The 55,661-nt window shown below is 57.3% G+C and carries 59 protein-coding genes (2 of these 59 cut by a window edge); 21 read left to right on the forward strand and 38 right to left on the reverse strand.

Annotated elements, in window-relative coordinates:
• On the forward strand, positions 1-2,045 hold the 3' portion of the coding sequence (gene acnA, locus ACR0JB_RS07355; protein ID WP_480643953.1) for an aconitate hydratase AcnA. It extends 646 nt beyond the left edge of the window; the window shows 2,045 of its 2,691 coding nt (coding positions 647-2,691); its start codon lies off the left edge, out of view; it ends in the stop codon at positions 2,043-2,045.
• Positions 2,046-2,121: 76 nt separating this feature from the next.
• On the opposite strand, the gene ACR0JB_RS07360 is transcribed toward acnA, so the two are convergent.
• The 10 genes from ACR0JB_RS07360 to yajC all read right to left on the reverse strand — a co-directional run bounded on the left by ACR0JB_RS07360 (position 2,122) and on the right by yajC (position 9,032).
• Positions 2,122-2,661, reverse strand: a complete 540-nt coding sequence (locus ACR0JB_RS07360; protein WP_170349103.1) for a DsbE family thiol:disulfide interchange protein — start codon at positions 2,659-2,661, stop codon at positions 2,122-2,124.
• Positions 2,654-2,812 (reverse strand): heme exporter protein CcmD, encoded by a 159-nt coding sequence (gene ccmD / locus ACR0JB_RS07365; RefSeq protein ID WP_170349104.1) that lies wholly within the window; start codon positions 2,810-2,812, stop codon positions 2,654-2,656. Before ccmD ends, ACR0JB_RS07360 begins: the two co-directional genes overlap by 8 nt.
• Positions 2,809-3,582 (reverse strand): heme ABC transporter permease, encoded by a 774-nt coding sequence (locus ACR0JB_RS07370; protein ID WP_170359058.1) that lies wholly within the window; start codon positions 3,580-3,582, stop codon positions 2,809-2,811. Before ACR0JB_RS07370 ends, ccmD begins: the two co-directional genes overlap by 4 nt.
• A gap of 61 nt (positions 3,583-3,643) precedes the next feature.
• On the reverse strand, positions 3,644-4,300 hold the full coding sequence (ccmB, locus tag ACR0JB_RS07375) for a heme exporter protein CcmB (RefSeq protein WP_170349106.1): 657 nt from the start codon (positions 4,298-4,300) through the stop codon (positions 3,644-3,646).
• Positions 4,297-4,911 (reverse strand): heme ABC exporter ATP-binding protein CcmA, encoded by a 615-nt coding sequence (gene ccmA / locus ACR0JB_RS07380; protein ID WP_170359062.1) that lies wholly within the window; start codon positions 4,909-4,911, stop codon positions 4,297-4,299. The genes ccmB and ccmA overlap by 4 nt, the downstream gene beginning before the upstream one ends.
• Positions 4,912-4,977: 66 nt before the next feature.
• Positions 4,978-5,331: an Mth938-like domain-containing protein gene (locus tag ACR0JB_RS07385; RefSeq protein ID WP_170375855.1), complete on the reverse strand. Its 354-nt coding sequence runs from the start codon at positions 5,329-5,331 to the stop codon at positions 4,978-4,980.
• A 9-nt stretch (positions 5,332-5,340) separates the two neighbouring features.
• Positions 5,341-6,099, reverse strand: a complete 759-nt coding sequence (locus ACR0JB_RS07390) for a sulfite exporter TauE/SafE family protein (protein WP_254428447.1) — start codon at positions 6,097-6,099, stop codon at positions 5,341-5,343.
• Positions 6,080-7,048 (reverse strand): protein translocase subunit SecF, encoded by a 969-nt coding sequence (secF, locus tag ACR0JB_RS07395; RefSeq protein ID WP_170349109.1) that lies wholly within the window; start codon positions 7,046-7,048, stop codon positions 6,080-6,082. Before secF ends, ACR0JB_RS07390 begins: the two co-directional genes overlap by 20 nt.
• Position 7,049: 1 nt before the next feature.
• Positions 7,050-8,711, reverse strand: coding sequence for a protein translocase subunit SecD (gene secD, locus ACR0JB_RS07400; protein WP_170349110.1), 1,662 nt, complete (start codon positions 8,709-8,711; stop codon positions 7,050-7,052).
• A 33-nt stretch (positions 8,712-8,744) separates the two neighbouring features.
• Positions 8,745-9,032, reverse strand: coding sequence for a preprotein translocase subunit YajC (yajC, locus tag ACR0JB_RS07405; protein ID WP_058280646.1), 288 nt, complete (start codon positions 9,030-9,032; stop codon positions 8,745-8,747).
• 201 nt (positions 9,033-9,233) lie between these two features.
• Here yajC and ACR0JB_RS07410 point away from each other — a divergent pair, with 201 nt between their 5' ends.
• Together ACR0JB_RS07410 and serS are read left to right on the forward strand one after the other, a co-directional pair.
• Positions 9,234-10,898 (forward strand): mechanosensitive ion channel family protein, encoded by a 1,665-nt coding sequence (locus tag ACR0JB_RS07410; RefSeq protein ID WP_170396251.1) that lies wholly within the window; start codon positions 9,234-9,236, stop codon positions 10,896-10,898.
• 71 nt (positions 10,899-10,969) lie between these two features.
• On the forward strand, positions 10,970-12,262 hold the full coding sequence (serS, locus tag ACR0JB_RS07415; RefSeq protein WP_170396253.1) for a serine--tRNA ligase: 1,293 nt from the start codon (positions 10,970-10,972) through the stop codon (positions 12,260-12,262).
• A gap of 58 nt (positions 12,263-12,320) precedes the next feature.
• Here the strand turns inward: serS and ACR0JB_RS07420 are convergent, their stop codons facing one another.
• From ACR0JB_RS07420 to ACR0JB_RS07440, 5 genes are all read right to left on the reverse strand, one after another.
• A complete protein-coding gene (locus tag ACR0JB_RS07420; RefSeq protein ID WP_170396255.1) occupies positions 12,321-12,935 on the reverse strand; it encodes a helix-hairpin-helix domain-containing protein in 615 nt (204 codons plus the stop codon).
• A gap of 96 nt (positions 12,936-13,031) precedes the next feature.
• Positions 13,032-14,018, reverse strand: coding sequence for a fatty acid desaturase (locus ACR0JB_RS07425; protein WP_170396257.1), 987 nt, complete (start codon positions 14,016-14,018; stop codon positions 13,032-13,034).
• Between the two features lie 165 nt (positions 14,019-14,183).
• Positions 14,184-15,647: a ribosome biogenesis GTPase Der gene (gene der / locus ACR0JB_RS07430; RefSeq protein WP_170396259.1), complete on the reverse strand. Its 1,464-nt coding sequence runs from the start codon at positions 15,645-15,647 to the stop codon at positions 14,184-14,186.
• Positions 15,648-15,695: 48 nt separating this feature from the next.
• A complete protein-coding gene (locus ACR0JB_RS07435) occupies positions 15,696-17,018 on the reverse strand; it encodes a PQQ-like beta-propeller repeat protein (RefSeq protein WP_480789781.1) in 1,323 nt (440 codons plus the stop codon).
• Positions 17,019-17,057: 39 nt separating this feature from the next.
• Positions 17,058-17,729, reverse strand: coding sequence for a hypothetical protein (locus ACR0JB_RS07440; protein WP_170359082.1), 672 nt, complete (start codon positions 17,727-17,729; stop codon positions 17,058-17,060).
• A gap of 224 nt (positions 17,730-17,953) precedes the next feature.
• On the opposite strand from ACR0JB_RS07440, the gene ACR0JB_RS07445 reads away from it, so the two are divergent.
• Complete coding sequence (locus ACR0JB_RS07445; RefSeq protein ID WP_170359084.1) at positions 17,954-19,186, forward strand: efflux RND transporter periplasmic adaptor subunit; 1,233 nt, start codon at positions 17,954-17,956, stop codon at positions 19,184-19,186.
• Positions 19,183-22,959, forward strand: a complete 3,777-nt coding sequence (locus ACR0JB_RS07450) for an efflux RND transporter permease subunit (RefSeq protein WP_480789782.1) — start codon at positions 19,183-19,185, stop codon at positions 22,957-22,959. Before ACR0JB_RS07445 ends, ACR0JB_RS07450 begins: the two co-directional genes overlap by 4 nt.
• A 46-nt stretch (positions 22,960-23,005) precedes the next feature.
• On the opposite strand, the gene ACR0JB_RS07455 is transcribed toward ACR0JB_RS07450, so the two are convergent.
• The 4 genes from ACR0JB_RS07455 to ACR0JB_RS07470 form a co-directional block, all read right to left on the reverse strand.
• On the reverse strand, positions 23,006-23,329 hold the full coding sequence (locus ACR0JB_RS07455) for a hypothetical protein (RefSeq protein WP_170396269.1): 324 nt from the start codon (positions 23,327-23,329) through the stop codon (positions 23,006-23,008).
• A 154-nt stretch (positions 23,330-23,483) separates the two neighbouring features.
• Positions 23,484-23,888: a DUF2147 domain-containing protein gene (locus ACR0JB_RS07460; RefSeq protein ID WP_170396271.1), complete on the reverse strand. Its 405-nt coding sequence runs from the start codon at positions 23,886-23,888 to the stop codon at positions 23,484-23,486.
• 64 nt (positions 23,889-23,952) lie between these two features.
• On the reverse strand, positions 23,953-25,758 hold the full coding sequence (locus ACR0JB_RS07465; RefSeq protein WP_217354376.1) for an ABCB family ABC transporter ATP-binding protein/permease: 1,806 nt from the start codon (positions 25,756-25,758) through the stop codon (positions 23,953-23,955).
• A gap of 78 nt (positions 25,759-25,836) precedes the next feature.
• Positions 25,837-27,183 (reverse strand): LysM peptidoglycan-binding domain-containing protein, encoded by a 1,347-nt coding sequence (locus ACR0JB_RS07470; RefSeq protein WP_480789783.1) that lies wholly within the window; start codon positions 27,181-27,183, stop codon positions 25,837-25,839.
• 126 nt (positions 27,184-27,309) lie between these two features.
• On the opposite strand from ACR0JB_RS07470, the gene ACR0JB_RS07475 reads away from it, so the two are divergent.
• On the forward strand, positions 27,310-27,861 hold the full coding sequence (locus ACR0JB_RS07475; protein WP_170359097.1) for an LOG family protein: 552 nt from the start codon (positions 27,310-27,312) through the stop codon (positions 27,859-27,861).
• A gap of 44 nt (positions 27,862-27,905) precedes the next feature.
• On the opposite strand, the gene ACR0JB_RS07480 is transcribed toward ACR0JB_RS07475, so the two are convergent.
• From ACR0JB_RS07480 to ACR0JB_RS07490, 3 genes are all read right to left on the reverse strand, one after another.
• A complete protein-coding gene (locus ACR0JB_RS07480) occupies positions 27,906-28,355 on the reverse strand; it encodes a host attachment family protein (RefSeq protein WP_170349125.1) in 450 nt (149 codons plus the stop codon).
• Between the two features lie 207 nt (positions 28,356-28,562).
• Positions 28,563-29,441, reverse strand: coding sequence for a metallophosphoesterase (locus tag ACR0JB_RS07485; protein WP_170505478.1), 879 nt, complete (start codon positions 29,439-29,441; stop codon positions 28,563-28,565).
• Between the two features lie 3 nt (positions 29,442-29,444).
• Positions 29,445-30,044, reverse strand: a complete 600-nt coding sequence (locus tag ACR0JB_RS07490; protein ID WP_113789565.1) for a superoxide dismutase — start codon at positions 30,042-30,044, stop codon at positions 29,445-29,447.
• Between the two features lie 101 nt (positions 30,045-30,145).
• Between ACR0JB_RS07490 and ACR0JB_RS07495 the strand changes: the two genes are divergently transcribed.
• Both ACR0JB_RS07495 and ACR0JB_RS07500 read left to right on the forward strand, forming a co-directional pair.
• The gene (locus tag ACR0JB_RS07495) at positions 30,146-30,907 is read left to right on the forward strand and encodes an FkbM family methyltransferase (RefSeq protein ID WP_170375884.1); all 762 of its coding nucleotides are present in this window, start codon (positions 30,146-30,148) and stop codon (positions 30,905-30,907) included.
• Between the two features lie 100 nt (positions 30,908-31,007).
• Positions 31,008-31,397 carry a hypothetical protein gene (locus ACR0JB_RS07500; RefSeq protein WP_480789784.1) on the forward strand — a complete coding sequence of 130 codons (390 nt, stop codon included), beginning with the start codon at positions 31,008-31,010 and terminating at the stop codon, positions 31,395-31,397.
• 308 nt (positions 31,398-31,705) lie between these two features.
• On the opposite strand, the gene ACR0JB_RS07505 is transcribed toward ACR0JB_RS07500, so the two are convergent.
• The 5 genes from ACR0JB_RS07505 to ACR0JB_RS07525 form a co-directional block, all read right to left on the reverse strand.
• The gene (locus ACR0JB_RS07505; RefSeq protein ID WP_480789785.1) at positions 31,706-31,891 is read right to left on the reverse strand and encodes a hypothetical protein; all 186 of its coding nucleotides are present in this window, start codon (positions 31,889-31,891) and stop codon (positions 31,706-31,708) included.
• Between the two features lie 204 nt (positions 31,892-32,095).
• Positions 32,096-32,662 (reverse strand): sarcosine oxidase subunit gamma, encoded by a 567-nt coding sequence (locus ACR0JB_RS07510; protein WP_170410342.1) that lies wholly within the window; start codon positions 32,660-32,662, stop codon positions 32,096-32,098.
• Positions 32,655-35,669 carry a sarcosine oxidase subunit alpha family protein gene (locus tag ACR0JB_RS07515; protein ID WP_480789786.1) on the reverse strand — a complete coding sequence of 1,005 codons (3,015 nt, stop codon included), beginning with the start codon at positions 35,667-35,669 and terminating at the stop codon, positions 32,655-32,657. The genes ACR0JB_RS07510 and ACR0JB_RS07515 overlap by 8 nt, the downstream gene beginning before the upstream one ends.
• 43 nt (positions 35,670-35,712) lie before the next feature.
• Positions 35,713-36,042 carry a sarcosine oxidase subunit delta gene (locus ACR0JB_RS07520; protein WP_170349132.1) on the reverse strand — a complete coding sequence of 110 codons (330 nt, stop codon included), beginning with the start codon at positions 36,040-36,042 and terminating at the stop codon, positions 35,713-35,715.
• Positions 36,043-36,118: 76 nt separating this feature from the next.
• Complete coding sequence (locus ACR0JB_RS07525) at positions 36,119-37,363, reverse strand: sarcosine oxidase subunit beta family protein (protein WP_170375896.1); 1,245 nt, start codon at positions 37,361-37,363, stop codon at positions 36,119-36,121.
• Between ACR0JB_RS07525 and ACR0JB_RS07530 the strand changes: the two genes are divergently transcribed.
• From ACR0JB_RS07530 to ACR0JB_RS07545, 4 genes are read left to right on the forward strand one after another with little or no spacing between them, the layout of a single operon-like run.
• Positions 37,362-37,532, forward strand: a complete 171-nt coding sequence (locus ACR0JB_RS07530) for a hypothetical protein (RefSeq protein ID WP_170349134.1) — start codon at positions 37,362-37,364, stop codon at positions 37,530-37,532. The two genes, ACR0JB_RS07525 and ACR0JB_RS07530, sit on opposite strands and share 2 nt — an antisense overlap.
• 26 nt (positions 37,533-37,558) lie before the next feature.
• Positions 37,559-38,779, forward strand: a complete 1,221-nt coding sequence (gene ccmI / locus ACR0JB_RS07535) for a c-type cytochrome biogenesis protein CcmI (RefSeq protein WP_480789787.1) — start codon at positions 37,559-37,561, stop codon at positions 38,777-38,779.
• Positions 38,776-39,240 (forward strand): Holliday junction resolvase RuvX, encoded by a 465-nt coding sequence (gene ruvX, locus ACR0JB_RS07540; RefSeq protein ID WP_170349136.1) that lies wholly within the window; start codon positions 38,776-38,778, stop codon positions 39,238-39,240. The genes ccmI and ruvX overlap by 4 nt, the downstream gene beginning before the upstream one ends.
• Positions 39,241-39,258: 18 nt before the next feature.
• The gene (locus tag ACR0JB_RS07545) at positions 39,259-39,492 is read left to right on the forward strand and encodes a DUF1289 domain-containing protein (protein ID WP_170349137.1); all 234 of its coding nucleotides are present in this window, start codon (positions 39,259-39,261) and stop codon (positions 39,490-39,492) included.
• 249 nt (positions 39,493-39,741) lie between these two features.
• Here ACR0JB_RS07545 and ACR0JB_RS07550 read toward each other — a convergent pair whose 3' ends face one another.
• The 4 genes from ACR0JB_RS07550 to dusA are packed head-to-tail and all read right to left on the reverse strand — an operon-like array spanning position 39,742 to position 43,151.
• Positions 39,742-40,470 carry a SpoIIAA family protein gene (locus ACR0JB_RS07550; RefSeq protein ID WP_170396292.1) on the reverse strand — a complete coding sequence of 243 codons (729 nt, stop codon included), beginning with the start codon at positions 40,468-40,470 and terminating at the stop codon, positions 39,742-39,744.
• Between the two features lie 33 nt (positions 40,471-40,503).
• Positions 40,504-41,286 carry a hypothetical protein gene (locus ACR0JB_RS07555; protein WP_170396294.1) on the reverse strand — a complete coding sequence of 261 codons (783 nt, stop codon included), beginning with the start codon at positions 41,284-41,286 and terminating at the stop codon, positions 40,504-40,506.
• Positions 41,283-42,107 (reverse strand): sulfite exporter TauE/SafE family protein, encoded by an 825-nt coding sequence (locus ACR0JB_RS07560; RefSeq protein ID WP_170396295.1) that lies wholly within the window; start codon positions 42,105-42,107, stop codon positions 41,283-41,285. The genes ACR0JB_RS07555 and ACR0JB_RS07560 overlap by 4 nt, the downstream gene beginning before the upstream one ends.
• A gap of 39 nt (positions 42,108-42,146) precedes the next feature.
• A complete protein-coding gene (dusA, locus tag ACR0JB_RS07565) occupies positions 42,147-43,151 on the reverse strand; it encodes a tRNA dihydrouridine(20/20a) synthase DusA (protein ID WP_170396297.1) in 1,005 nt (334 codons plus the stop codon).
• 88 nt (positions 43,152-43,239) lie between these two features.
• Here dusA and ACR0JB_RS07570 point away from each other — a divergent pair, with 88 nt between their 5' ends.
• From ACR0JB_RS07570 to ACR0JB_RS07580, 3 genes are all read left to right on the forward strand, one after another.
• Positions 43,240-43,383 (forward strand): pyocin activator PrtN family protein, encoded by a 144-nt coding sequence (locus tag ACR0JB_RS07570; protein ID WP_254440494.1) that lies wholly within the window; start codon positions 43,240-43,242, stop codon positions 43,381-43,383.
• An 11-nt stretch (positions 43,384-43,394) separates the two neighbouring features.
• Positions 43,395-43,499 (forward strand): pyocin activator PrtN family protein, encoded by a 105-nt coding sequence (locus tag ACR0JB_RS07575; protein ID WP_254440493.1) that lies wholly within the window; start codon positions 43,395-43,397, stop codon positions 43,497-43,499.
• Between the two features lie 266 nt (positions 43,500-43,765).
• Positions 43,766-44,227, forward strand: coding sequence for a hypothetical protein (locus tag ACR0JB_RS07580; protein ID WP_480789788.1), 462 nt, complete (start codon positions 43,766-43,768; stop codon positions 44,225-44,227).
• A 164-nt stretch (positions 44,228-44,391) separates the two neighbouring features.
• Here ACR0JB_RS07580 and ACR0JB_RS07585 read toward each other — a convergent pair whose 3' ends face one another.
• On the reverse strand, positions 44,392-44,610 hold the full coding sequence (locus ACR0JB_RS07585; RefSeq protein WP_254440492.1) for a GDCCVxC domain-containing (seleno)protein: 219 nt from the start codon (positions 44,608-44,610) through the stop codon (positions 44,392-44,394).
• Positions 44,611-44,614: 4 nt separating this feature from the next.
• Positions 44,615-44,938, reverse strand: coding sequence for a hypothetical protein (locus ACR0JB_RS07590; RefSeq protein ID WP_170505464.1), 324 nt, complete (start codon positions 44,936-44,938; stop codon positions 44,615-44,617).
• Positions 44,939-45,037: 99 nt separating this feature from the next.
• Between ACR0JB_RS07590 and ACR0JB_RS07595 the strand changes: the two genes are divergently transcribed.
• The 3 genes from ACR0JB_RS07595 (at position 45,038) to ACR0JB_RS07605 (ending at position 47,587) form a co-directional block, all read left to right on the forward strand.
• The gene (locus ACR0JB_RS07595) at positions 45,038-45,436 is read left to right on the forward strand and encodes a MerR family transcriptional regulator (RefSeq protein ID WP_480789789.1); all 399 of its coding nucleotides are present in this window, start codon (positions 45,038-45,040) and stop codon (positions 45,434-45,436) included.
• A gap of 103 nt (positions 45,437-45,539) precedes the next feature.
• Entirely contained in the window at positions 45,540-46,943 is a 1,404-nt protein-coding gene (locus ACR0JB_RS07600; protein WP_480789790.1) for a sensor histidine kinase, read from the forward strand.
• Positions 46,940-47,587: a response regulator gene (locus ACR0JB_RS07605; protein WP_170577623.1), complete on the forward strand. Its 648-nt coding sequence runs from the start codon at positions 46,940-46,942 to the stop codon at positions 47,585-47,587. Before ACR0JB_RS07600 ends, ACR0JB_RS07605 begins: the two co-directional genes overlap by 4 nt.
• Positions 47,588-47,662: 75 nt before the next feature.
• Here the strand turns inward: ACR0JB_RS07605 and ACR0JB_RS07610 are convergent, their stop codons facing one another.
• The 4 genes from ACR0JB_RS07610 to ACR0JB_RS07625 form a co-directional block, all read right to left on the reverse strand.
• Entirely contained in the window at positions 47,663-48,487 is an 825-nt protein-coding gene (locus ACR0JB_RS07610; protein WP_174821538.1) for a hypothetical protein, read from the reverse strand.
• A gap of 159 nt (positions 48,488-48,646) precedes the next feature.
• Entirely contained in the window at positions 48,647-49,528 is an 882-nt protein-coding gene (locus ACR0JB_RS07615) for a cation diffusion facilitator family transporter (protein ID WP_170396309.1), read from the reverse strand.
• A 111-nt stretch (positions 49,529-49,639) separates the two neighbouring features.
• Entirely contained in the window at positions 49,640-50,599 is a 960-nt protein-coding gene (locus ACR0JB_RS07620) for a c-type cytochrome (protein ID WP_170396311.1), read from the reverse strand.
• Positions 50,600-50,612: 13 nt separating this feature from the next.
• Positions 50,613-51,080 carry a c-type cytochrome gene (locus ACR0JB_RS07625; protein WP_170396314.1) on the reverse strand — a complete coding sequence of 156 codons (468 nt, stop codon included), beginning with the start codon at positions 51,078-51,080 and terminating at the stop codon, positions 50,613-50,615.
• An 86-nt stretch (positions 51,081-51,166) separates the two neighbouring features.
• Between ACR0JB_RS07625 and ACR0JB_RS07630 the strand changes: the two genes are divergently transcribed.
• A complete protein-coding gene (locus ACR0JB_RS07630; protein ID WP_170396316.1) occupies positions 51,167-52,012 on the forward strand; it encodes a LysR family transcriptional regulator in 846 nt (281 codons plus the stop codon).
• 651 nt (positions 52,013-52,663) lie between these two features.
• On the opposite strand, the gene ACR0JB_RS07635 is transcribed toward ACR0JB_RS07630, so the two are convergent.
• Entirely contained in the window at positions 52,664-53,266 is a 603-nt protein-coding gene (locus tag ACR0JB_RS07635; RefSeq protein ID WP_170349142.1) for a TetR/AcrR family transcriptional regulator, read from the reverse strand.
• 139 nt (positions 53,267-53,405) lie between these two features.
• Between ACR0JB_RS07635 and ACR0JB_RS07640 the strand changes: the two genes are divergently transcribed.
• Both ACR0JB_RS07640 and ACR0JB_RS07645 read left to right on the forward strand, forming a co-directional pair.
• Positions 53,406-53,870 carry a (2Fe-2S)-binding protein gene (locus tag ACR0JB_RS07640; protein ID WP_480789791.1) on the forward strand — a complete coding sequence of 155 codons (465 nt, stop codon included), beginning with the start codon at positions 53,406-53,408 and terminating at the stop codon, positions 53,868-53,870.
• Between the two features lie 3 nt (positions 53,871-53,873).
• Positions 53,874-55,661: the 5' portion of a xanthine dehydrogenase family protein molybdopterin-binding subunit gene (locus ACR0JB_RS07645; RefSeq protein WP_480789792.1), read on the forward strand. The gene runs 399 nt beyond the window's last position; the window shows 1,788 of its 2,187 coding nt (coding positions 1-1,788); its start codon is at positions 53,874-53,876; the stop codon falls past the right edge of the window.

Genomic DNA, 55,661 nt, shown 5'->3' on the forward strand with positions numbered 1-55,661 from the left:
TCGGCACCGACAGCCACACCACCATGGTCAACGGCATGGCCGTTCTGGGCTGGGGCGTTGGCGGGATCGAGGCCGAGGCCGCGATGCTGGGCCAACCGATCTCGATGCTGATCCCCGAGGTCATCGGCTTTGAGCTGACAGGCGCAATGGTCGAAGGTACCACCGGGACCGATCTGGTTTTGAAAGTGGTCGAGATGCTGCGCGAAAAAGGCGTGGTTGGCAAATTCGTCGAATTCTACGGCAGCGGTTTGGATCGCCTGCCATTGGCTGACCGCGCGACCATTGCCAACATGGCACCGGAATACGGCGCGACCTGCGGTTTCTTCCCGATTGATGGCGAAACCCTGCGCTATATGCGCAATACCGGACGCAACGAGGATCGCCTGGCGCTGGTTAAGGCTTACGCCAAAGAGAACGGCCTGTGGCGGGATGAAAACTACGCCCCGATCTACACGGACACCCTGTCGCTCAACATGGGCACTATCGTTCCAGCCATATCGGGTCCGAAACGTCCACAGGACTATGTCGCACTGACTGGCGCCAAAGCCGCTTTCACCAAGGAAATGGCTGAGACCTTCAAACGCCCGATGGCCAAGGAAGTCGCCGTCAAAGGCGAAGACTACACCATGGATTCGGGCAAAGTGGTAATCGCCTCGATCACCTCATGCACAAACACATCGAACCCGTATGTGATGATCGGGGCCGGTCTGGTGGCGAAAAAGGCGCATGAGCTGGGTTTGAACCGTAAGCCTTGGGTCAAGACCTCGCTGGCCCCCGGATCGCAGGTTGTGACCGAATATCTTGAGGCCGCCGGGCTGCAACAGCATCTGGACGCCATCGGGTTCAACCTTGTGGGCTATGGTTGCACCACCTGCATCGGCAACTCGGGTCCGATCCAGAAGGAAATCAGCGAAGCGATTGCCGAGGGCGATCTGGTCGCCACCTCGGTTCTGTCGGGCAACCGCAACTTCGAGGGTCGGATTTCGCCGGATGTGCGCGCCAACTATCTGGCTTCCCCTCCGCTGGTGGTGGTCTATGCGCTGGCGGGCACCATGGATATCGACCTGACCTCGGAACCGATCGGTCAGGACAAGGACGGCAATGATGTGTTCATGAAAGATATCTGGCCCGACCAGAAGGAAATCGCCGATCTGGTGCAGGAAACCGTCACCCGCGAGGCATTTCAGTCGAAATATGCTGACGTGTTCAAAGGCGACGACAAATGGCAGGCGGTCGAAGTTCCGCAACAGGAAACCTATGACTGGCCGCCGACCTCGACCTACATCCAGAACCCGCCCTATTTTCAGGGTATGAGCCCCGAACCGGGTACCATCTCGAACATCGACGGCGCCAAGGTTCTGGCCATTCTGGGCGACATGGTCACCACCGACCACATCTCACCTGCGGGGTCCTTTGCGGCAACCTCGCCTGCGGGCAAGTACCTGACAGAGCGTCAGGTCCAGCCGCGCGAGTTCAACTCGTACGGTTCGCGCCGAGGCAATCACGAGGTCATGATGCGCGGCACGTTCGCCAATATCCGCATCAAGAACGAGATGCTGGATGGCGTCGAGGGCGGCTATACCAAAGGTCCGGACGGTCAGCAGACCTCGATCTACGACGCGTCGATGGCCTATCAGGAACAGGGCGTTCCGCTTGTGGTGTTTGGGGGGCAGCAATACGGCGCCGGGTCCTCACGCGATTGGGCGGCAAAGGGTACCGCGTTGCTGGGCATCAAGGCCGTGATCGCCGAAAGCTTTGAGCGCATCCACCGTTCTAACCTAGTTGGCATGGGCGTGATCCCCTTCGAATTTACCGGCGGCGACACCCGGAAATCTCTAGGGCTAAAGGGGGATGAGACGGTCTCGATTGATGGTCTGGATAAGGTTGAACCATTGCAAGAGGTGCCCTGCACTATCACCTATGGCGACGGCACCACAAAGACCATCACCCTCAAGTGCCGCATAGATACCGCGCCCGAGATCGAATACGTCGAAAACGGCGGCGTCCTTCAATATGTGCTGCGGAACTTGGCGAAAGCTGGTTAAACCTGCACGCTATAAAAATAAGGGCGTCCGATTGGACGCCTTTTTTCATTTCTCATTTGGTTAAACCATCGCGGCTTTAATTGCCTGCCGCTTTTTCCAACGCCGGACGGATCGTGCTTTCGATCACGCGCTGAGTTATCGGCCCGGCAAAGCGCAGGATGATCGTGCCCTCACCATCGATCACATAGGTCTCAGGTACGCCATAAACGCCCCAATCCAATCCCATACGCCCCTGTTCGTCCCGGCCGATTCCGGCATAGGGATCGCCCAGTTCGGTCAGGAAGGCTTCGGCGTTGGCCAGTTGATCCTTGTAATTGATGCCGTAAACGGGGATGCCCTCATCTGACAGGGCCTGCAGGTTGGGATGTTCAACCCGGCACGGCGCGCACCAGCTGGCCCAATAGTTGACCAGCTTGACCTCTCCGTCCCGCAGCGTGGCATCATCAAACCCTGTCTTGCCCGCGAATTCCGTCAGGACCACCGGCGGCGCGGGTTGGCCTTCGCGGGCCGACGGTAACGCGTTGGGGTCATCGCGGAACATGCCGATGCCCGCTAGAACGGCGAAAGCGCCAAAAATCAGCGGCGGCGCAATCATCAGGGGTGAGATTTTAGCCATTGCGCGTCATCCTTTGTTCGACCTTTTCCATCTCGGCCCGGACCTTGCGGCCACGTACGATGCTGAACACAATCAGCAGCGCCAGCAATCCGATCGAGGCTGCATAGGACCAGAGAACCGTATCGGCATATTTTCCGAGATCAGGGATCATCCGCTTACCCTTTCCCGCGCCAACAGCGCCTTGACCCGGCGCGCGCGAATTTCCGTACCCGTGCGGTACAAAACAAGAGCAATGAACAGCAGTACAAACCCGATGATGCACAGCAAAAGTGGGTAGAAATAAATATTGCTGACCTTCTCTTCGGTATCCGCCCCGGTCACGGCGGCGGCCCGCATCACGGATGCGCCTTGATGCAGCCCCTGATTCCAAAAATTCACGGCATAGCGGCTGAGCAGCGCAAAGACAGACCCGACCAGACACAGGACCGAGGTCAGATCGGCCGCCGTATCAGGGTCTTCGATAGCTTCCCACAGTGCGACATAGCCCAGATAGAACAGGAACAGGATCAGGAACGAGGTCAGGCGCGGATCCCAGGCCCACCAGGTGCCCCACATTGGCTGCCCCCAGATCGCCCCGGTCGCCAGCGCGATCAGGGTCATCACAATACCCACAGGGGCCGCTGCACGCGCCGCCAGCGCGCTGACATGGTGGCGCCGCACAAGCCACACCAGCGAGGTCGCCAGCATCATCAGCCAGCAATTGATTGCCATCAGCGCAGCAGGCACATGCAGATAGATAATCTTGACCGTCGATCCCTGCTTGTAGTCATCCGGTGTGAAGAAGAACCCCCACACCAGCCCTACCACGATGCAGGCAAGCGATGATGCCCAGAAAAACGGCATCACCCGTTCACTGGTGGCAAGGAACTTGCGCGGATTGGCGTATTCCCAGAGGGCGTTGGCTTTGGCTGCGATAGACATGGGCCTTATCTAGTCCGAGTCGGGTTCGTTCTCAATTGACATCAGTCAAAGTTTGACCACGTCAGCGAAGGTTAATGCGCAGCACCGCTGCGCTGGCAAAGGGCAAAAGGGCGATTGTCGCGGCGGTGATCCCCGCTAGCATCAACAGCGGGGTCTGGGTTTCCATCCCCGTCGCCCCACGGCGCGCGACTTCGGCCCCAAAGATCAGGGTCGGCACGTACAGCGGCAGGACCAGCAGGGATAGCAGCAATCCGCCACGTTTCAGGCCCACGGTCAGGGCCGCGCCAAAAGTGCCGATGACACTCATTGCCGGGGTGCCGATCAACAGCGATACGACCAGCCAGAAAAACCCCGGCACCGGCAGGTTCAGCAACACGCCCAAAAACGGAGCGGCCAGAACCAGTGGCAGGCCAGTGGTTAGCCAATGGGCCAGCGCCTTGATGGTCACTACCGCTTCCAACGGCAGCGGCGCGGTGGCCAATAGGTCCAGCGAGCCGTCCTCCCAATCCAGTGCAAGCAGGCGGTCCAGCGACAACAGGCAAGCCAGCAGCGCGCCCAGCCACAGAACACCCGGCGCGATGGTCGACAGCAGCGAGGATTGCGGCCCTACTGAAAATGGCACCAAAACGGTCACGATCAGAAAAAACGCCAGACCGAGACCAAACCCCCCGCCCGCGCGGAAGGCCAGTTTCAGGTCACGCAGCAACAGGGCGATCACAGGAAGCCTCCGTCGAAATCTTCGATGGGTTTGGGTTTCGCCTTGTTGCGGCCGACATCCAGAACTTCTCCGTCCAGGCCAAGGTCAATATGAGTGGCGATCAGGGCCGAACCGCCCTGCCCCAAATGCGCGCGAACGGCATCAGCGAACATCTGCACTGCATTACGGTCCAGTGATACGGTGGGCTCATCCAGCATCCAGATTGGCCGCCCCGTGACCAGCATGCGCGCCAGACCCAACCGCCGTTTTTGCCCGGCCGACAGGTTACCAGCATGACGATCAGACAATTCGTTCAGCGCAAAGGCGTCTAGCGCGGGCTGAATTTCATAAGTGCCAAAGACCGAGGCCCAAAAGGTCAGATTCTCAACCACCGTCAATGTCGGCTTCAACCCGTCGGAATGCGAGGCATATGCGATCTGATCCTCAGCCCCGTCAATCTGCCCCGCCAGCGGCGGCTGCAATCCGGCCAGTGTGCGCAGCAAGGTCGTCTTACCGATCCCGTTCGGCCCGCGCAGAATCAACGCCTTGCCCGGCGGCAGAGCAAAGCTCAGCCCTTCAAGCACAGGAACGCCGCCACGGGCGATGGCCAGATCGGTCACAGTCAGTGTCATGGGTCCCGCTTATCTCATTGCCGTCAGGCGCAAAAGGTGAGATTTGACGCAGGCCCTGCCGACAGATCAGACCGGCAATAAGGCCAGCGCAACGCGCCGCCCTTCGGACAACAGCACGTTATACGTGCGGCACGCAGCCGGAGAGTTCATGATCTCAACTCCGATCCCGGCATTTTCCAGGGCCGTGCGCAGATCAGCAGGAATGTGATTCAGTTCAGCCCCGGTGCCAATGAACAAAACGTCCACGGTATCGGAAAGTTCCAGCAGCGGCGCGTTGTCCTCATACCCGTCCCAGGTCGTGGTTCCGGCGGGGCCTGTCAGAACGGCTCCCTCATATACCTGCCCACCGATCCGAAAAAAGCCCGGGCCATACCCATCAACCGGGACCGCATTGGTATAGGAAATCTCATTCAGGCGCATGGCCGTGTTCTAGCCCCAAAGCGGTAGGCCCGACAAGGCCGCAACCGCAATCGCCAGGTAAGCCGCAGCGCGATACAGCTTTTCATACGCGGGCCGGAACAACCAACCGCCCAGCCAGTTGCCCAGCAAATTGGGCACGGCCAATGCAAGGCCTAATGCCGCCGCCGCCCAAGTGATCCGCTCCATCCCGGTCAGGAACCCAAGGAGGAGGAAATCGAACCCGAACAGGAACAATAAAATCGTGGCGCGGATCACTTCGACCGGTATGGGGCGCGACATGTAAAACAGGATTACCGCCGGGCCGGGCAAGCCCGCCACGCCGCCCAGAAACCCGGCCGCTGCACCTATTCCCGCAACCATCCCCCGACCAACATGGCCGTGATACCGCAAGCCAAGGATCAGCACGGCCAGCATAAACAGCGCCAGCAGACTGACGGCATAGCGGAAAACCTCGGGTTCAACCTTGGTCAGCACCCATAACCCTACAGGAAGCAACAGCGCACAGCCCACCAACAGCCGCAACAGATCCTTGCGATGCACAACATGCCAAGCGCGACGCAGGTTCGGCAATGGGCCGAAGATGTCCATTATGGTCAGGCCGATGATGGCTCCGAATGGACCAAGGAAGGGTGTGGAAAGAGGAAGGAAAATCAGTGCGGTGCCGAATCCGGAAAACCCGCGAACAACGCCGCCGAGGAAAGCCGCAAAAATGATAACGGCCAGCCCCATTGGGGACTGGCCGAATATATCAGGCGTCGATGTTGGCAAACTGATTGCCCGCCGTATTGGACGGCTTGGACCAGTCGCGTTTGACCCCCAGCCACAGCAGGATGGTCGAAGCCACAAAGACCGAAGAATAGGTTCCCACGATCACGCCCCAGATCATCGCAAAGACGAAACCACGGATCACATCCCCGCCCAGCACATAAAGCGAGATCAGCGCCAGCAGCGTGGTCACCGAGGTCATCACCGTCCGGCTGAGCGTTTCGTTGATCGAGATGTTCAGAACCTCTTTGAGATCTTTCTTCTTGTACTTCCGCAGGTTCTCACGCACACGGTCGAACACGACCACAGTGTCATTCAGCGAATAACCCACGATGGTCAGAAGCGCCGCGATAATGGCCAGATCGAACCGAATTTGTAGCTCTGAAAAGATGCCGATGGTCAGGATCACATCGTGCACCAGCGCCGCAACTGCCCCCAGCGCAAACTGCCATTCGAAGCGCAGCCAGATATAGACCAGCACCGCCCCGATGGCCAAAACCACAGCGATTACAGCCGTCTGGATCAACTCGCCTGAAACTTTGGGTCCTACGGATTCAACGGATACAAATTCAATATCCGGCGCTGCCACCTTCAGCGCCTCTTCCACGGCGGTAACCGTCGCGGCCGAGACGGCCTCGGCATCTGCTTGCGCCTGAATGCGGATCATGGCGACGTTTTCATCCGGCCCAAAGGTAGGGTCGAAAATCTCGGTGATGCTCACGTCGCCCAGCTCCAGCGGAGAGATCGCGTCGCGATAGGCGCCGACGTCGATTTCCTGTGCGGATTGGGTCCGGATCGTGGTCCCGCCACGGAAATCGATACCGAAGTTCAGCCCTTGCAGCATGAAAGACGTAAACGCCACGACCATCATCAGGGCCGAGATACCCAGCCAGACCTTCCAGCGGCTGAAGAAATCGAACGAGGTGTTCTGGGGTACGAGTTTCAGTCTCATGTCAAACCTCGATCATTTTCGGACGACGGCGTTCGAACCACATCACGATCATCAAACGCGTCACGAAGATCGCGGTAAAGACCGAAGTCAGAATACCCAGGCCCAGCGTAATCGCGAACCCGCGCACCGGCCCGCTGCCCATGGCAAACAGAATCACGGCGGTGATGAAAGTGGTAACGTTTGCGTCCAGAATAGCCGACAGGGCTTTTTCATAACCCAGCTCAATGGCACGCGCCGGGCCTCTGGCGGATTTCAGTTCTTCGCGGATACGCTCAAAAATCAGCACGTTGGCGTCCACCGCCATACCGACCGTCAGGACAATCCCCGCAATACCCGGCAGGGTCAGCGTGGCCCCGATCAGCGACAGCAGGCCGAACAGCAGCCCGACGTTGATGATCAGCGCAATGTTGGCAAACACGCCAAACAAACCATAGCTAAGCGCCATGAAGGTCAGCACCGCGACAAAGGCCACGATGGTTGCCACCTTACCGGCATCGATGCTGTCTTGCCCCAGCTCGGGACCGATAGTGCGTTCTTCAAGGAACTCCAGCCCCGCAGGCAATGCACCCGCTCGCAACAGGACCGCCAGATTGGTGCTTTCTTCAACGGTGAAGTTACCGGTGATGATACCCGACCCGCCCGGAATATGGCTTTGGATCACCGGGGCCGAGATCACCTCGTCATCCAATACAATCGCAAAGGGCGCGCCGATGTTTTCCAGCGTGTAGTCGCCAAACTTGCGTGCGCCGGACGTGTTGAACCGGAAACTGACTGCCGGGCGACCGTTCTGGTCGAACGAGGGCTGCGCGTCGACCAGTTCCTCACCCGTCACAACCGGGGCGGATTCAATGATGTAATAAACGCCATCTTCGTCAATGGACGGGACGACCTCTTGCCCTATCCCCGGAACAGCGTCCGGGTCGGTGCCGCGACTGACGACCGAGTTGAAAGTCAGTTGAGCGGTGGTGCCGATGATCTCTTTCAGTTCACCTGCACTGCCAATGCCCGGCACCTGAATCAGGATACGGTCTGCACCCTGACGCTGAATTGTGGGCTCTCGCGTACCGACCTCGTCAATCCGGCGGCGGATGATTTCCAGAGCCTGCCGCACGGTGCGATCGTCCGAGGCCAGCTTTTCGGCCTCAGACAACTGCACGACGATGGTGTCACCATCGGCGCGGGCTTCAATATCGGTAGCCCCCACTCCGGTCAGCGTCTGCACCTGACGGGCCAGACCGCGCACAACCTCCAGCGCGCGGGACATGCCCTCGGGCTGGCTGATGCGAACGCGAATCTCATCCGGTGCCGAATCCTGCCGGCGGATCGTACCAACAGTCGCGCGTTCATCGCGTAGCGCGTCTCGGATTTCCGGCCACATCGCCTCCATCCGGGATTCGTAAACATCTTCGACCTTCACTTCGGCCAGCAGATGCGCACCACCCCGCAGATCAAGACCCAGATTGACCAGCGACGACGGCAACCAGCTGGGCCATTGTGCGGCCTGGGCCTGCATCTCGGGGGTGTCGATGCCAAGCTCAATCGCGGCTTTGGCATCGTTGGATTGCTCGACGCGCGTGTAAAACGCATTCGGCAGGGCCATCAGCAGGCCGATCACACAGACCGACCAGATCAGAACCCGCTTCCAGGTATTAATTTGCAGCATTACCCTGCCTTTTCAAGGAATTGTCGCGCGAAGTTACTTCGCCGGTTCGGTCTTGTTCAGAACCTGCGCAATAGTCGACTTGACCACACGAACCTTGACGTTTTCGGCCAGTTCAACCTCGACTTCGTTCTCGCCTTCCTTGACTTTCGACACTTTGCCGATCAGGCCGCCCTGGGTGACAACTTGATCGCCCCGGCGCACGGCCTCGACCATGGCCTGATGTTGCTTCATCTTCTTCTGCTGCGGACGGATCAGCAGGAAATACATGATCGCGAAGATCAGGATCAGCGGGAGAAACTGGGCGAATGCGCCACCTTCCATGGGATATTCCTTTTGCTTTGGATTGCGGCACGGTTCCGCAAATTTGGCGGGAACCTATGCCCTGAGATGCGCCTTTGCAAGCAAAGGCGGTGCTGTGACCCACCTGAACCTGATCCCAACGCATGAACTCGCGTCAAAGCGTTGCAGATATGTCCTAGCCAGAGGCCTGAACTCAGCTATAGTCAAACCTGAGGAGGGACAATGACAGCTCGTTACAAACCATTCCAATCGTTGACGCTTTTGCTGTCATTGCTGGCCTTGATTTTGTTTCTTGCAGCACCGCTTGGGGCACAGGAAACGCCCGCCGATATCGTTGAACCAGAGGCCGAGGAAACAGACAGTTTCAAAGCCCCCGTCATCGTGGACGGCGATATGCTGTTCTTCCTGCGCGGCTCTAGCGCCCTGCCCGCGCCGGAACGGGCGGAAAGTGTCCAGAACAAGATCATCGAGGTTGCCGAGGCCTCAGAAGACCCCTCGGTCGACATTTCATTCGAAGAGACCGAGCTTGGCATCCGAATTCGCGCGGATGGTGTGATCGTGTCCATTGTGACCGTGGCAGATGCTGATCTGGACCAGATGGAGCTGGATGTTCTCAGCTTCCTACACGGTCAGGCCATCGAAGAAGCCATCCTTGGCTATCGGGCTAATCGCACGGAACAGGCCCGCGTATCCGGCGCGATCGAAGCCGCCGCGTGGACCCTTGGGTTTGCCGTTTTCATCGTTGCGATCCTGTGGATGCATCGCAGGATCAGGCGGCGCACGCTAAAATTTGTCAAACGCCACTTGCGGGATGTGGAAACCGCCACTGCCAAAAGTGTTCAGGCCGAGGCGATTGCCGCACTGGTCAGGTATGGTCTGAATTTCGTTCTGCTCATTATCTTTTTCCTGGGCTTCTACTACTACCTGTCCTTTGTTCTGCTCGCCTTTGCCGAAACCCGCTATTTTGCGCAATTACTACTGACCTACCTGACCGAACCGGTTCTGCTGATCTTCAAAGGCATTCTCTCTTACATCCCCAACATGATCATGCTGGCCCTGATCACCTGGGTCACGATGTACATCATCAAGGGCATGCGCGTGTTCTTTGATGCCGTTGAGGCCGGGTCGTTCGATATGGGAGATTTCGAGAAGCACTGGGTCAACCCGACCTTCAATATCGCCCGCGTCGTCGTCATCCTCATCGCGCTGGTTTTCGCCGTTCCTTACATTCCGGGGTCGGACTCGGCCGCGTTTCAGGGCCTGACCATATTGGTTGGCGCTATGCTATCGCTGGGGGCGAATTCGGTCGTGTCCAACATGCTGGCTGGATTATTCGTTATCTACCGCCGCTCAACCTCGATCGGGGACCGTATTCAGATCGGTGACCACATTGGCGATGTGGTGCAGATCAAGCTAATGGAAACCCACCTGAAATCCATCAAGAATGAGTTGATATCGATTCCCAATGCGCAATTGATGAATTCGGATGTCGTGAATTTTTCAAAGAAAACAGATGGTAGTGGGCTTTTACTGCACACCACAGTCGGCATCGGATACGAGGAGCCACCTGAGAAGGTCGAGGCCATGCTGATCGAAGCCGCCAAGCGCACCAAGGGGATCAAAACCAAGCCCGAGCCGTTCGTGTTGTGGACTGCACTGGCCGACTACGCGATAAATTATCAGATCAATGGCTATACGACGCGGGGCAGTATCATCCCCAAAATCCGCTCGGATCTGCACCGCAACATCGTTGCAGTGTTCAACGAAAACAACGTGCAGATCATGACGCCGTCTTACATGGCCGATCCGCCCGAACCGAAGATACCCGCCGAAAAATGGGACGGGCATCTGGCGCATGAAACACACGAGGACACCGATAAGTCGTAACCGGTGCTACACCCTGCCTTTCAGATGGTGCATAAGCGATCCTAGTGATTCACGCATTAAGGATCTGAACCATGCACGACATCCGCGCCATTCGCGAAAACCCTGACGCCTTCGACGCCGCCCTGGCGCGCCGTGGGGATGCGCCGGTGTCGTCAGATGTGCTGCGGCTGGACGAAAGCCGCCGGGCCAAGATTCTGGCCGCCGAAACCGCTCAGGCGGAGCAGAACAAGGCCAGCAAAGAGGTCGGTGCCGCCAAAGCGCGCGGGGACGAGGATGAATTCCAGCGTCTGCGCGCATTGGTATCTGAGAAAAAGACCGAAATCGCCCGCATGCAGAACGAGGCCAAGGATCTGGACGCGCTGCTAACCGACCAACTGGCACGCATCGCCAACCTGCCCGCCGAGGATGTGCCGCAAGGTGCGGATGAGAACGACAATGTCGAGGTGAACCGTTGGGGCACCCCGCGCGAACTCGATTTTGCTCCGAAAGAACACTTCGACATTCCCGCCGTCGCCGCTGCGATGGACTTTGAAACCGCCGCCAAGACCAGCGGCAGCCGTTTTGTAAACCTGTCGAAGGGTGTCGCGCGTATCCACCGTGCGCTGGCCCAGTTCATGCTGGACACCCATATCGACAAGAACGGCCTGACCGAGATGCAGACTCCGGTTCTGGTCCGCGATGAGGCGATGTACGGCACTGATAAACTGCCGAAATTCGGCGATGACAGCTATCAGACCACCAATGGCTGGTGGCTGATCCCCACATCCGAAGTGACGCTGACCTATTCAGTGGCCGGTGACATTCTGGACGAAGCCGCCCTGCCCATCCGCATGACCGCCCACACGGCCTGTTTCCGGTCCGAGGCGGGCAGCGCGGGCAAGGACACCGCAGGCATGCTGCGCCAGCACCAGTTTGAAAAGGTCGAAATGGTCTCGATCACACATCCCGACAAGTCGGATGAGGAACAGAAACGCATGCTGCGCTGTGCCGAGGACCTGTTGGAGCAGATGGGCATCCCCTACCGCACCGTCGTTCTGTGTACAGGCGACATGGGTTTTGGCGCGCGCCGCACCTTTGATATCGAGGCTTGGCTGCCCGGGCAGGACACGTACCGTGAGATCAGCTCGGTCTCGACCACCGGTGCTTTCCAAGCCCGCCGCATGAACGCACGTTTCCGCCCCGAAGGTGGCGGTAAGCCGGAATATGTCCACACCCTGAACGGTTCTGGGTTGGCGGTTGGACGCTGCCTGATTGCGGTTCTGGAAAATGGACAGAACGAGGATGGCACCGTGACCCTGCCCGAAGTGCTGGCGCCATACCTGGGCGGCAAACGAACACTGCAGCTGGACGGCACGCTGGCATAAAAAAACCGGCACCCGCGTTGCGTTGTGCCGGTCTTGCAGAACGTAGGGCGAAGGAGGATTACTTCTTCGCCTTTTTCTTACCCTTCTTCTTTTTGTCTTTCTTGGACTGATTTTTTTTCTTGCCGTTCTTCTTGGACTGATCTTTTTTCTTACCGTCCTTCTTGGACTTTTTGTCCTTCTTGGCCTTGGCCTTCACCTTGTCCTTGGCCTTTGAGATCGCCGCCTCCATTTCTTGCAGCTTTTTGGCGGCCTTTTCGGCCTTGGCCTTGGCTTTCGCCTTCTTGCGCGCCTTGGCTTCCGCGGCGGCTTTTTCCTCGGCAGCTTTGCGCGCGGCCTCTTCGGCACGTTTCTCGGCAGCGGCGGCTGCAACGGTTTTCCGGGCGGCGGGCCTGCGCGTCACAGGTTTGCGCGCGGGCGCGCGTCTGGCAGTCTTGGCCGCAGTTGGCTTTTTGGCTGCAGGTTTTGCCGCAGCCGCTTTCGCTGCGGGCTTGGTTGCAATCGCCTCTTTCGCCGCGGCGATCAACAGAGGCGCGCTAGAGGCACCAATTCGGGGAACCTTGACCAGGTCGGCAGGGTTGGCTTTGGCAAGGGCTTCAGCGGTTTTGTACCCATTGGCGATCAGCGCCTGCCCAAGCGCCTTTCCTACACCCTTAACGTCGGTCACTGCGGTCATTACTAAGCCTTCCTTTCTCTCCCTACATTTTCAATTAAATGCACACTGGGCACAGACGCCTGCTAATCGGCGAGCAGTTTCGGCGACGTCTTTGCGTCAACTGCCGTGAGCCAGAGTGCCGGTTCTATCCTCTTTGGGGAATGGCACGAGACGCTTGGCATCTTCGTCCCAGAGTTTCAAATTCAGCGCCGCCACCGCCTCGGGGAACTTGATCCGACGCGGGGTGAATTCAGGCGGCAGGTTATAGTGGCACGCCCGCAGCCGATAGGATGGAATACGGGCGTTGAAATGGTGGATGTCGTGCAGCGTGATACACGCCACCGCATTGTCGAACCACCAACCAAAATCCAAAGCAGAAGACCCCTGCAAGGCTGCCAATTGCGGATCAAGGTCCGGACGGCGGTCCCAATACGTATCTTCGAAATTATGCTGCAGGTAGACCAAGAACACACCCAGCATCCCCCCCAGCAACGAGAACACCAGCCAGACCAGAATACCGGTCGTGCCCGCGATCAGATAAAGCAGCCCCAGGAAGATCACGATCGACAGATTGTGCAGCAGAACTCCGGTCACACCAAACCGTACCGTGTTTTTGGGCCAGCGGTAGCGAATGAAATAGGTGAAAAGCGCACCAACCGGAACCAGAACGAACGGGTTGCGGTAAAGCCGGTAGAACAATCGCTTCTTCCAGTCTGCAGCGTTCCATTCCCGCAGGGTCATGGTGTGGATTTCACCCGTTTCGCGGTGTTCCAGATTACCGATCCCCGAATGGTGCAGGTTGTGGTTCTGCTTCATCACTTCGAATGGCGCAAAAGTGAAGGGCGACAAACCGTGCCCGGCCCATTCATTCTGTTCGCGGGTCTCAAACAGAGAATGGTGGCCGCAATCATGTTGCAAAACGTAAAGACGCACAGCTGAAAAGGCGAACACGATCCCAGCAGGGATCATGATGTACCAGCGGTCGACAAAGATAATTGCCAGCGTCAGCGACGCGAAATAAACGGCGAAGGTCCCAAAATAGCTTAGCGCGGCCAGCCGATTGTCCTGTACCGCATATTGTCGCGTATATTCCCGCAAATTCATTCAGCCTGTCCCCACGTTTGGCCCAATTAGTATCACCACGAAACTATTTGCGTTTTGCTTGTAATCAAGCAGCGCGCACAAAAAACAGATGCACACAGGCGAATGCTAGCCTGCGGCAGCGGGACTGTCACGCCTTTCAGCCGAAAGTGCTGAAAATTGGCGCAGTTACGCGCGACCTTTGAGATGTTTGGCCAGAGCGCCCGCGTTTTTCTTGCGTCGCCCCTTATAGGGATTTTTGTCACCCTGCCCACGCAATGTCAGGCGGATAGGCGACCCGGGCATATCGAAATCCTCGCGCAGGCCATTCACCAAATAGCGGGTGTAGCTGTCTGGCATCTTGTCGGGATGTGAACACATCACCACAAACCCAGGGGGACGGGTCTTGGCCTGAGTCATATAGCGCAGCTTGATCCGGCGGCCCTGCGGCGCTGGCGGCGGGTGCTGCTCCAGCATGGCCGTCAGCCAGCGGTTCAGTGCTGCTGTGGGTACACGACGGTTCCAAACGTCATGCGCACGCAGGATGGCAGCGCGCAGACGTTCCAGCCCCCGACCAGTCTTGGCAGATACGGTGATCAGCGGTGCGCCACGCAATTGCGGCAACAGACGATCAAAGGACTCTTTCAGATCGCGCAGCTTTTCCTGCTTGTTCTCTTCGATATCCCATTTGTTAACGGCGACAACGACGGCGCGGCCTTCGCGCTCGGCCAAATCAGCGATGCGCAGGTCCTGCTGTTCAAACGGAATGGCTGCGTCCAACAACACCACCACGACCTCGGCAAATTTTACGGCGCGCAGACCGTCGGACACAGAAAGCTTTTCCAGCTTTTCCTGCACCTTAGCCTTCTTGCGCATGCCCGCCGTGTCGAAAATCCGCATCGGGGTGCTGTCGCCATCGGGATCGGCCCAGTCAATCCGCAGGCTGATCGCATCGCGGGTGATACCAGCCTCGGGGCCGGTCAACAGGCGGTCTTCGCCGATGATCTTGTTGATCAGTGTGGACTTTCCGGCATTTGGCCGCCCGACTACCGCAACCTGCAGCGGCTTGGCGGCTGTGATCAGCGGCGCCTCGCCCTCGCCGTCTTCGTCCAGTTCGATATCGGTTTGCGGGGCATCATCCTCGGCCTTCTCAGCCGCGGCATCTGCCAGCGGCATGAGTTGCGCATAAAGGTCTGTCATCCCCTCGCCATGTTCGCCCGACAAGCGCACGGGCTCACCCAGACCCAGATTATACGCCTCAAGCACACCCGCATCCGCCGCACTTCCTTCGGCCTTGTTGGCGGCAAGGATCACATGTTTCGAGCGTTTGCGCAGGATCTCGGCGAACATCTCGTCCGTTGGGGTTAACCCCACCCGCGCGTCGATCATAAACAGGCAGACATCGGCCATATCCACCGCGCGCTCGGTCAGGCGACGCATCCGTCCCTGCAGGCTGTCATCGGTCGCGTCCTCAAGACCCGCTGTGTCGATCACGGTAAAGCGCAGATCGCCCAGACGCCCTTCGCCCTCGCGCAGGTCGCGCGTCACGCCGGGCTGGTCGTCGACCAGGGCCAAGCGTTTGCCCACAAGGCGGTTGAACAGAGTGGATTTGCCCACATTCGGGCGCCCCACGATGGCGAGGGTCAGCGACATGATACTCAACTTTCAAGACTCAGACGCGCCCTTTAGCGCATCTTGCGATCAACGGAAAGCGTGTAGATCACCTTTGGTCGAAACGACATACAACGTCTGCCCGGCCACTACCGGGGCCGTGGTGGCGCCGCCGGGAACCTTGACGCTGTTGACCAGCGTGCCGTCGACCGGGTTAAAGAACCGCAGAAAACCGTCATTCGACGCGACAACGATGCGCCCACCGGCCAGGATCGGGCCATAGTGCGCAACGATTGGACCACGGCGTTTGGGCTTGTCCTTGACAAAACCGGGCAAATCCTGCGCCCAGATGATTGAACCATCTGCTCTGTTCAGCCGGACCAACTGACTGCGGTCACTGATCAGAAACAGGCTATCACCCGCAGGCCATGCCGTATCCACAGCCCCCTCATCCGCCGTCCAAATCCGCTCGCCCGAGGTGGCGCTAAACGCCACGGTGCGGCCCGAGTGATTGCCGATATAGATCGTATCGCCCACCACCATTGGTCCGCCGGTCACATCCACGATCTGTGCGGCCGCACGTCCCCGGCGCCCACCCGCGACCGAAGCGTTCCAGCGCCCGATCCCCCCCTTGCGGAAAGACGCGGAAATATCGCCCGAACCAAAGGCAAAGACGGCAAACTCCTGTGCAATCACAGGGGCCGGAGCCCCCAGAACATTGCCCACGCTTGGCGTACCCTGAACTTGCCACGCGATGCGGCCGTCCTTGGTGTTCACGGCCCAGCCGGTTTCATCACCTGCTACCAGATACAACAAACCATCATTGACCAAAGGTGCGCCGTTTCCTGGGGCATTCAGGCGTTTTTGCCATTTGATCGCCCCAGTTTTCGCATCCAACGCCGTCAGACGCCCAAACCCGGACGACACGTAAAGCACACCATTGGCATAGGCCAATCCGCCGCCGGTCGCGTCCGCGTCGCCATCATTGACCGGGATAAGATTCTTGCTCCAGGCCACCTGTCCCTGCGGTGTAACCGCGGAAACGGTCGCGCCTGCATCCAGCGTATAAATCAGGCCACCGGCCACAACAGGTTCTGCGGTGATGCGACGCTTGCGTGAATCCCCATCCCCGATCGAGGTCGACCACACACGCTGAGGCGTCGCGCGCAGTGCCGCGTTGCCGGTGCGAAATGCGGGCGTCCCGGCGCTTTGCGACCAATTGGCGTTGGCTTTTTGCGCAGGCAGGCTGATCGGTTTCGAACCCTGGGTTACCAAAGTCACGTTGTCAGAGGTGGGCCGAATGTCTTCACGGGCACCTGGCAGGATGACCTCGGGTTCCTCACATGCGGCAAGAACACTCAGCGATAGGGCCGCAGCCGTCAATCCAATGCGGGAGAAAAGACTTGTCACCATGATACTCCGAACTCGCCTGTCATTCTAATTGCCGCCGGTTCAGCCCTGCTGGGCCACCAGTGGTTCCGGTTCGCCGCCAAGCGCGACAATCAGTTGCGCGGCGCGTTGCTGAAGGTCTACGCTAATCTCGGCGTCCTGCCGCATCGCCTGTAGACGCTCGATTGCTGCGTCCGCATTCCCCTCGGCGACATCAATCAGTGCCAGTTGTTCTTCGGCCAACAAGCGCAGCGGTGCGCCCGGCGCAGACAGCGCCTCGAACTGCTGACGGCGATCCGCCACGGGCAAAGTGTCACTTTGCAGCAGCAGCGCCTTGAATGTAGCAATCGCACGATAAATTTCCGGCAGATCACCCTGAACAGCGATGGCGTTCAGGCTGTCCACAGCCTCTTGCCGCGACCCGGCCTCAACCTGCGACGAAGACAACAACATGTTCAGAACCGCATCACCGCCGGGTGTTACCGCATCAATGCTGGCCAGGCTGCTTGCACGTTCGGCCGAGTCATTCTGCGCGAGCGCGCTGAGAATCTCGTCACCCAGCTTTTCAGCCTGACCGGTGGTACGGGCCTTGCGAACCTCGTTAAACGCGGCCCCGCCAACGATGAGAACCACGGCCAGAACGCCGATCCAACCCCAACGACGCAGCAGCAGATACAGGCGATCACGGCGAACCTCTTCGGTCACCTCATCAATAAAACTGTCGACGTCGCTCATCCCTGCTCCCTGGGCTGTCACATTTTCTATGGCGCCATGTCATACCCCGGCGACCTTGCCAAGCCAAGGGCCGGAATTCGCACATTTTCGCGGCGTCACGCTGCCCTTGCGAAAAAAAGTGAACCGAACTATTCAGTTTAGTGTAGAAAACGCGCGTGCCTGCCCCCATTTTTAAACATGCACGCCGAAGGACAATCGGCAAAGAATTTTAAGAGAGGCCCCGTATGCGATTGATTTCATTCGTGAATGCGATTCTGGTGATTGCCGCGTTATTCCTTTTGGTCTTTGAACGCGACGCATTGTTTGCATTTGCCGGTCGCGGCGACTCTGAAACAGATACGTCATCCAAAGTAGAATCTGTATCCGATCCCCAGACGGCGCAGAATGCAATCGGTGTGGTCGTCTTGCGCTCGTCCGCACGGGAAATTGACAGCGCCGTGTTGTTGCGCGGCCAGACCAGAGCCAATCGCCAGGTCGAAGTTCTGGCCGAAACAACGTCGACCGTGATTTCGGAACCCAAGCGCAAGGGTGCGTTCGTCGAAGCGGGCGACCTGCTGTGCGAGCTTGACCCAGGCACCCGCCCCGCCAGCCTGGCCGAGGCTATGGCCGCCAAACTTGAAGCCGAAAGCCGCATCCCCGAGGCCGAAGCTCGCCTGGAAGAGGCGCACGCCCTGGTTGCTGAGGCGCAAATCAACCTGACGGCCGCACAGAAACTGTCGGAAACCGGGTTCGGGTCGGAAACGCGACGGATTTCCAGCGAAGCCGCGATGCGCTCTGCCGAAGCGGGCGTCAAAACCGCCGAGGCCGGACTAGAGGCCACCCGCGCCGGGATCGAAGCCGCCACTGCTGAGGTCAAAGCCGCCCAGCGCGAGATTGACCGTCAGACCATCGAAGCCCCATTCAAGGGCCTGCTGGAAAGCGATACCGCCGAACTGGGCAGCCTGATGCAGCCCGGATCGCTATGTGCGACCGTGATTCAATTGAACCCGATCAAGCTGGTGGGGTTCGTGCCCGAAACGGATGTAAACAAGATCATCGTCGGTTCGGAAGCATCGGCGCGCCTGATCACGGGTCTTGAGGTCAAAGGCCGCGTGACTTTTCTGAGCAGGTCGGCGGATGAAACGACCCGCACCTTCGAAGTTGAAATCACCGTTCCAAACCCGGAACTGGCCATTCGCGATGGTCAGACGGCCAATATCCGTATAGCCGCCGACGGGGCAAAGGCCCATCTGCTGCCGCAATCCGCCCTGACCTTGAACAACGAAGGGCAGATCGGTGTGCGCACGGTCGGCGCTGACCAGATCGTGGAATTCATGCCGATTCTGCTATTGCGCGACACCGCAGAAGGCGTCTGGGTTGATGGGCTACCGGAAACCTCTGATGTCATTGTGATCGGCCAGGAATTCGTGACGCAAGGCGTTAAGGTCGAACCAACCTACCAGGAAGCTGCACAATGACAGGATTGGTTGCATGGGCCGCCCACAGGGCCCGTATGGTGTTGGCCTTCATCGCTATCTCGCTGATTGTCGGCGGGTTTGCATATGTCAGCCTGCCTAAAGAGGGTGAACCGGATATCGAAATCCCGGCGCTTTTCGTCTCGGTCCAATTTCCCGGCATTTCCGCCGAGGATTCTGAAAACCTTCTGATCAAGCCGATGGAGACTGAACTGGCGGATCTGGACGGTCTCAAGGAAATGACCGCCACTGCTGCCGAAGGCTATGCCGGTATCGCGCTGGAGTTCGAATTCGGCTGGGATAAGACCGCGATCATGGCGGATGTGCGCGACGCGATGAACAGCGCTCAGGCCGATTTCCCTGAAGGGGCTGAGCAGTATTCGCTTTTCGAGATTAACTTTTCGGAATTCCCTATCGTCATCGTCAACCTGACTGGCGCAGTCCCCGAGCGAACAATGGCGCGTATCGCCAAAGACTTGCAGGACGATCTTGAATCATTGGATTCAGTGCTTGAAGCCGGGATTGCGGGCAACCGAGACGAATTGCTCGAGGTGATTATCGATCCGCTCCGGCTGGAGGCTTACAACGTCTCGGCCGACGAATTGATCACAGTTGTCCAAAACAACAACCAGCTGATCGCTGCTGGTGAGGTGGATTCAGCACAAGGCACTTTCTCGGTCAAAATCCCGTCTTCATTCAAAACCGCTGAAGATGTCTACAGCCTACCCGTCAAGGTCAATGGCGACCGCGTGGTGACGATGGGTGAGCTGGCGCAGATCAACTATACTTTCGAAGACCGCGAAGGCACCGCGCGGTTTGACAACCAGTCCACGGTGGCACTGCAGGTGGTCAAACGCAAAGGCTACAACCTGATCGACACAGTGGACGACGTCAAAGCGACTCTTGCAGCAGCACAAGAGAAATGGCCCGCCGAATTGCAGGCCGCCGTAGATGTTGGCACCTCGAACGACCAAAGCCGCATTGTCGATTCGATGGTGCGTCAGCTTGAAGGTTCGGTCCTAACCGCAATCGCGCTGGTGATGATCGTCGTTCTGGCCTCGCTGGGTACGCGCGCTGCGCTGTTGGTCGGGTTTGCAATCCCAACCTCGTTCCTGCTGAGCTTTGCTTTTCTTGCGGTCATGGGCGTCACCATCTCGAACATGGTGATGTTCGGGCTGATCCTTGCGGTGGGGATGCTGGTCGACGGTGCCATTGTTGTGGTTGAATACGCCGACAAGCGCATCAAAGAAGGCATCGGCCCGATGCACGCCTATGTCGAGGCGGCTCAGCGGATGTTCTGGCCCATCGTGTCCTCGACCGCGACGACACTGTGTGCCTTCCTGCCGATGCTGTTCTGGCCCGGCGTGCCCGGCGAATTCATGAAGATGCTGCCGATCACGTTGATCTTCGTTCTGTCCTCTTCGCTGATCGTGGCGCTGATCTACCTGCCGGTCGTCGGCGGCGTATCCGGACGAATGAGCCGCACGTTCGATCGAACTTCGAAATGGCTGCGCAGTGTGGCCCCGTGGTGGGTTCGCGCAATTATGGTCCCCCCATCGCTGTACATGATCTTCTTGGGCGCGATGCAGATGCTGAACCCTGACTATCTGCTGCCCGGGGGCGTGCTGTCGGGTGCCTTGCTGTTCGTCTTCGGTGGCTTTGCAGGGTCGGTGACCCTGAGCGCCGCCAAAATCGAGCGGCAAAAGGAAGAACGCGTCCACACAGCGCGTGAACACTCTGTGTTCGGCTACCTAGTCAAGTTCCTGGTCGGCAACCCGATCATGCCTGTTGTCTCACTGATGGTCGTGTTTGCATCTGTATTCTTTGTGGCCTTCATCTGGTACCCCAATGAATCCAAGGGCGTTGAGTTCTTTGTCGAAACCGAACCGGAACAGGCCACCGCCTATGTCCGGGCCCGGGGCAACCTGTCATTGCAGGAAAAAGACGCGATGGTGTTGGCCGCCGAAGAGGTGATCGGGGCACACCCAGCCGTAACCAACGTGTTCGCTTTTGCCGGTGAAGGCGGCCTGAACCAGAACAACGGCGGTGCCGAAGCTCCGGCGGATACCGTCGGTCGTGTGCAGTTCGAAATCACTCCGTGGGAGGACCGCCCAACGCTGACCGAACCCGCGTTTTTCGGTCTGTTCGAACGCGAAATCATCGCCCCGGAGTACGACGGCGATTTCGTTCTAGACGAGTTGAATGCAGAACTTGCCAAACTGCCTGGTTTCATCGTGGAAATCCTGCCGCTGGAACAGGGTCCGGCCTCGGCCAAGCCCGTGCATCTGCGTATCAAAGGCGACGGTTGGGAGGAATTGACCACAGCGACCGAAGCCGCACGGGCTGTGTTTGACGAAACGCCCGGTCTGATCAAGATCGAAGACACCATGCCCCTGCCCGGTATCGACTGGCAGATCGACGTGGACGTCGCCAAGGCCGGACGTTTCGGGGCTGATGTCGCCACGGTTGGCGCAATGGTACAGTTGGTCACCCGTGGCATTCTTCTGGGCGAAATGCGTCCGGACAACACCGATGAAGAAGTCGAGATTCGCGTGCGCCTGCCCGAACAGGACCGAGTTTTGTCCACATTGGATTCGCTCAAGGTCCGCACCCCTGACGGGCTAGTGCCGCTGTCCAACTTTGTCACCCGCCAACCGGTGGCCAAGCTGGCCGAGATCAACCGGATCGACCAGCAGCGTTACTATGACGTCAAAGCAGATGTCGAGCCGGGCCTGTCCAAGGTGGTAGTCGGCGGCCCTGACGGAACCGAACAGAGACTGGCCGTTGTGCGTGCGGTCGAAGAAGGCGCGGACGCCAACGGGACAACCATCACCAGCTCCGATGGCACGGTATTTGAGCTGTTCCAACTAACCGGTGCCGAAACCGTCGAGGACCTGCGCACAGCTATTGCGGAAGAAGGGGCGCGGTTCGCGCTGGTCAACCCGAATGAACGGATCGCAGTACTGACGGAATGGCTGAACACCAGCCCCTTCTCGAACACGATTGCCTGGGAGTGGACCGGCGATCAGGAGGATCAAGAGGAATCCGGGGCCTTTCTGCAAAGCGCTTTCCTAGGTGCTTTGGGCCTGATGTTCGTGATCCTGCTGGCGCAGTTCAACTCGTTCTACAACTCGGTACTGGTGCTGCTGGCGGTTGTTCTGTCGACCACCGGGGTTCTGATCGGAATGATCGTTATGGGGCAACCGTTCTCGATCATCATGACCGGCACGGGCATCGTGGCGCTGGCAGGGATCGTGGTGAACAACAACATCGTTCTGATCGACACCTATCAGGAATACAGCCGCTATATGCCCCGGATCGAAGCCATCATCCGCACGGCTGAGGCGCGTATCCGTCCGGTTCTGCTGACCACATTGACCACGATGGCTGGTCTGACACCCATGATGTTCGGCCTGTCGCTGGACTTCATCAATGGTGGTTATTCGATCAACAGCCCCACCGCGTTGTGGTGGAAGCAGCTGGCAACGGCGGTGGTCTTCGGATTGGGCATTGCGACGGTTCTGACGCTGATCGTGACGCCTTCACTGTTGGCGTTGCGCGTTTGGGTTTCGACCTACACGATATGGCTGGGCCGGGCACTGGCGCGCGCGACATCCGGTCGATCCAGCCAATTGGCGCAGGATATGGCGATTGGCAAAGCCGTCCGTCAGGCACAAGCGACCGAGGTGGTCTGGGGCGACGAAACGCCCCCCGCGTCCAAAGATGCCCAAGCGCCCGAACATCCGCCGGGATCACCCCTAAAGGCGGCAGAATAAAAGAATGGCGAGCCCAACGGTTCGCCATTATTCGTTTCAGACAGGCTTAGTCAGTAAAGACGTATTCACCCAGATCGCACAGGTCTACGCCGTAATCTTCGGCGCTGGTCCCGTCGGAAAACGCGCCGCGAATATCATAGACGCAGGTGGTAAGACCGTCAGCAATCAACACGTCTGCTTCGTATCCCGGCGCGATGTAATCGCCTTGCAGCAAGTTTGCTTCCCATTCATTGGACGCACTTGCCGAGACATTGAATTCGACCAGATCGACGCTGCTTTCATTACCCAGCAAAAATACCAGATCCTCGGCGGAAGCGGTCGACGCGAAAAGCGACGCCAGAACGATCGGCGCAGCAAAGAATTTCTTCATTAGGTTTTTCCCTGATTTATTGCCCAACACCACTCGGTTGGTACTGCCCGTCATAACGACGCAATATCATCGGTCAATCGGCAATCACCCACGGTCAGAGTGGTGGTCGTAGCGCAAGACTCAGTTGCAACAAATTCTTGTCAGAAGGAGCGGGTCACTTGGACAGACGGGTCCATTTCTGGTGCCCGCACACAACATGCTCACATCCGCGCACGGTCAGAGTGTCTCCGCTCAGCGTCATTTGCGGCACCACATCCACATTGACCATGGGAATCCAGAAATCACCGCCGCCATATTTGCCGCCCCCTTCGCTCGTCACATCCCAGAATAGCTTTTTGCCGATGTTGGGGGTCTGCACCTCTTTCCCAGATTTGTCATAGGCCGATTGAATCTGACCACAGAACTTGTCTCCGCAGGCAGATATCTGGATATGCGAAATCAGGTTCTTGCGATCCGGTTCGGTTTTCCAGACACCGACAATGGGATCAGCCGCCGCCATCACTGGCATCAGCACGGCAATAACGACCGGAACAACAGAGGTTCTTTTTAATCTGCGCATCAAACCAACTCCTCCAAAAACCCATTCAGTATATCACATAGTCCAGTCGGAGGCCGGTTTCGGTTCAGGCAGCCTGCGCATCCGATTGCTGACGGCTCCACAGTTGCGCATAACGACCCTCGCGTTGCAGCAGCTCATCATGGGTGCCCTGCTCCAATATCTCGCCTTGCTCCAAAACAACGATACGGTCGGCCTCGGCGATGGTGCTGAGACGATGCGCGATGGTCAGAACCGTACGCCCCTCTCCGGCCCGCGCCAAAGCATCCTTGATGTCCTGCTCGGTGTCGGTATCCAGTGCCGAGGTCGCCTCGTCCAGCAACAGGATCGGGGGATTCTTCAACAACGTGCGCGCAATACCGACCCGCTGTTTTTCACCGCCGGACAGTTTCAGCCCACGCTCACCAACCTTGGTGTCATACCCTTCGGGCAGCGTTACAATGAATTCGTGAATCTGGGCTGCCTTGGCTGCGGCTTCGACCTCTTCCTGAGTGGCGCCATCGCGGCCATAGGCGATGTTGTAGCGGATCGTATCGTTGAACAGCACCGTATCCTGTGGCACCACACCGATGGCGGCATGCAGACTGTTCAGGGTCACGTCGCGAACATCCTGCCCGTCGATCCTCAGCGCTCCGCCAGTCACATCATAGAACCGGAACAGTAGCCGCCCGATGGTGGATTTACCCGAACCGGTGGCCCCGACAATAGCCACGGTCTGCCCCGCCGGAACGGTCAGTGAGATGCCTTTGAGGATTTCACGATCCGCATCATAACCAAACCGCACGTTGTCCAGCGTCACCTCGCCGCCATTGATCGCAAGGTTCGGCGCGCAGGGCTTGTCTGTTACCTCGGTAGGTTGTTCCAGCAGATCAAACATCTGCCCCATATCAACCAGCGATTGACGGATTTCACGATACACCGTGCCCAGAAAGTTCAACGGCACGGTGATCTGGATCATGTAGGCGTTGACCATGACAAAATCACCCACGGTCAGCGTACCATTCTGCACACCGATGGCGGCCAGAACCATCACGCCGATCAGTCCGCAGGTGATCAAAAAAGACTGCCCGAAATTCAGGAAGGCCAGCGAATAAGCCGTTTTCAGCGCCGCGCCAGCATAGGCTTTCATCGAGACATCATAGCGTTCAGCTTCGCGCTGTTCGGCGTTGAAATATTTGACAGTTTCAAAGTTCAGTAGACTATCGATAGCGCGCTGGTTGGCCTCAGTATCCTGATCGTTCATCTCGCGCCGCAATTTAACGCGCCACTCAGTCACCGCGAAGGTGAACCAGATATAAAGCGCAATGGTCACCGCGACGACGACCAGATACCAGACATCGAACAGCCACATAAGGATGATCGCGACCAGTAGCAATTCCAGGATCAGCGGCCCGATGGAAAACAGCAGGAACCGCAACAGGAATTCCACGCCCTTCACCCCGCGCTCAATGATCCGGCTGAGACCGCCGGTTCGGCGCGTCACGTGATAGCGCATCGACAATTGATGAATGTGCTGGAAGGTTTCCAGCGCCAGCGCCCGCAACGCCCGTTGCCCGACCGGGGCAAAAGACGCGTCGCGCAACTGCTGAAATCCCACGGTCATCATCCGTGCAACACCGTAGGCTACGGTTAACCCTACCGCACCCAGCGCCAGGGGCGGCACGCCCTCACCGGCTAGACCGTCGACCGCGCCCTTGTACAAAATTGGCGTGTAAACCGCGATTAGCTTGGCCAGAACCAACATTCCCATTGCCAACATAACACGGCGTTTGACCCAAGGTTCGTCCTCGGGCCAGAGGTATGGTGATACCTTGCGGATCGTTCGCCAGCCTGAGCGGCGCTCGTTCGTTTCTGGCATATCGTCTGAATGCATCGGGGCTGATCGTCTCATCACGTTCCTGGTCTGCGGTCAGAGATAGCCCCCCGCCCCCGCAGGGCCAGAGGCTAAAGCTTATTGGGGGATCGTGAAGATCTGCCCGGGATAGATCAGGTCCGGGTCACGTATAGCAGCCCGGTTGGCCTCGAACAGCTTCACATATAGAACACCGTCGCCAAACCGTTCGCGGGAAATGGCCCAGAGCGTGTCACCCTTCTGCACAGTGACCGACCGGATCGGCGGGGCATCCTCTGCTGACTCGGGGCTATCCGTCGCCTCGGCGGCGCGCAGCACTTCGGTGGCCTCACGTTTGAATGGCGTTTCAATACGGCTAACGACGGTACCATCCGGTGCAATCTCGTCAGCGCGCAGGGTGTAGACGCCGGGTTCGACCCCGTTCAGCTCGCTGCGCCATTTGCCGTCATTGGCTGGGGACAGATCATCGACCAGCCGGTTGTCCAAATACAGGCGCACAGCCGATCCATCCGGTACCCGGCCTGTCAGTTCAACCTCGCCAACATCGGAATACCCAATGGTGTCGAGTGCGATCTGTTCCGGTTCCTGCGGTTGGCTTGTTGGACCTTGCACCAGTTCAACCCCGTCCTCCCCAGACCGCAGGATAGCGACCTGTTGGTCCGGCGTGTCCTCAGCCGGAGCCTCGGCAACCTGTTCCGTTTGATCTTCGGACGACGGCGCGTCAGTTTCAGCCGTGTCGGAAGAGGGCAAGTCAGTGGCAACTGTGTCGGTCGACGCCGCCTGATCCGTTTCGGTTGCCTGCGCCACTTCGGGTTCTTGCGTTGCATCGTCAGCCGTATCCGCGACAGAAACAGCGTCATCCGCAGCTTCAGGTTCGGGCAGTGCAGCAATCACGTAGTCGTCCGAGCGCACCGGTTGATCGCCCTGCGTCTCCAACGTCAAACCGCGCGCTGTATCGGCGAATGGAATCGAAACGAATTCGGCAAACTGACCGCTAGGATCGACCGTGAAACTATGCACCGCTTCTCCGTCCAGCAGCACGTTGACCTCGGAACCCGGTTCGGCAGAACCTGACAGAACCGTATTGCCGTCCGATTCAACAAAAATTTGATCCAACAGCGGTTTCACAGGCGGCTCAGCTTGGGCTGTCTCTTCCTCAGCCGGTGTTTCAGGCACCGCCTCTTCGGCAGCAGGTGGGGTCGCAGCCTCGACGCTTTGCTCATCTTCTGCGGCAGGTGGTGTGGAACTTTCGGCAGGTTGCTCAGCGGGCTCAGCGCTGTCCTCCTGGGTCTGAACTGCGACTTCAACCTCTGGTGCCGGTTCTTCCGAGTCCCCCCCGACCATACCGGACCAGTACAATCCACCCGCTCCGATTAAAACTGCGATACCGGCGATCACCCCCCAGGTGAAGGTGCCAGAGCTTCCGCTTCCCGACTCGGCGTTCATTCTTTTCCTTTCACTCCGCAGCGCAAGTGCCGTGCCTTCAACACATTCTGCCCGGCGGTTGAGCCAATCTATCAATCCCGCTATCAGGGGTCAAAAGCCCAGGCACAACCCCGGAGAGCGTTCACGATGTCTCAGAAATCTGTTTGTGTGTATTGCGGGTCACGCAATGGCGCAAATTCCGCCTATTCCGAAGCCGCAAGGGCCTTCGGAACGATGCTGGCACAAGAAGGCTGGCGTTTGGTCTATGGCGCCGGGGATGTCGGCCTGATGGGCGAAGTTGCCCGTGCTGCGCAATCCGCTGGCGGCGACACATTCGGCGTGATCCCCGTTCACCTGCTGAAACGCGAGGTCGGCAAAACCGACCTGACCCGCTTTGTGGTCACCGAAACGATGCACGAGCGCAAAAAGGTCATGATCATGAATGCAGATGCTGTGGTCGTGCTTCCGGGCGGCCCGGGGTCGCTGGATGAGCTGTTCGAGGCGCTGACATGGCGGCAGCTGGGCCTGCATGACAAACCCATTCTGGTCATGAACGTGGATGGTTACTGGGACGCGCTGCACGAGCTGGTGCAGCGCGTCATCGGTCAGGGGTTCGCGGATGAGTCATTGGCGGATTACATCACTTGGGTTGATGATCCGGCCTCGGCGATGTCGACACTGCGCGGGTTCCTGACCTGACCGGTGGACGGACGGCTGAGACCGCCCACCGGGGGATAAATCGGTCAAACTGCCGGGTTCAGGCGGCTGGTCAGAAGCTTTTCGACCTTGTGCATTGGGTGATTGGTCAGGGTCTTGTCCACCTCGGCCACGACCTTGGCAAGCACCTCGCTGTGCAGGCGACGGCGCAGCAGGCCCAGCACATGCGGGCTGGCAACCAGAACCAACCGATTGAAGGCCCCTTTCAATCCCTTACGGTTTAGAAGATTGGCAACATCCTGCACGAAAAGGGATTTGGCGTGGGTTTTCCAGTTCGGCTCTTCAACCGACGATTTCTGGTTCGGCCCGGTATCAAAGCGCCGCCCGGCCCGGTCGGTGGGTCGGCTAACCCCATCCTGTTCTTCCACCGAAACAACCACCAGATTGGGGTCTTCGGCATCGGTGATGTTCTCGACGAACAACGCCTTTTCCCCATCGGCAATGACAACCCAGGTTCCCTGTTCAAGTGCGACCATCGTGATCTCCTGTCATGTTTCTACGGCCATCCCTCAATTAACAGGCATAGGTTTACCCCGACGCAACCAAAGGTTTCCGGCGCGTTGCCTGTGCATTTTCATATGGTTAGCGGTTCTCTCCCTCCGCCACACCCAAGGTAGGCACTGCGAGGTTGCGTGCAAACCCGTCTCAGTATGAAACTTTGTTCATAGGCGGGTTTTCTCCTGTCAGGCTGACAGTTCGATCACCGTGATTTCGGGCGTTACACCAAAACGAACGGGCAGGATCGAACACCCGATCCCACCAGACACGACCAAATCGCGCCCGTCTTCGTGTACATGCCCATAGGCATAACGATTTCCGTACTTGGACGGCACCACCGGCGACCAACCAAACAGCCGCACCTGCCCACCATGCGTGTGGCCGGACAAAGTCAGCGCCACATTTTCCGGGATGTCGGGAAAGATATCAGGCTCATGCGCCATCATTACCACGGGCGCGTCGTCGGTCACTTGCGCCATGGTTCCCGGCAGGTCATCCAGACCCACAAGCTTGCCATTGCGTCTGAAGGCAAGCTGATCCTCAAGCCCGGCTAGCCAGATGCCCAAATCGTCCAGGCGCATTGCCTCGTTGGACAGCACTTTGATGCCCTGCCCCTGAAACGCGGTGGCGAATTTGTTCGGCCCACCGCCACGCCGTTGGGCATCCTCATCATCCCACCAGTCGTGGTTTCCGAGAACAGCATAAACTCCGCTGCGCGCCTCAAGCTGTCCAAGAACCGGAGCCAGATCTTCAGCTTCGACTTTAGCGGTGATGCCGTCGTAGTGGCCCGCATAATCCCCCAACAGCAAGACCAGATCGGGGGCCAGTGCATTGGTACGCCGCACTACCTGCCGGACACGATCAAGGCCGACATAAGGCTCACCAACGTGCAGATCGGACAGAACCGCGATCCGTAGCGGCTGCGCTGTCCAATCCTTGCGCCGCACGCGCCACTTGCGCACGCGCAATCGCAGCGAGGGCTCGATAAAAAACCCATAGGCTGCAACAAGCAGGCCTGCCAGCGTGGTCGCCAGCAGGCCCTTTATGAACCTTCTGCGGTTCAAGGATTACATCCGCGATGCAACGTTTTCCCAGTTCACCAGATTGTCGAGGAAGTTCGACAGGTAAGCCGGGCGTTTGTTGCGGAAATCGATGTAATACGAGTGCTCCCAGACGTCACAACCCAGCAGCGCTGTCTGACCAAAACACAGCGGGTTCACGCCGTTTTCGGTCTTGGTTACAGCCAGCGAACCGTCCGCGTTCTTGACCAGCCACGCCCAGCCCGAACCGAACTGACCAGCACCAGCAGCGCTGAACTGCGACTTGAATTCGTCAACCGAGCCAAAGCTCTCGGTCAGGGCTTTTTCCAACTCACCTGGCATGGCGTTGCCTCCGGGGCCCATCATTTCCCAGAACTGGTTGTGGTTCCACAGTTGGCTGATGTTGTTGAAGATGCCGTTCTGCGCGACTGCGTTTGCGTCGTAGGTGCCAACGATGATCTCTTCCAGCGATTTGCCGTCCCACTCGGTTCCGGCGATCAGCTTGTTGCCGTTGTCGACATATGCCTTGTGGTGCAGATCGTGGTGATATTCCAGCGTTTCTGCGGACATTCCCTTGGCTGCCAGCGCGTCATGTGCATAAGGAAGATCAGGAAGTTCAAAAGCCATGTCGGCCCCCTGTTATAAATGTAAGTTGCGGTTCCCAAGGTTAAATGCTTTGACAGTCGCCATAGGTCAAGGCCCGTGACAATAAAACCCGGAGGTCCGCGATGCTGACACAGGCGCGCAAGATGTTTTACCGCGCCCGCGGGTACTATGCAGGCAGCCTGAATGGCGAGCCGTTTCATCTGGACCCCTATCATTCGAAATTCTGGCGCAAAGCCTCAGCCGGTGCGTGGGAGCCCGAAACTTTCGCCATTCTCGACGAATATCTCTCGTCCGACAGCGACTATCTGGATATCGGCGCCTGGATCGGCCCCACCGTGCTTTACGGTGCCCGCCGCGCCCGGCACGTGTGGTGTTTTGAGCCCGATCCGACTGCATTTAGGTATCTGGCGTGGAATCTGGACCTGAACGACATCCACAACGTCTCGGCTTTTGGCGTGGCGCTGTCCAACCAGTTCGGCGTGGCCCGCATGGCCTCGGTACGCGGCGAGCCGGGCGATTCTACCAGTTCCTTACTGCATGACGGCACGCATGGCAGCGACGCCCTGACAATTGCATGGGATCAGTTTGAGGCCGCAAATGACCTGTCAGGCGTATCTCTGGTCAAAATGGATATCGAAGGGGCCGAATATTTCGTATTGCCCACTCTGATTGCCTGGTTGAAGAAACAGCGCCCCGCCCTGCTGTTATCACTGCACGCCCCGCTGTTGGCAACGGATAATCGATTGGAGAAGACGAAAAACCTATTGGATCTATTGGGTTTCTATTCCGCGGTCGCTGACGAAAACTCCCAACCAATTACAGCGGAACAACTATTGAATCCGAACGCTCTTGCGCAATACAAAACACTGTTGTTGCGCAATTGACAGTATCCCAAAAACGTTCTGAATAATTGCCTGTAACCTCTTGTTCTTTCTGCCCGTTGTTGAAATTTCCTGTACCCGGATACAAGGAAATCGGAAAAAAATGAAATATCTCAGCATTGTTGCTTTGGCCGCATTTTTTGCACACGGCGCTATGGCGGAAACAGTTACCTACAATTGCAAAATGACCAAACAGGACAGCCACGGCTGGATCGCGCGGAGCTATGCCTTTCAAGTGGACGCCGAAGACGGCTGGGCAAAGGTAGCGAGCAGACCTGAATGGATCGACACTAAATACAAAAGCCGTGGCAACAAGGGTGCTCGGATGGTCTGGACCGAAACACGACGCGCTTCTGCCGGTGGTAATTTGCGTGTCAAGTATCAGGCAAACCTAAATCCCGCTGATAACAGCCTCAAAGTTCGTATGTCTTTCGTCAGTACAAACGCCGCTAACAAACCTTACGGTCTTGGCACTTGCAGCGTTGAAAGTTAAAAAAAATCCCCGGAATTTCCGGGGATTTTCTTTTCGAGTATACAAAACCAGCGAGCTTGCAGAACTCAGGAAGCGTAAAGCGACTCGATCGTGTTTATTGAACACTCTCCGAAACCCGATGGCCGGTTAAGCGCATTGGCTTGAGGAAATCTTGCGATCATGTCCAGACGCTGTTTTTCCGGGTTCAGTGTGGCTGTATAACTTACATACACAAGCCCGCTATTTCTGGCGGGAATTTTCATTTTCCACATGAGCCTGTATTCGCCCTTGCGGGTTGTTTTGAATTTCACGTCTTTGGGCTGCTTATCCTAATAGTGATGAATGTAGGCGTCATAAGCCCGCGCACGCTTGTTTTCCGCATCAACACTCAGGATCACACGCTCGGCGATCCATCCTTCTTCCATCCGGTGCAAGTTGCAGTCATAGGTGACCACTTCAGCTTTCGCTGTGGTTGCAGCCAAGGTCAAAGCCAAGGCGGCTATCGCTTTCTTCATCTTCTTACGCTTTCAAGTTTTACCAATAACACTAAAGCTTGCAGCCTTATCCCACTTAAAACTCAATACAATCTTAAGGGGAGACTGCCTTTGCACCTCTCTCATAAAAGGGCATCAAAATGTTGCGCAATATGAAAAAGAAAACAGCCGCCTTTTTTGGGAAAGGCGGCTGTTATTTGTAACTTTTCTGCGGGGTTTATGAGGTCAATAAAATCCAACCTCACTGCCGGGCTGCGCCGCAACCTTGAGCAGTTTGAACACGTAATCCGCGGCCGACCGGAAACAGACAACACGGAAGGTCTCGGCGTCGTCCATCCAGAACGCCCCTGCCACTTGCGCCAAGCGCGAGCGGCGGATTTGGCCAGGTTGGAACGCCTCGACCGACAGATCGACCGGGGCCAATTTGCCAACCACCTCGCGCGCGCTGGCGCCCGAGATGCGGAACACGGCCCGCGCGTCCGAGACATTGACCGCCAACGCGTGTGTGCCGCTAAGCGCGTTTGCCATTGCGGCCAACTTGGCCTCCACCTCGGCATACGGCACTAGCACCAGCAACTCGTCCGTGGACATCCAGCAAACGCCGGTGTCACCATTGACCAGAGATTCACGCTGGCCGGGTACTTTCTGGCCTGTGGCATCCTTGACCGCTTTGACCAGCACCTTATCGGACAGGTCGCCCCGCAGGGTGATCATACCCTGCAGGCCACATTCCTCGACTTTGACAATACCGTCATAGCCGGCGTGATTCAGTGCGCTGATGGGTTCAGACATTCTGCTTCTCCCCGTCTTTGTCATAGAAGATCGGGTCCACGATCTTGGCTTTATAGGATTTGCCGTCGGTACCCGGGAACTCGACGATCTCACCCATCCGGTCGGGTCCGTGCTTGATCAGGCCCATGGCGATGCCTTTGCCCAGATTGGCCGAGTAATAGGTCGAGGTAACGCGACCGATCATATTACGCTGGCCGTTGGCGTTGACGCCGTCGCCTACTGCGTAAGCACCGTCAGGAATAACGGAACCATCCACAGTCTCAAGCCCCACCAGTTTCCAGCGGTCCGGATCGGCCATATGGGTGCGCGAATGGGCGCGTTTGCCGAGGTAGTCCTCTTTCTTCTTGGACAGTGCCCAGTGCAGCCCCAGATCTTGGGGGATCACGGTGCCATCGGTCTCATCCCCGATCATGATAAAGCCCTTCTCGGCCCGCAGGATGTGCAGACATTCGGTGCCATAAGGCATCACTCCGAACTCCTGCCCTGCCTCGACCAGAGCATCCCAGAACGCCTGCCCCTGAGACGCAGGAACGGCGATCTCATAGGACAGCTCGCCCGAGAACGAGATGCGATAGGCACGGCAGTCGAAGTCGCCGATCTTGCCATCGCGCCACTCCATGAACGGCAGCGCCTCTTTGGACACATCCATGCCGCCCAGCTTCTCCAATACCTTGCGGGCGTTGGGGCCGACAACGGCCACCTGAGCGTATTGCTCGGTCACGTTGGCGACATAAACTTTCCAGTCCCACCATTCGGTCTGCAGCCATTCTTCCATATGGCCGTGGATACGTTCCGCTCCGCCGGTGGTTGTGTGGCACAGCCATGTGTCCTCATCGATGCGGGCAACAACGCCATCGTCGATCAGAAAGCCGTTTTCCGAGCACATCAGGCCATAGCGGCATTTGCCGACCTTCAGCGTGGACATCATGTTGGTGTACATCATGTCCAGGAACTTGCCTGCGTCCGAGCCTTTGACGATCAGCTTGCCCAGCGTCGATGCGTCCAGCAGGCCGAGGTTTTCGCGCGTGTTCTTGACCTCGCGATTCACCGCGTCATGTACGGATTCACCGGGGCGGACATAAGCATAGGTCCGGCGCCAGTGGCCGACCGGCTCCCAATCGGCACCGTTTTTGTCGTGCCAGTCGTGCATCGGGGTTTGACGGATCGGTTGGAACACGTCGCCCCGCGCTTCGCCGCCAATCGACCCCATCGAGATCGGAGTATAAGGCGGGCGGAATGTGGTGGTACCGACTTTCGGAATCTCGGACTCCAACGCATCAGCAAGGATCGCCAGACCGTTGATATTGCTCAACTTTCCCTGATCCGTTGCCATACCCAGCGTCGTGTAGCGCTTGGTGTGTTCAACGCTTTCATAGCCTTCACGCGCCGCCAGTTGGACGTCGGACACTTTGACGTCGTTCTGGAAATCCAGCCAGGACTTCATGCGCAGTTGAACCTCGGCATTGGCGGGCATCAGCCAGACCGGCTCCATCGCGGCCTCGGCCGTGGTTTCAACCTTCGGCGCGTCGGCTATTTTGGGTTTGAAACCCGCGCCATTGGCTGCGGCCTCACCTGCGGTTTGTGCGTCAGCCAGAACATCGCTCAGCGCCAGCGGGCCGTTGGCGGAACCGGCAGCTACGACAAAGCCCTCGCCATTCGCACCCAGCGGTGGACGTTCGGGGTCAGGACGGAAATGGGCGTTCGCGTCGTCCCAGATCAGTTTGCCACCGCAATGCGACCACAAATGAACGACCGGAGACCAGCCACCCGACATGGCAACGGCATCGCACTCAACTTCTTCGCGAGCGCCACCGATACCTTCCTGATTGCAGATCGCGACCTTTTTGACGCGCTTGCCACCTTTGACTTTGGCGACGGCTTTTCCGGGGTCCACCCGGATACCGAGCTGACGCGCCTCTTCGGCCATCGGGCCCGCAGCGGCGCGTGCATCTATCACGCGCAGGACGTCCACCCCGGCCTGTTTCAGGATGATCGCGGTGCGATACCCATCGTCATTGTTGGTGGCAACGATCACGCGCTCGCCCGGGGTGACACCCCAGTTCACCACATAGTCGCGCATGGCCGAAGCGAGCATCACACCCGGGACATCGTTGCCCGCGAAAGACAGCGGACGTTCAATTGCACCGGTTGCGGTCACAACCTGCTTGGCACGGATGCGCCACAGGCGGTGGCGTGGGCCCTGAATGCCCGGAGTATGGTCAGTCAGACGCTCGTATCCCAGCACATATCCGTGGTCATAGACACCCGCGCCCATGCAGCGCAATCGCATGGTAACGTTATCCATTGTTTCCAGTTCGGAAACCAATTGATCCACGAACTTATCCACAGGTGCGCCATCAACGGTGCCCCCATCGACCGGGGCGCGACCGCCCCAGTGTGCCGTTTGTTCGATCAGCATCACCTTGGCACCGGACGCAGCCGCCGCCTTTGCGGCCTGCAGACCAGCCACACCACCGCCGATTATCAGAACATCGGTGAAGGCATAAAAATGCTCATAGGTGTCCGCGTCGCGGTTGTCTTTGTCGGGCGCTTTGCCCAGACCGGCCGACTGGCGGATGAACGGCTCATAAACGTGTTTCCAGAACGGCTTGGGGTGGATGAACATCTTGTAGTAGAAGCCAGCCGGCAGAAAGCGAGACAGATGCGTGTTCACCGCCCCGATGTCGAATTCAAGGTTCGGCCAGTGGTTCTGTGAAATCGCGGTCAGACCGTTGAACAACTCGGTCGTGGTGGCGCGCTGGTTCGGCTCGAACCGGTTGCCCTGCCCCAGACCGACCAGTGCGTTCGGCTCTTCCGCGCCGCTGGCGACAACGCCGCGCGGGCGGTGATACTTGAACGACCGGCCCATCATCATCTGATCATTGGCCAGCAGGGCCGAGGCGAGCGTATCGCCCTCGTACCCCTGCATCGAGGTGCCGTTGAAGGTAAAGGTGACCTGTTTCGACCGGTCAATCAGCCGGCCTTGTTTTGCGAGACGGGTGCTCATGTTGCGGACCTTTCGCAGGCGGAATTACGGGTGGTGACGCGGGTCATTCGAACTCTCTCCAAGTCCAGCCGGGGCGCTTGGCCGAGATGGCATCCTTAATCTCTTTCGGAGGTTCGGTGACCTGTGCGGAATACGTGCCAAACACCTCAAGCGTCTGGGTACAGCGCGCGGCGTGGAACCACTTGCCACAGCCATTTGCGTGGCGCCAGCGTTCCAAATGGACGCCTTTGGGGTTTTCGCGCATGAACAGGTAGTCGTGGAACTCGTCATCCGACGAGCCCGGACCGAAACGCTTCAGATGCGCCTCGCCACCAGCGGCCAGTTCGGTTTCTTCGGCGTCGACGCCGCAATACGGGCAATTCAGGATCAGCATGTGTTCATCCTTTTGGCGGTCGGTCGGCACAATGGCCGACCTGAATTCTGTTTGTGGGCAACCTCGAGCAGCGCCCTTAGTGCGCCACCCCGGCGGCAACGCTTTCGTCGATGAAGCGGCCCTCTTTGAAACGGTCCAGCGAAAACGCTTCGGTCAGCGGCGAATGGCCGGTGGCCATCAACTGCGCCATCCCCCAGCCGGACCCCGGGATTGCCTTGAAGCCACCTGTGCCCCAACCACCGTTGATGAAGCAGCCTTGTAGCGGCGTCTTCGACAGGATGGGCGAGCGGTCACCGGTCATGTCCACGATACCACCCCACTGGCGCAGCATCTTCAGACGCGAAATCATCGGGAAGGTCTCGACCAACGCGCGGACGGTTTCCTCGATATGGTGGAAGGACCCGCGCTGAGTGAAGTTGTTATAGGCATCAGTACCGCCACCAATCACCATCTCACCCTTGTCGGACTGAGACATGTAACCGTGCACGGTGTTGGCCATCACGACCACATCCATGCAAGGCTTGATCGGCTCGGAGACCAGCGCTTGCAGGGCGATCGCCTCAAGCGGAAGACGGAAGCCTGCCATCTCGGCCAGCTGACCTGAATGGCCTGCGACCACGATGCCCAGCTTTTCGCAATCGATAGCACCTTTGGTGGTATCTACGCCAACGACACGGCCGTCCTGAGAACGCACACCTGTGACTTCGCATTGCTGGATGATGTCCATGCCCATTGCCGAACACGCACGGGCATAGCCCCATGCCACGGCGTCGTGCCGCGCAGTGCCACCGCGTTCTTGCCACAGAGCCCCCAGAACCGGATAGCGCGGACCGTCGATATTGATGATCGGAACCAGCTGTTTGACACGTTCGGGCTCAATCCACTCCGTCTGCACGCCCTGCAGCGCATTGGCATGGGCGGTGCGCTGATAACCGCGGATTTCGTGCTGTGTCTGCGCCAGCATCATCACACCGCGGGGGCTGAACATGATGTTATAGTTCAGGTCCTGGCTCAGGTCCTCGTACAGACCACGCGCCTTTTCATAGATCGCCGCCGACGGGTCCTGCAGATAGTTCGACCGGATGATGGTCGTGTTGCGCCCGGTGTTGCCGCCGCCCAGCCAGCCTTTTTCGATCACGGCGACGTTCTGGATGCCGTAATTCTTGCCAAGATAATAAGCGGTCGCCAGACCATGCCCCCCTGCGCCGACGATTATCACGTCGTACCGCTTTTTCGGTTCGGGCGAGCGCCACGCGCGCTCCCATCCGGTGTGATAGCGCAGGGCCTCCCGCGCCACAGCAAAGGCTGAGTAGTGTTTCATGAGCGAATCCATCCGGTTCGGTGATTGGCGCAGATATGCCGTGCGCGAACACTTTACCCCTGCCGCACAGCGCCACAATATCGAACTATTGCGACATCCGCCCTTTTATTGCGACATGACGTCCTCTCGCGGCCATTTGTCCCTTTTGTCGCCCCGCCGAGAGGTCTAAGTCAGGGCAGCCATATCGGAGAAACCATGTCGTTCCTGGTCGTCACCATTCTAACCGCACTGCTGATTGCCCTGTTCCTGGGCTTTTCCCTGCTCCGCAGCCGCAAAACGCGTGAGCCTGCGGCGGCATATGATCTGCGTGTCTATCGCGAGCAGCTGGCGGGCGTGGACAAGGATCTGGCCCGTGGCGTTATCGGCGAGGCCGACGCAGACCGGGTCCGCACGGAAATCTCACGCCGCATTCTGGCCGCCGACGCGCAGATGCAGGCCGGGGTTGATCGCGCCGGACCTCCTCGCTGGGCCAGCGTTACCGCCTTTGCTGTTATCGCGCTTGTCGTCGTGGGCGGTGCGATCTGGATGTATCGCCAGATGGGTGCCGCAGGGCTGCCGGATCAGCCCTTGTCGCTGCGGCTGGAGCAAGCCGAAACTCTGCGTGCCGAACGCCCCAACCAGGCCGAAGCCGAAGCAGCCGCCCCGCCCGCACAATTGCCGCAGCTGGATGAGAGTTATGCCAATCTTCTGAATCAGTTGCGCGAGACTGTTGCAGCACGCCCCGATGATCTGCAGGGCCATATCCTGCTGGCTCAACACGAGGCGAATGCAGGCAATTTTCCCGCCGCTTACGCAGCCCAGCAACGTGTGATCGAGCTGTCTGGCGACGATATACCCGCCGATGCCTTTTCACATCTGGCCGAGATGATGATCCTGTCCGTGGGCGGCTATGTCTCGCCCGAGGCTGAAGAGGCATTGAGGCAGGCGCTGAAACGCGACCCGCGCCATGGGCCGGCGCAATACTATCTAGGGCAGATGATGGTGCAGATCGGACGCCCCGACGTTGGATACCGGGTCTGGGTCGATGCCCTCCGCGATGCCCCTGTCGGCGCGCCATGGGCCGATGCCATTCGGGCCCAATTGGACGAGCTGGCTTTCCGCGCCGGGGTATTCAACGCGCCTGAAATACCTGCTGCCCCCGGCCCCAGTCAGGGTGACGTCGACGCCGCAGCCGAACTGACACCGGAAGAACGGCAAGAAATGATCAAGGGCATGGTCAACCAACTGTCTGAACGTCTGGCCTCTGAGGGCGGTTCACCCGAGGAATGGGCGCGTCTGATTGCAGCCCTTGGCGTGTTGGGCGAAGGTCAGCGGGCCATCGACATTAAAAACGAGGCTATGGAAGTCTTTGCGGGAAATGCCGATGCCATCGAACTGATCGACGCCGCCGCATTGCAGGCCGGAATCGCACAATGATTCACGATGCATTCGAAGAATTTGCTGCCGCCCTGCCGCCGATGACTGCGCTGATGGGTCTGGATCTGGGCGAAAAAACCATCGGGGTCGCCGTCTCGGACCGGATGCGCGGTGTGGCCAGCCCGTTGGAGACCGTGCGGCGCAAAAAATTCACCCTGGATTCTGCGCGATTGCTTGAACTGATCGCTGACCGCGAGATTGGCGGTGTCATTCTGGGTCTGCCGAAAAACATGGACGGAACCGAAGGCCCCCGCTGCCAATCCACCCGCGCCTTTGCCCGAAACCTGTCGCGGCTGACCGAAGTTTCCATCGGGTTCTGGGACGAACGGCTCAGCACGGTTGCGGCCGAAAAGGCACTGCTTGAGGCGGATACGACACGAAAACGTCGCGGACAGGTTATCGATCACGTCGCCGCTGGCTATATTCTGCAAGGGGCGCTGGACAGGCTGCGCTTTCTTTAGTTGCGACGGGATACGGCAATGACGAACATGGTTTGGAAAAGGAACGAGGTCGAAAGCCCCTGTATCCAGATCTGTGTCGTTCACCCGACCGAACGTATCTGTACCGGTTGCTACCGCACGATCGATGAAATCTCGCGCTGGTCTAAAATGGACAGCAACGAGCGCGCTGAGATCATGGAAAATCTGCCCTCACGCAAACCCCAGCTGACCAAACGCCGGGGCGGTCGCGCGGCACGCCTGAAAGATACTTAATCCAATCCAAATCTAGGGGATTGAATGAATCTGCGCCGCTGCAGGTTGGTCTGAACTTCGAGGGGGATCAAGTTCGAACACTTGTGGTGAGTGAGTGGCAACCCACAGCGACGCGCTTCAGTTTTCAGGTTCCTCCGAAGTGGTTACGCGGAAGAACATGGCATTGCTAATCGTTTTTTGACCATTCAATCAAGAAAAACAAAGCCTGACCTAGCATGACCTGACGTAAGCGTCAGGTTTAATCTTGGCCTACCCGGCAGCCAGCCAGGATTTGGCATTTTCGATATCCTCAGATGCAAAGAACTGAGTTCTCGTGCCCAGAACATGACTGGCCGCCCGTTGCGCCATATGTTGCCACGCTTTGTCCCCAACGATGGCCGCGCGATCCAGCATACCGGCATGTTTCCGAACCAGTTTGAAATGCGATGCCAGCGCTGACAGACCCTGCCAGCCGTCAAATTCCCGCAAGTCGATCAACAACCGGAACCCCTTCTTGGCTTGCAACAGGTTATCGAGGTCCCGTTCCGCCCGGCTGAATTCGTCGGGGTCCAGCTTTCCTAAGAGGCTGATCTGAATGCACGGCCCACCCAGATCAACCACGTGAATCGACCCCAAAGATTCGCGCATCCAGCGGCGGGCGGCCTCCAGTTCGGAAAGCGCAAAGACTTGTACCGGGCATGGCAGGATCGGGGCAGCCAGGCGGATACTGGTCTTTACCCAACCCTGATCCGCCGCCACGCCAATGCGATCAAATCCGCGCCAGTGGCTCAGCCCCAGCTTTGTATCGGCCCAAGCGGCACTTAGGTCGTAACCCTTGAATTCCGGCTGAACGACGGCCAGCAGACGCACGTTTTCATGTTCGGTCAATGCGGCCTCGATAGCGGGCACCAGAACCTCGCTGTAATCAGTGCTGGTCACCTCGCCGGACAGTTCGATTTCCAGCAATGCTCCGTCCGAATTCCTGTGGACCGTAATCATCAAAAACCTCCAAATCCGAATAATGGCAGGAGGTTAGGCGGATTCGATCCATTCGGCTACTCCCCCGGCGCACTCGGGGCGGAAATAGGCGATCATGCGTCCATCCGCCCCTGCCGAGGCATTGGCGCCCCATGGGGCCACCCCATGCAGGCAATGACGGTGCAACAGGTAGGCCTCACCGGGTTTGGCGGGCAATTCGATGCGTGGGCAAGTGTCAAATACTTCGCGGCGCGCAGCCTGATACGCCTCGGTTATATCCACCTGATGCAGACTATTGCGTGGGTGCCCGTCCAGCGCGTGTTTGAACGCGGCGCGCAGGATTTTATGACTGCGTTCCCACAGCACCATGGGGGCGGCATCAATACTGGCATCGTTCAGAGGAATGCCCAATATCCACGCATGCGGCTCATCCACCCGCCGCCGCCGATCCGGTCCCGCAGGCCGCAACCCGTCCACATGTGCCGCGTCCCGCTTTAACCGATACTGACCGGCGCTGGCGCTTTCGCCTTGTCGCGGGCGTGGATAGCCGGGGTAGATGACCGAGACCTGCCCCTTGTGCAGCGGCAGTTCTCCGTACTGATCAGTGATGAAATCCATGGCCTGGCCGGACAACACCCTCGATTGCCCAACCCTGCCCCGCGGGTCATTGTCCAGCGCGTCAACGCCAATAAACCATGTCCCCTCACAATCCAGCCATTGGGCATGGGCTGGGTCAGTGACAGATGCACGGGCAGCAGGCAGCGCATGCCCAACCCATTCGGCCAGCGCTGGATCGAATGGGAACCGGATCCAGCCATTTTCGTGAAAATCACTCACAGTCCCAGTGCCTTACGCAGCATATTCAGGGCGACCAGCGTCAGGAACACGGCAAACACGCGTCTGAGGGGTTTGGGGTTCATCGCATGAGCCAGCTTTACCCCCCACGGCGCGGTGATTGTCGTCATGACGACAACGATACCAAAAGCAATCAGATTGACCGCCCCAATAGTCAGTGGCGGGCGGTGTTCCAACGGAACATCCAGAAATAGAAAGCCAAGAACCGAAGGCACCGCGATGATCACGCCAAAACCGGCAGCAGTTGCCACGGCGCGGTGAATGGGCGTGTTGTAAAGGCTCATCAGTGGCACGCCGAAACTGCCGCCTCCGATCCCCATCAACACCGAAAGAAAGCCCACCGGGGGCGACAGTACGGCACGTTTGATCCCTTTGGGCATGGCGTCACCCAACCGCCATTCAGATTTGCCTAGCCCAAGATAGGCACCGATGACCATCCCCAGAACGCCAAACAAAATCTGCAGAACCTCGGTCCGCAGCGCCGAGGCCACCAGAACGCCGATGATCGCCCCGACCGCAATCCCAGGCCCCCAGCCGTGCAGAATTTCCCAGTCAACAGCGCCTTTTTTGTTGTGCGACAACACCGATCGCACAGAGGTCACGATGATCGTCGCCAAAGAGGTCGCCAGACACAGCTGCATCAACTGCGGGCCGCCATATCCAAGCGTCTGGAAGGCATAGAAAAAGGCGGGCACCAGCACGATACCCCCACCAACACCCAGCAATCCGGCCAGAACACCGGCCAGCGCCCCGATTACAAGCAAAAGGCCCAGCATCTGGGCCAGCAACATCGTCTCGGGCATCTTCCCCCCATAGCGGCCTGTGGCCGTATCTTGATCCGCTCAAACCTCGACCAGAGGCGCCACGCGCTCCAGTGCCTGCAACATCACCTCGGGGCCCCCGCCCTCATGCACCGCGCCTTCCGACAAGGCCCGCCGCCAGGCCCGCGCACCGGGGCGACCGGCAAACAAGCCCAGCATATGACGAGTGATCTGGTGCAACCGGCCCCCTTCGACAAGGTGAGCCTCAACATAGGGAACCATTTCCTGCACAACTTCGACGGGATCAGCCGCCTGCCCGGTGCCGTAGATCAGCGGGTCAGCTTCCGCCAAAATGTCGGTCGGCTGATGATAGGCCGCGCGCCCGATCATGACGCCGTCCAGCCCTGCCTCAAGATGCGTTCGCGCCTGATCCAGAGAGGTAATGCCCCCATTGATCGAGATATGTAGATCGGGAAATGCCGCCTTCATCCGGTGAACCAGATCATAATCCAAAGGCGGAATATCGCGGTTTTCCTTGGGGCTGAGGCCCTGCAACCAAGCCTTACGCGCGTGGATCGTCACTCGTTCGCAACCGGCCGCGCGGATTTGGTCCAGAAATGTTGGCAGAATCTCTTCGGGGTTTTGTTCATCCACGCCGATCCGGCATTTGACCGTCACGTCAACATCCACAACCTCACGCATAGCAGATACGCATTCGGCAACCCGGCTCGGGTCCTTCATCAAAACCGCCCCAAATGTGCCGGACTGCACCCGATCCGAAGGGCAGCCGCAGTTCAGGTTGACCTCATCATAGCCCACCTCGGTCCCAAGCTGCGCCGCCTGCGCCAATTCCTTTGGATCGGACCCGCCCAGTTGCAGCGCTACGGGGTGTTCCTGAGGGCTGTACCTCAGCAAATGCATCGCCCCACCGCGCACCAGCGCTGGGGCCGTCACCATTTCCGTGTAAAGCAACGCCTGCCTACTGAGCAGCCGGTGCAGATAGCGACAGTGCCGATCCGTCCAATCCATCATCGGCGCACAACTTAAAGTTGCATTTTTAGCAATATTTTTTCTTTTATTTTCCATGACTTAACACCTTGGAAACCGTCGCCGCTTCAGACTTGTCGAGTTAGTGCAAAATTGGACCGACAGCAATAGGCAGGAATAATACGTAATGGACACAAGATTTCTACTACTCGCACGCTACAACGGTTTGCCTATCATCCCATTGAAGCAGGTTCGAGATGACTTCTTTCAACACTTGTCGCTTGCCAAACTTCTAAGGAAAATCAAAGACTTTCAAGTCGCCTACCGTTGATACGAACTGATTTGAGCCAAAAGAGCCATAGAGGTGTTCACATAGAGGACCTAGCGAATTACCTGGATGAAAGGCGGGAGAAAGCACTGCGAGAGCTCAACCAGTTTCATAGCTAAAAGGTAACGTGTAATTGACTGGGGGCGTAGGCAAACAAACGCACCCTCACTTAGTACCTCTGGCCACCAAGCAGACCTTCGCTGCTAGTGCAGCACTAGGCCCTAGCAACGGCGGCAAAGCACTGGAAGCGGACTTTAAATCAAAGATGCAGTGTTTTGGAGCCTTGGACAGCAGCAATGCGGACAAAGCTGCCGTTGCTAGGCTTGGTTTCCACCAACTAAGATGAAACAAGGCTGTCTCTTAGTCGCTGTAGTTGAGATATTCTATGACTGACCTTTGGAAGACTATCGATCATCCGACTGTTGTTTGGGCCAACGACAGCGAGAATTGGCTAACCAAGCAGATTCAGCCCATCAACCAAAGCCTGTTGGTCGTGGACATAGCTGCCGCAATAAGGGGCTCTGAACAAGAAAGCGTTGGCGGAATTGACGGCGTTTATCCCCTTGAAATCAAGCTCGAAAGCGATGCGTTGCGGTTAAGATTTTATGACTTCGTTGCGTATTCAGTGACTGCTGAAATGTTTACTCAACAAGGCAATCAAGAAGCTTCGGTCGGTGGTTGGCTTCGAATTTTCTCGAAATCATTCTACTTGGAGTTTGTAGAACGAAGTACATGGGCGACATCAGGATTTCCCGGAGATTTGATACACTATCAGATCAACACGCTTGACCATACGATTGATGTAGTAACTTCGAACCCTCCTGAAATTCTCAAATCGATTCAATGAAGCGGGGTAGCTACGGGCTCAGACCGGTCATTTGACGGTTTCGGTAGATCATAGAGTCGGTTCAATCGGAATCAAGGTCAGCAACGCGGACAAAGCTCCAATTCGCTGCCAAGTAGCATCCCGGTCGTAGAGCGTCAGAAATGCAAAGAAAGCTGGCATTGCCTCTAACCGCAGCACGAACTGCCGTCTTGAATTGGCGGACATGGGACAGTTGCGTAGGAGCAAAAAACACAGCAATCGCCTTCTAAAGGCTTCAAAACTGACTTGCATGATTTGCATTCAAAAAACCACTGGCACGAGTCAGTTGGCATTTTCTCGGTTTCAACGTGCCCACACCAAGGGCAGGTCAATGTGCTATCGAGCACCACAGTTTGTTTTGTCATTGTCTCACATCTGCATGATTAGATAATCGTTGATTTGAGCCTCATTGAACACGATGACCCATGCCGACGCGGTAATCGCCGTGCTTCCGACAAGCCACCATTTCAGATTTGCCAACGTCCCGTTTCGAAGCACTAAGAACCACGAAACTGCGACCAGCGCTGTTGAGATGGCGAGAACATAATAGCTTGCTGCCGCTATTCTTCCGAATACCGCCAACCAACTGCCACCCAAGCCGAGCAACATCATAGCCATTGGAAGGACACAGCATGTTGCGACCCCCAGAGCGGAAACCGATCCCAGGTAGCTGAGGGTCACATATTTCTTCATCTTTTGCTCCCAAGGTGCTCGATTTGATTGTGTTGAGGCATGGACGCTAACAGCGTATAACTCCTGTAGTAACTACAGGATCAAGTGGAGGCACTTCACATGATTGCGATAGGTGAGGCTTCCCGGCAATCCGGGGTCGGGATTGAAGCCATCCGCTACTACGAACGCGAAGGTATCGTGCCAAGACCCGCACGCGCCCTGAACAATCGTCGCCACTATTCAGCAAACGACGTGGGAAGACTTCGGTTTTTGAAGAAATGCCGCGATCTGGGGTTTCCTCTATCCGACGCAAAGGCTCTTTTGGAGCTGTCAGAAGGAAGTGCCGAAGACTGCCGGTCAGTGAAAGAATTGGCCGAGGCACACATTGCCAACGTTCGAGGCAAGATTGATGAGCTCAGACGCCTGGAGCACGCCTTATGTGAGCTTACGGCCAATTGTGATAGCGGAAACGTTCAATACCCGATGCTGCAAAGACTGAGAACGATGGATGATATCTGACTCTGGCCGCTGAGCGGAATCAAAGGGTATGAGATTTAGCCAGATCGCGTCAGACCAAGGTCTGTGGTGCGGTAAGAGATTGTAGTTCATAGTCGATTTCACGATGAGAGTGAAAGTAACCGACCTGACGATTGGCAATTGGTCGTTGTCGCGAGTGTTTCTTGCGGCCAGCATTTTCGTGATGGGTACTGCTACCGCAATCGTCGGGGTCTGGGTGTCAAATCGAATCCAGAACGCAGTCGTGCAAAACTCCGCCAACTCTGCCGCTATATATATGGAAAGCGTCGTATCCCCGCTCAGTCAGGAATTGGCACATGGCGACCGCCTCTCAGACCAGGCGAGCCTGGCGCTGGACGAGATTTTCATGACCCAGCCAATGCGTGACCGTATCGTTTCCTACAAATTCTGGAAGCAAGGCGGTGTGATTGCGCATGCCTCGGATACAGACATCATTGGAAACCGTTTCAATCCAACGGATGATCTAAGGCGGGCGTGGAACGGTGACATCTCCGGCTCTTTCGAAGAGCTTGATCATGCCGAGAGCGCCGCCGAGGCGGCATTGGGGATACCACTGCTTGAAGTTTACAGTCCCATCCGCGAACTCTGGTCCGGCGAGATCATCGCAGTTGCGGAGTTCTACGAAAGAGCCGACCAGCTGGAGATAGATTTGGCCAAGGCCAGGCGAACAAGTTGGTTGGTCGTCGGTTCTGCATTTCTGGCAAGTACTATCGTTCTGTATTCCATTGTCGCAATTGGTGACAAAACAATTCGACGTCAGGGGGCTCTTCTTAATCAGCGTCTGACAGAAAGTGAGAGGATGGCCGAGCAGAATGCCCGGCTGCGTTTGCGTGTGGTCGAGGCGTCAGAAAGATATGCCACGCAAACAGATCGGTTCCTAAAAAAACTCGGTGCCGAGCTACATGATGGTCCTGCGCAATACTTGTCGCTCGCCGCCCTTAGACTGGAGGCGGCGTTTTCCAAAGAGTCCGAAAGGCCTAAGGAGGCAGAAGAAATTCAGCAGTCTTTGCAAAAATCTCTGACTGAAATTCGTGCAATATCGCGAGGGCTGTCCGCGCCAGATATCGACAGCCTGTCGCTCGTTGATGTTGTGAACAGAGCCGTAGAGGATCATGCCGAACACAGCCCGTTGCGACCTGATATTTCATTCCAAGGTAGCCAGACTCCAGAGTTGTCATTGTCCGACAAGCTGTGCGTTTTTCGGTTCCTTCAGGAGACGCTTTCCAATGCCGCGAGATATGCTCCAGCTTCCAAGTGCACTGTTATCTCTGAGGCGCAGAGCGACTGCATAGTTGTGAAGGTAACAGACGACGGACCTGGATTTGACAAGTCAGAAGAAACCGCGTTGCGAGATGATGGTGGCCAGGGGTTAATGGGCTTGCGAGATCGGGTCGAGAGTATTGGTGGGCGGTTCGAAGTCGCATCGAGACCGGGCGAAGGCACCACCATTTCTATGACACTATTTCCCAGAAAGTTAGGCACATCATGACTACGTCTGTCGTAATAGCTGATGATCACCCGATATTCAGGGATGGTTTGCAACGAACGTTGGATGAAGCTGATGGTTTTGAAGTTTTGGCCGCTGGGTCCAACGCTGAAGAGGCAGTGTCGCTGGTCGGCACGCATAAGCCGGACATAGCTATTCTTGACCTCTCTATGCCCGGTGGCGGGATAAGCGCGACACGTAAAATTGCTGCAATGGAAAATCCACCCGTCGTTGCAATTTTGACGGTCTCAGAGAACAGCAGCGATGTCGCGGACGCCTTGGAGGCGGGCGCGATTGGGTACATTGTGAAGGGAGTAACCGCGAGCGAACTAACCGCTTCCTTACAAAGCATTGCCGCAGGTGAAGGGTTCGTTTCTCCGGGCTTGGCCTCGCGAGTATTGCTTCAAATCAACGCTGACACCGGCATGTCTGTTAACAGCAGCATTCTCGATGACCTTACGCATCGTGAGGAAGAAATACTTCGACGAGTGGCCAAAGGACTGAGTAATCGTGAAATCGCTGATGAGTTAGACCTTCAGGAAAAGACCGTGAAGCACTACATGACGGCAATCCTGTCCAAGCTTCATGCGCGAAATCGGGTAGAGGCCGCGCTCATTGCCCATGATGTTTGGAACAAGGGAGATTAAATTCGGTCTCTATGACGACGATGGCGGCCTCTCACTAAGAGAAGCCGCCAACGGATTATCGAATAGAGTTTCTGTTCAGTTGGCAACCGATTGTAACCTCCGGCGATCAGAGGCCGTTGCGTTTCTTTCAACAACAGTCCGGTTGTACGGGTCTTTCAACTCGTAGCGCCCAAACTCGATCTCCTCTTTCCAACCATTGGCATAGTTCACTTCGATATTGTTGCCCTGGCGTTCGATTTTTGTAGGTCGACTTCCAGCAGTGCCGCCTTGCCCAGAAGAGCGCACGTTGTCGATTGAGATACCATTAGCCAATGACCGAAGCCTTGAGACGTCAGCACCGGTCGCGGGGCGCTCCTCAACAGTTCGGTTTTGAGCGTTCTTTCTCTCATACCGCCCGTTTTCGATCTCCTCCTTGGTTCCGTCGGCGTAACGCACTTCGATGCCGTTAGCGTTTGTTTCAACCTTTGTTATCCCTGCCGAACCCGACGGTTTGCCCCCAGCTTGAGACCGATCCTTCTTTCCGCTGCCTTTGTTGGAGCGTTTGGAGTCATCATCGTCATCGTCATCGTCGTCGCGACCACTTTTTCCTGATCCCGAATTGTCGTCACGATCATCATCTCGGTCGTCGTCGCGATCATCGTCTCTGTCGTCATCACGATCATCATCCCGGTCGCCACCACGGCCGCTATTACCCGATCCCGAATTATCATCCCGGTCATCGTCCTGATCATCGTCGCGACCATCCCCGTCTTTCCCCTTACCGCTTTTGGCAAAGGCATATGACGGTTCAAAATGTAGGCGACCATCGGCATCAAACGCTGGCACATAGGGCGTCGCCGCAATCAACGATGCCAACGCCGCAGTGCTAAGAAGTTGACCCAGCTTTCTTTGAATTTTCATTTTCGCCTCCAATTCTGATCATCACGCTTCGTGACATTGGAGACAGGTTACTATTGGTCCGGTTTTCTCACATCGGGCTTAGGTCTGACGAATTTCAAGCCGAACGTCTTAGTCAAATCAGTCAAACCGATAGAGTTTTTGCGGAGCCATATGACAAGTTTAGTGGAAGTTAACCCCGTCACCCTTCAACTCGTCATCAGGTTCGAGGTGAATGACAAAGACAGAACCCGGATATAAACGATCCAGTTCTTCCTCGATGTCATTGCATATATCGTGCGCTGCGCTGACTGGCATTGTGCCGTCCACAACAAGATGAAACTCGACGAAGATGACATTTGCGGATCTGCGCCCTTTGAGGTCGTGGTACTCTAAAGCTGCGCCGAGATTTGCTTCGATTGCGTTGGAAACAGTCTGCAAGTCATGATCCGAAAGTGTCACATCCATCAGGCCATCGACGGATGCCCGAATAACTTTCCAGCCCTCCCACAAGATGTTCAGCGCAACAAGAATTGCCAGAATTGGGTCGAGGATCAACCAGCCTGTGGCAAGCGCCAGTATCAGACCTGCGATCACACCAACTGAAGTCATAACATCCGTAAATATGTGCCGGGAGCTTGCCTCCAAAGCAGGCGAACCCTCGCGCCTGCCGATTTTGAGCAATAGGTAGGCCCATGCGCCATTCACACCCGTTGCAATGACATTGACGACGATTCCAAGCAGCGGCGCATCCTCAAGATGCGGGTTTGGGAGTGCCAGCACAGCTTCTCTGATGATCAAGAACGCCGCCAGCACAATCAGTACGCCCTCGACGACGGCAGAAAGATACTCGGCTTTTTTGTGACCAAAGGGGTGGTTTTCATCAGGGGGTTTATTGGCAACCCGAACTGCGAAGTATGCCAGCAACGCCGCAACGACATTCACGGTAGATTCCATTGCGTCCGACAACAACGCCACCGAGCCTGTCAGCCACCAAGCCAACAGTTTCAGAGCCAGTACCGCAACGGATATCGGAATGGACCAAAGAGCGATTTTTTGTGTCATTTGGCCGCGACCCTCAGTCAATCATGAACAGAAACTCGGGTGATTGGTGAGCTCCGATGTTCAAAACGTAAAACAGGTGTTTGGTGAAAAGGGAATAGGCCCTGCGGCTTCCTACCGGCGACCGACGACAGCATCTGGTCTCCCTGCATGGCGCCAACGACGTTTCTCTGATGGAAGCCCCGTCGACGAAACAGGAACAGCTTTTAGATACGCGGCAATCGCCAACCGGTCCTTATCCGTGAGGCGAGATGTGTTTTCTATGACCTCCACCATTTCACCACCAGCACTGTCATAATCCGGCGTGAAGCCAGATTTGAGGTACTCGGCAATGTCAGCCTCGGACCAATCAAGTTGGTCTGAGGTAAGGCCGGGGATACGACCTTTCCCGTTCGGATTTGGAGCACCCGTCAGCCAAAGGTCTCGTTTTAAACCACCTAGACCATTTCGCGGGGTATGGCATTCAGCGCAATGACCCAGCGCCTCGACCAAATACCTGCCATGTCTTTGTTGGTCGGTCAAATCACCTTCGACTACCCAGCCTGGTGTCATGAACAACAGTTTCCATCCCCCCAATCCACGACGAACATTGAAAGGAAAACCCACCTCATGCGGAACGCTTGCAGTTGTGGCTGGTGGCAGAGTGCCGAGGAATGCGTGAAGCGAAACGACGTCGTCCGCTGACATGTTGGCGTAAGATGTATAGGGAAACGCTGGAAAATAGTGCTGCCCTTCAGGTCCGGTCCCATGGATCAAGGCGTTGGCCAGATCCAGGGCAGACCAGGACCCTATACCGAATTCTGGGTCACTGGAAATGTTGGGGGCAGTGAACGTGCCGAATTCCGTCTCAAACCGGCGACCACCGGAGAGCATGAGCTTGTCCTCGCCAACTGCATCAGGCGCTGCATGACAGGATGCGCATCCTGCGGCGTAGAATACGATTTCACCTCTGGCGTGATCTGGGTTCAAACCGTCGAGTTGAGGCTGCTCCACTCTTTGTGGTCGGGTCAGTACCAAACCGGCCAACCCAACCAAAAGTACAACGAAAGCGGTAAATAGGAAAATCCGCTTCACAACTATCTACCTATTAGTCTTTCGGTGCTCTGTACGCTTTGTGACACGCCGAACAGCTTCCACCCAGATCGCCCATGGCCGCTTTCAGGGCATCAACATCCTGGCCAGCCGCAGCCTGCATCGCAATAGCGGCATCAGCCATGGCCTGCCCTTTCGCACCAACGTCAGGGAAGTTTTCCCAGATTGCCGGAAGCGCTCGGGTGGACGGATCGGACACATTGTCAGATCCCTGAGGCCACATCGCGGATTGGTCGATCTGCGTCAGAACAACAAGGTTATTTGCAGCACGTGTCGCGGCCTCGGCATCATAGTCCACCTCGCCTTTAGCCATACCGCCAAGTGTACCAAGATTGAAGGCATAGAGCTGCATGATTGAGGTTCGAGCTTTCACAGCCGGGTTTTCACTTTCGTGGGCGATGGCTGTTCCAATGGCGACCAATGACAAAAGACCTGCCGCGAAGATTGAGAACTTCTTCATCATGATGTTTCTCCCTGTTCAATGCTCCGAATGCTAGCTTGAACGAATTTTCTTGTAATTGTTTGTTATTGGTCGTTACTTGTTAATTTATGAACAATGAAAACTGGGATGATATTCGGTACGCACTAGCCGTGAGCAAATACGGTTCGTTGAACGCGGCGGCGGCGGCGATGGGCGTCACGCACGCCACAGTCTTGCGCAGGGTGGCCGCGTTCGAAGAGCGCAATGGTTGCGTAATTTTCCAGAAAAGTCCGTCAGGATATTCCGTTCTCCCCGAAGCCAGTGCGATCTTTTCGGCCATGGAAAGCGTTGAAGAAGCGGTACTTTCGGTGGGGCGGGCAGTTGTCGGAGCAAATCGTTCCCCAATGGGTCACGTGCGCATTACATCGACCGATAGTCTTTGTCAGATTGTTCTCCCTAGAATACTCAACGAAATCTCACTCCTCTACCCCGGCCTGAGACTGACTTTGTTAAGCGGAAACAGTCACCATGATTTATCACGGTTGAGTGCAGACATTGCCGTGCGGCCATCGGTAAAGCTCGGAGATGGACTAATCGGAGAGCGTGCCGGAACGCTGTCCTTCGGCGTCTTTGACGATGGTTTCCCCAATCGCAAGTGGATGAGGCTTGACGGAGCGTTGAGCCGTTCCCTCCCAGCTAAATGGCTAGCGGAGAATGTGGACTCTGACGAAATGACCAATGGAGCAGACAGTTTTCTAGTGCTACAGCAGATGGCTGCCTCGGGAGCGGGTAAGACCTTTCTGCCTTCTTTTTTTGGCGACGTGGATACCCGTCTTAAACGGTCACAGGACGTGCATCCTAAGATCGAAGTTCCGCTGTGGGTCGCGACGTTAGAAGAAATCGCGCATACCCCAAGGTTTGCCGTTGTTCAGAAGGCATTAGTTGAACGCATATACAAAGCGCTAGCTAAGTAATCTCCAACAAAGACTAACAAGTTCTTGCCTTTTTCGCCTCTCAGGACTTGCGAAATCCTGCCGGAAATGTCTGCTTCGCGCTGTGAGCTGCCGATCAAAGAATGCAGCATAACTTTAATTTTGCTTGGTGGGTCTGGGCTCGCAACCGACATTCAGTCATTTCACTAAGACTATTGACGGGCTCCTAGGGTTCAAGGTCGGCGAAGTGTTGTAAGCAGCCTCGTGCACTCGCAGCTACCGGATCACTCGGCTATGTCCGGTAAGGGCTCGTTGCGACCTCACCAGGCTGCATGGAGCAAGTTTCAAAGATATAAACTCACTGGTCGGACAACTCGGAACACTTTTCAGGACAACATTTTTCGGAGAGAAGAATAAGATACTGATTTTAATTAATTTTTAACAAAACCCGTCCAGTCCATCATGGGGGCAACGGACAGACGGGCCGCGCGCCTAAGTCCACCCCCTTTCAGGGCTGTGTTTTCTGCTAAATTCGACATACTTTCCGCGCCCGTCTTGGCCTTGTTCCTCAGGGGATCATTTCAGAACAGCCCTGTAGCACTATTTCGGGATCGAGTGCCACTCGGAATGCCAAATTGTCAGTTTCGTGACGAATCTCAGCCAGGGCGGATGATATGTGACGGGTTTTGACCCTTACACCGCATAACGGCTGATCATCATTTCGACGCTGTTTTCGATGGTTTCGGCCATTTCGGCCTCGCTCAGCACAGACCCGGTGAACAAAAGGGGCCAAAATGCGCGCGCTTTGATCAGGCCGATGAATTCGCGCCCCGCCTGTTCCGGATCGTCGATCCGCAATTGCCCGTCCTCGGCTGCATCCCGCATCATGCCGATGAAGGCGGCAGTTTTGTCTAGTTTGCCTGTCGCCTCGGCAGCAAGGGCCGGGCTGCGCAAGGTTTCGCTGATCACCATCCGGGACATCGCCATCACATCCGGCATCATCAGGATGCGCCCTTCGGCCCAGGCCAGTTCGGTCAGTTGTTCGCGAATATCACGGCCTTTTTTGTACCGGATTTCGACCACTTCGGCAAAGCGGCTGGACAGCTCGATCACAATCGAGCGAAACAGGTTTTCCTTGCTTTCGAAATACTTATACAGCGTACGCTTAGACACCTCGGCCTGCGCCGAGATGCGATCCATGCTGGCTGCGGCAAAGCCCTTGTCCTGGAACTCGGCCACAGCAGCTTCGATGATCTGCGCGTATTTGGTCGCATTCGGTGCGCTGCATTCGGTCATGTCAGAGCTATAGACCTATTGACAGGGGGCGGTCAAATCCTAGGTAAACGCAGGAGTTTACAATGGCGATATTCTGTGCCACTAGTAAACGCGCCAGTTTACCGACTCAGGTAACCAGCCCAACACGGAAGGTCCCCTCATGGCACTGACATTGAAACTGAATGGCGAAACCCACACGGTTGACGCCGAACCCGGCACGCCCTTGCTGTGGGTAATCCGGGATGAATTAAAACTAACTGGAACCAAATTCGGCTGCGGCGTCGCCTCGTGCGGTGCCTGCACCGTACACCTGAATGGCGAGCCCGTACGCTCGTGCCAGACCTATATCGAAGACGTCGAAGATGCCGAGATCACCACAATCGAGGCCGTCGGCAATGACAACATCGGCGCCGCCGTTCAGCAGGCCTGGGTTGAGTTGGACGTCGTTCAGTGCGGCTATTGCCAATCGGGTCAGGTGATGTCGGCCGTTGGGCTGTTGTCCGAAAATCCCACCCCATCCGTCGAAGAGATTGACAATTACATGCACGGCAATGCCTGCCGCTGCGCCACCTATCAACGCATTCGCGCCGGCATTCAGCGCGCGTCCGAAATTCTGGAGGCCTGATCTATGACCATCAACACCTCTCGCCGTGGGTTTCTGAAAGGGGCCGCCGCTGCCGGTGCTGTTCTGCTGGTTGGTGCGCGTGCCGATGGCGTGCTGGCTGCGACCTCATCCGAGACTGCGCAATTCAACCCCTTCGTCAAGATTGATGCGAATGGCACAGTGACGGCCATCGTCAAACACTTTGAAAAAGGTCAGGGCCCCGCAACCGGCCTGCCGACGTTGATCGCCGAAGAAATCGGTCTTCGCATGGATCAGATCAACTACGAATTCGCGCCATCTAACGCGCAGGTTTACAACAACCTTCTGTTCGGCCCCTTTCAGGGCACCGGCGGGTCGACCGCGATGGCGAATTCGTGGATGCAATATCGTCAGGCTGGTGCCGCCGCGCGCGAAATGCTGATCGCCGCCGCCGCCCAAAGCTGGGGCGTGGATGCCGCGGGTATCACCATCGACGAAGGCATCGTCAAAGCGGGCGACCAATCCGCCCCGATTGCCGAGTTTGTGGCTGCGGCCTCTCAGCTAGACGCGCCCGCTGAGCCGCGCCTGAAAGACCCATCGGAATTCCGTCTGATCGGCAACGAATCCGTGCGCCGCAAGGATTCCGCCATCAAAGGCAACGGTCAGGCCATGTACGCCATGGACGTTCAGCTGCCAAACCAGATGGTCGCCATGATCAAGCGCCCTGAGTCAAAAGGCGGTATCGCCAACGGCTTTGACGACAGCGCGTCGAAAGAAGTCAAAGGCTATATCTCAGCCGCCGTTCTGCCCAATCAGGCAGGGGTCGCGGTTTACGCTGAAAACACCTGGGCCGCGATCCAGGCGCGTGACGCGCTTGAGGTTGATTGGGATATGTCGGGCGCGGAAACCCGCCATTCGGATCAGATCAAGGCCGAGATCATGGCCGCACTGGATGCCGAACCAACTTATAACGTGAACAAGGCGGACTTCGCAGCAGTCGCAGCAGCAATCGACGGGGCAGACAAAGTCATCGAAAAGACCTTTTACTTCCCGCTGCTGGCGCATGCTCCGATGGAGCCTCTGAACTGCACCATCGAACAAACCGCCGAGGGCGACATCGTCTTGCATGACGGTGCGCAAATGCCGACCGGCCCGCACATGGCGTATCAGCAAATCTTCCAACTGCCGCCCGAAAAGATCCACATCAAGACGATGCTGGCAGGCGGGTCGTTCGGGCGTCGCGCGACACCAGATGCGGATTATCAGGTCGAGGCAGCGCTGGCCTTTGTGGTCACCGACCGCTCGCGCCCGGTTAAACTGGTCTGGACGCGTGAGGATGACATCCGCAGCGGCTATTACCGCCCTGCCTTTGGTCACAAGGTCCGTGTGGGCCTGAATGCCGATGGCGACATCGTTGGCTGGCAACATCAGGTGGCTGGCCAATCGGTCATCAAGGGCACGCCGTTCGAGTCCGTTCTGGTGCATGACGGGATCGACCACAGCTCGATCGAAGGTATCGCCGACAGTCCTTATGCCATCCCCGGAATGGCGCTTGGGCTGACCGACACGCCGAAGGCAACGACGGTACTGTGGTGGCGCTCTGTGGGCCACACCCACACCGGCTATGTCATGGAGACGATGATGGATGCAGTTGCCGAGGCCGCAGGGCGCGATCCAGTGAAGTTCCGACTGTCGCACCTTGCCGACGCCAGCAACCCGGATCAGGCACGCAAAGCTACGGTTCTGAAACTGGCGGCTGAAAAAGGCAACTGGGGCAACGCGCCTGCAGGTCGCGCGCAGGGTATCGCAGTTCACAAGTCCTTTGGTTCTTAT

Source organism: Ruegeria sp. BI7, from assembly GCF_056537925.1.

Excerpts from the sequence above, each read along its gene's own strand:
- ACR0JB_RS07360 (WP_170349103.1), bottom strand. The coding sequence starts at position 2,661 with ATGGCTAAAATCTCACCCCTGATGATTGCGCCGCCGCTGATTTTTGGC.
- ccmD (WP_170349104.1), bottom strand. The coding sequence starts at position 2,812 with ATGATCCCTGATCTCGGAAAATATGCCGATACGGTTCTCTGGTCCTAT.
- ACR0JB_RS07370 (WP_170359058.1), bottom strand. The coding sequence starts at position 3,582 with ATGTCTATCGCAGCCAAAGCCAACGCCCTCTGGGAATACGCCAATCCG.
- ccmA (WP_170359062.1), bottom strand. The coding sequence starts at position 4,911 with ATGACACTGACTGTGACCGATCTGGCCATCGCCCGTGGCGGCGTTCCT.
- ACR0JB_RS07385 (WP_170375855.1), bottom strand. The coding sequence starts at position 5,331 with ATGCGCCTGAATGAGATTTCCTATACCAATGCGGTCCCGGTTGATGGG.
- secF (WP_170349109.1), bottom strand. The coding sequence starts at position 7,048 with ATGAGACTGAAACTCGTACCCCAGAACACCTCGTTCGATTTCTTCAGC.
- secD (WP_170349110.1), bottom strand. The coding sequence starts at position 8,711 with ATGCTGCAAATTAATACCTGGAAGCGGGTTCTGATCTGGTCGGTCTGT.
- yajC (WP_058280646.1), bottom strand. The coding sequence starts at position 9,032 with ATGGAAGGTGGCGCATTCGCCCAGTTTCTCCCGCTGATCCTGATCTTC.
- ACR0JB_RS07410 (WP_170396251.1), top strand. The coding sequence starts at position 9,234 with ATGACAGCTCGTTACAAACCATTCCAATCGTTGACGCTTTTGCTGTCA.
- serS (WP_170396253.1), top strand. The coding sequence starts at position 10,970 with ATGCACGACATCCGCGCCATTCGCGAAAACCCTGACGCCTTCGACGCC.
- ACR0JB_RS07420 (WP_170396255.1), bottom strand. The coding sequence starts at position 12,935 with ATGACCGCAGTGACCGACGTTAAGGGTGTAGGAAAGGCGCTTGGGCAG.
- ACR0JB_RS07425 (WP_170396257.1), bottom strand. The coding sequence starts at position 14,018 with ATGAATTTGCGGGAATATACGCGACAATATGCGGTACAGGACAATCGG.
- der (WP_170396259.1), bottom strand. The coding sequence starts at position 15,647 with ATGTCGCTGACCCTCGCCATCGTGGGGCGCCCGAATGTGGGCAAATCC.
- ACR0JB_RS07435 (WP_480789781.1), bottom strand. The coding sequence starts at position 17,018 with ATGGTGACAAGTCTTTTCTCCCGCATTGGATTGACGGCTGCGGCCCTA.
- ACR0JB_RS07440 (WP_170359082.1), bottom strand. The coding sequence starts at position 17,729 with ATGAGCGACGTCGACAGTTTTATTGATGAGGTGACCGAAGAGGTTCGC.
- ACR0JB_RS07445 (WP_170359084.1), top strand. The coding sequence starts at position 17,954 with ATGCGATTGATTTCATTCGTGAATGCGATTCTGGTGATTGCCGCGTTA.
- ACR0JB_RS07450 (WP_480789782.1), top strand. The coding sequence starts at position 19,183 with ATGACAGGATTGGTTGCATGGGCCGCCCACAGGGCCCGTATGGTGTTG.
- ACR0JB_RS07455 (WP_170396269.1), bottom strand. The coding sequence starts at position 23,329 with ATGAAGAAATTCTTTGCTGCGCCGATCGTTCTGGCGTCGCTTTTCGCG.
- ACR0JB_RS07460 (WP_170396271.1), bottom strand. The coding sequence starts at position 23,888 with ATGCGCAGATTAAAAAGAACCTCTGTTGTTCCGGTCGTTATTGCCGTG.
- ACR0JB_RS07465 (WP_217354376.1), bottom strand. The coding sequence starts at position 25,758 with ATGCATTCAGACGATATGCCAGAAACGAACGAGCGCCGCTCAGGCTGG.
- ACR0JB_RS07470 (WP_480789783.1), bottom strand. The coding sequence starts at position 27,183 with ATGAACGCCGAGTCGGGAAGCGGAAGCTCTGGCACCTTCACCTGGGGG.
- ACR0JB_RS07475 (WP_170359097.1), top strand. The coding sequence starts at position 27,310 with ATGTCTCAGAAATCTGTTTGTGTGTATTGCGGGTCACGCAATGGCGCA.
- ACR0JB_RS07480 (WP_170349125.1), bottom strand. The coding sequence starts at position 28,355 with ATGGTCGCACTTGAACAGGGAACCTGGGTTGTCATTGCCGATGGGGAA.
- ACR0JB_RS07490 (WP_113789565.1), bottom strand. The coding sequence starts at position 30,044 with ATGGCTTTTGAACTTCCTGATCTTCCTTATGCACATGACGCGCTGGCA.
- ACR0JB_RS07495 (WP_170375884.1), top strand. The coding sequence starts at position 30,146 with ATGCTGACACAGGCGCGCAAGATGTTTTACCGCGCCCGCGGGTACTAT.
- ACR0JB_RS07500 (WP_480789784.1), top strand. The coding sequence starts at position 31,008 with ATGAAATATCTCAGCATTGTTGCTTTGGCCGCATTTTTTGCACACGGC.
- ACR0JB_RS07505 (WP_480789785.1), bottom strand. The coding sequence starts at position 31,891 with ATGAAGAAAGCGATAGCCGCCTTGGCTTTGACCTTGGCTGCAACCACA.
- ACR0JB_RS07510 (WP_170410342.1), bottom strand. The coding sequence starts at position 32,662 with ATGTCTGAACCCATCAGCGCACTGAATCACGCCGGCTATGACGGTATT.
- ACR0JB_RS07515 (WP_480789786.1), bottom strand. The coding sequence starts at position 35,669 with ATGAGCACCCGTCTCGCAAAACAAGGCCGGCTGATTGACCGGTCGAAA.
- ACR0JB_RS07520 (WP_170349132.1), bottom strand. The coding sequence starts at position 36,042 with ATGCTGATCCTGAATTGCCCGTATTGCGGCGTCGACGCCGAAGAAACC.
- ACR0JB_RS07530 (WP_170349134.1), top strand. The coding sequence starts at position 37,362 with ATGAGCGAATCCATCCGGTTCGGTGATTGGCGCAGATATGCCGTGCGC.
- ACR0JB_RS07525 (WP_170375896.1), bottom strand. The coding sequence starts at position 37,363 with ATGAAACACTACTCAGCCTTTGCTGTGGCGCGGGAGGCCCTGCGCTAT.
- ccmI (WP_480789787.1), top strand. The coding sequence starts at position 37,559 with ATGTCGTTCCTGGTCGTCACCATTCTAACCGCACTGCTGATTGCCCTG.
- ruvX (WP_170349136.1), top strand. The coding sequence starts at position 38,776 with ATGATTCACGATGCATTCGAAGAATTTGCTGCCGCCCTGCCGCCGATG.
- ACR0JB_RS07545 (WP_170349137.1), top strand. The coding sequence starts at position 39,259 with ATGACGAACATGGTTTGGAAAAGGAACGAGGTCGAAAGCCCCTGTATC.
- ACR0JB_RS07550 (WP_170396292.1), bottom strand. The coding sequence starts at position 40,470 with ATGATTACGGTCCACAGGAATTCGGACGGAGCATTGCTGGAAATCGAA.
- ACR0JB_RS07560 (WP_170396295.1), bottom strand. The coding sequence starts at position 42,107 with ATGCCCGAGACGATGTTGCTGGCCCAGATGCTGGGCCTTTTGCTTGTA.
- dusA (WP_170396297.1), bottom strand. The coding sequence starts at position 43,151 with ATGGAAAATAAAAGAAAAAATATTGCTAAAAATGCAACTTTAAGTTGT.
- ACR0JB_RS07570 (WP_254440494.1), top strand. The coding sequence starts at position 43,240 with ATGGACACAAGATTTCTACTACTCGCACGCTACAACGGTTTGCCTATC.
- ACR0JB_RS07580 (WP_480789788.1), top strand. The coding sequence starts at position 43,766 with ATGACTGACCTTTGGAAGACTATCGATCATCCGACTGTTGTTTGGGCC.
- ACR0JB_RS07585 (WP_254440492.1), bottom strand. The coding sequence starts at position 44,610 with ATGACAAAACAAACTGTGGTGCTCGATAGCACATTGACCTGCCCTTGG.
- ACR0JB_RS07590 (WP_170505464.1), bottom strand. The coding sequence starts at position 44,938 with ATGAAGAAATATGTGACCCTCAGCTACCTGGGATCGGTTTCCGCTCTG.
- ACR0JB_RS07595 (WP_480789789.1), top strand. The coding sequence starts at position 45,038 with ATGATTGCGATAGGTGAGGCTTCCCGGCAATCCGGGGTCGGGATTGAA.
- ACR0JB_RS07600 (WP_480789790.1), top strand. The coding sequence starts at position 45,540 with ATGAGAGTGAAAGTAACCGACCTGACGATTGGCAATTGGTCGTTGTCG.
- ACR0JB_RS07605 (WP_170577623.1), top strand. The coding sequence starts at position 46,940 with ATGACTACGTCTGTCGTAATAGCTGATGATCACCCGATATTCAGGGAT.
- ACR0JB_RS07610 (WP_174821538.1), bottom strand. The coding sequence starts at position 48,487 with ATGAAAATTCAAAGAAAGCTGGGTCAACTTCTTAGCACTGCGGCGTTG.
- ACR0JB_RS07615 (WP_170396309.1), bottom strand. The coding sequence starts at position 49,528 with ATGACACAAAAAATCGCTCTTTGGTCCATTCCGATATCCGTTGCGGTA.
- ACR0JB_RS07625 (WP_170396314.1), bottom strand. The coding sequence starts at position 51,080 with ATGATGAAGAAGTTCTCAATCTTCGCGGCAGGTCTTTTGTCATTGGTC.
- ACR0JB_RS07630 (WP_170396316.1), top strand. The coding sequence starts at position 51,167 with ATGAACAATGAAAACTGGGATGATATTCGGTACGCACTAGCCGTGAGC.
- ACR0JB_RS07635 (WP_170349142.1), bottom strand. The coding sequence starts at position 53,266 with ATGACCGAATGCAGCGCACCGAATGCGACCAAATACGCGCAGATCATC.
- ACR0JB_RS07640 (WP_480789791.1), top strand. The coding sequence starts at position 53,406 with ATGGCACTGACATTGAAACTGAATGGCGAAACCCACACGGTTGACGCC.